The organism is Janthinobacterium sp. LM6, from assembly GCF_002002885.1.
GTDB classification, from domain to species: domain Bacteria; phylum Pseudomonadota; class Gammaproteobacteria; order Burkholderiales; family Burkholderiaceae_D; genus Janthinobacterium; species Janthinobacterium kumbetense.
Genome location: NZ_CP019510.1, coordinates 4,010,355 through 4,068,025, shown reverse-complemented (window position 1 = coordinate 4,068,025; position 57,671 = coordinate 4,010,355). Strand labels below are relative to the sequence as shown.

The 57,671-nt window shown below is 64.8% G+C and carries 49 protein-coding genes and 1 riboswitch (2 of these 50 cut by a window edge); of the genes, 24 read left to right on the top strand and 25 right to left on the bottom strand.

Annotated elements, in window-relative coordinates:
- Window positions 1–1,775, top strand: partial view of a methyl-accepting chemotaxis protein gene (locus BZG29_RS17845; RefSeq protein WP_077405753.1) — the 3' portion only. It extends 1 nt beyond the left edge of the window; only the last 1,775 of its 1,776 coding nucleotides appear in the window; only part of the start codon is in view: it crosses the left edge, with 2 bases visible at window positions 1–2; its stop codon occupies window positions 1,773–1,775.
- 59 nt (window positions 1,776–1,834) lie between these two features.
- Here BZG29_RS17845 and BZG29_RS17840 read toward each other — a convergent pair whose 3' ends face one another.
- The 3 genes from BZG29_RS17840 to BZG29_RS27865 form a co-directional block, all read right to left on the bottom strand.
- The gene (locus BZG29_RS17840; RefSeq protein WP_077405750.1) at window positions 1,835–2,776 is read right to left on the bottom strand and encodes a lipase secretion chaperone; all 942 of its coding nucleotides are present in this window, start codon (window positions 2,774–2,776) and stop codon (window positions 1,835–1,837) included.
- 10 nt (window positions 2,777–2,786) lie between these two features.
- Window positions 2,787–3,701, bottom strand: coding sequence for a triacylglycerol lipase (locus BZG29_RS17835; protein ID WP_077405747.1), 915 nt, complete (start codon window positions 3,699–3,701; stop codon window positions 2,787–2,789).
- A 92-nt stretch (window positions 3,702–3,793) separates the two neighbouring features.
- A complete protein-coding gene (locus BZG29_RS27865; protein WP_150130979.1) occupies window positions 3,794–4,000 on the bottom strand; it encodes a hypothetical protein in 207 nt (68 codons plus the stop codon).
- A 34-nt stretch (window positions 4,001–4,034) separates the two neighbouring features.
- Between BZG29_RS27865 and BZG29_RS17830 the strand changes: the two genes are divergently transcribed.
- Window positions 4,035–4,730 carry a helix-turn-helix domain-containing protein gene (locus BZG29_RS17830; protein ID WP_077405744.1) on the top strand — a complete coding sequence of 232 codons (696 nt, stop codon included), beginning with the start codon at window positions 4,035–4,037 and terminating at the stop codon, window positions 4,728–4,730.
- A gap of 86 nt (window positions 4,731–4,816) precedes the next feature.
- Here the strand turns inward: BZG29_RS17830 and BZG29_RS17825 are convergent, their stop codons facing one another.
- The gene (locus tag BZG29_RS17825; RefSeq protein WP_253192626.1) at window positions 4,817–7,141 is read right to left on the bottom strand and encodes a penicillin-binding protein 1A; all 2,325 of its coding nucleotides are present in this window, start codon (window positions 7,139–7,141) and stop codon (window positions 4,817–4,819) included.
- Between the two features lie 199 nt (window positions 7,142–7,340).
- On the opposite strand from BZG29_RS17825, the gene BZG29_RS17820 reads away from it, so the two are divergent.
- Window positions 7,341–9,608 (top strand): OPT family oligopeptide transporter, encoded by a 2,268-nt coding sequence (locus tag BZG29_RS17820; protein WP_077405737.1) that lies wholly within the window; start codon window positions 7,341–7,343, stop codon window positions 9,606–9,608.
- A gap of 55 nt (window positions 9,609–9,663) precedes the next feature.
- Here the strand turns inward: BZG29_RS17820 and BZG29_RS17815 are convergent, their stop codons facing one another.
- Window positions 9,664–10,593, bottom strand: a complete 930-nt coding sequence (locus tag BZG29_RS17815; protein WP_253192904.1) for an AAC(3) family N-acetyltransferase — start codon at window positions 10,591–10,593, stop codon at window positions 9,664–9,666.
- Window positions 10,586–11,779 carry a hypothetical protein gene (locus BZG29_RS17810; RefSeq protein WP_077405731.1) on the bottom strand — a complete coding sequence of 398 codons (1,194 nt, stop codon included), beginning with the start codon at window positions 11,777–11,779 and terminating at the stop codon, window positions 10,586–10,588. Before BZG29_RS17810 ends, BZG29_RS17815 begins: the two co-directional genes overlap by 8 nt.
- Window positions 11,780–11,923: 144 nt before the next feature.
- Between BZG29_RS17810 and BZG29_RS17805 the strand changes: the two genes are divergently transcribed.
- A complete protein-coding gene (locus BZG29_RS17805; RefSeq protein WP_077405728.1) occupies window positions 11,924–12,151 on the top strand; it encodes a hypothetical protein in 228 nt (75 codons plus the stop codon).
- Window positions 12,152–12,248: 97 nt separating this feature from the next.
- Complete coding sequence (locus BZG29_RS17800) at window positions 12,249–12,767, top strand: GNAT family protein (RefSeq protein WP_171985045.1); 519 nt, start codon at window positions 12,249–12,251, stop codon at window positions 12,765–12,767.
- 4 nt (window positions 12,768–12,771) lie between these two features.
- Here BZG29_RS17800 and BZG29_RS17795 read toward each other — a convergent pair whose 3' ends face one another.
- From BZG29_RS17795 to BZG29_RS17780, 4 genes are all read right to left on the bottom strand, one after another.
- Window positions 12,772–13,152 carry a hypothetical protein gene (locus BZG29_RS17795; protein ID WP_077405722.1) on the bottom strand — a complete coding sequence of 127 codons (381 nt, stop codon included), beginning with the start codon at window positions 13,150–13,152 and terminating at the stop codon, window positions 12,772–12,774.
- Between the two features lie 13 nt (window positions 13,153–13,165).
- A complete protein-coding gene (locus tag BZG29_RS17790) occupies window positions 13,166–14,860 on the bottom strand; it encodes a hypothetical protein (protein ID WP_077405719.1) in 1,695 nt (564 codons plus the stop codon).
- Window positions 14,861–14,872: 12 nt separating this feature from the next.
- Entirely contained in the window at window positions 14,873–15,559 is a 687-nt protein-coding gene (locus tag BZG29_RS17785) for a UPF0149 family protein (RefSeq protein ID WP_077405716.1), read from the bottom strand.
- Window positions 15,560–15,689: 130 nt separating this feature from the next.
- Window positions 15,690–17,195, bottom strand: a complete 1,506-nt coding sequence (locus tag BZG29_RS17780) for a peptide MFS transporter (RefSeq protein ID WP_077405713.1) — start codon at window positions 17,193–17,195, stop codon at window positions 15,690–15,692.
- A gap of 311 nt (window positions 17,196–17,506) precedes the next feature.
- On the opposite strand from BZG29_RS17780, the gene ppnN reads away from it, so the two are divergent.
- From ppnN to BZG29_RS17725, 11 genes are all read left to right on the top strand, one after another.
- On the top strand, window positions 17,507–18,877 hold the full coding sequence (gene ppnN, locus BZG29_RS17775; RefSeq protein ID WP_034782951.1) for a nucleotide 5'-monophosphate nucleosidase PpnN: 1,371 nt from the start codon (window positions 17,507–17,509) through the stop codon (window positions 18,875–18,877).
- Window positions 18,878–19,077: 200 nt separating this feature from the next.
- Window positions 19,078–20,148, top strand: coding sequence for a LacI family DNA-binding transcriptional regulator (locus BZG29_RS17770; RefSeq protein ID WP_216350315.1), 1,071 nt, complete (start codon window positions 19,078–19,080; stop codon window positions 20,146–20,148).
- A gap of 215 nt (window positions 20,149–20,363) precedes the next feature.
- Window positions 20,364–21,170, top strand: coding sequence for a transporter substrate-binding domain-containing protein (locus tag BZG29_RS17765; protein WP_077405710.1), 807 nt, complete (start codon window positions 20,364–20,366; stop codon window positions 21,168–21,170).
- Window positions 21,171–21,260: 90 nt separating this feature from the next.
- On the top strand, window positions 21,261–21,953 hold the full coding sequence (locus BZG29_RS17760) for an amino acid ABC transporter permease (protein WP_077405707.1): 693 nt from the start codon (window positions 21,261–21,263) through the stop codon (window positions 21,951–21,953).
- Window position 21,954: 1 nt separating this feature from the next.
- A complete protein-coding gene (locus tag BZG29_RS17755; protein WP_077405704.1) occupies window positions 21,955–22,605 on the top strand; it encodes an amino acid ABC transporter permease in 651 nt (216 codons plus the stop codon).
- Window positions 22,592–23,326 (top strand): amino acid ABC transporter ATP-binding protein, encoded by a 735-nt coding sequence (locus tag BZG29_RS17750; RefSeq protein ID WP_034755389.1) that lies wholly within the window; start codon window positions 22,592–22,594, stop codon window positions 23,324–23,326. The genes BZG29_RS17755 and BZG29_RS17750 overlap by 14 nt, the downstream gene beginning before the upstream one ends.
- Window positions 23,323–24,069 carry a TIM barrel protein gene (locus BZG29_RS17745; RefSeq protein WP_077405701.1) on the top strand — a complete coding sequence of 249 codons (747 nt, stop codon included), beginning with the start codon at window positions 23,323–23,325 and terminating at the stop codon, window positions 24,067–24,069. The genes BZG29_RS17750 and BZG29_RS17745 overlap by 4 nt, the downstream gene beginning before the upstream one ends.
- Window positions 24,066–25,040: a sugar kinase gene (locus tag BZG29_RS17740; RefSeq protein WP_253192625.1), complete on the top strand. Its 975-nt coding sequence runs from the start codon at window positions 24,066–24,068 to the stop codon at window positions 25,038–25,040. The genes BZG29_RS17745 and BZG29_RS17740 overlap by 4 nt, the downstream gene beginning before the upstream one ends.
- 19 nt (window positions 25,041–25,059) lie before the next feature.
- Window positions 25,060–26,019, top strand: coding sequence for a D-glycerate dehydrogenase (locus BZG29_RS17735; protein WP_077405698.1), 960 nt, complete (start codon window positions 25,060–25,062; stop codon window positions 26,017–26,019).
- 59 nt (window positions 26,020–26,078) lie between these two features.
- Entirely contained in the window at window positions 26,079–27,077 is a 999-nt protein-coding gene (locus BZG29_RS17730; protein WP_253192624.1) for a porin, read from the top strand.
- 12 nt (window positions 27,078–27,089) lie between these two features.
- The gene (locus BZG29_RS17725; RefSeq protein ID WP_077405692.1) at window positions 27,090–28,091 is read left to right on the top strand and encodes a Gfo/Idh/MocA family oxidoreductase; all 1,002 of its coding nucleotides are present in this window, start codon (window positions 27,090–27,092) and stop codon (window positions 28,089–28,091) included.
- Between the two features lie 195 nt (window positions 28,092–28,286).
- Here the strand turns inward: BZG29_RS17725 and lysS are convergent, their stop codons facing one another.
- The 4 genes from lysS to BZG29_RS28190 form a co-directional block, all read right to left on the bottom strand.
- On the bottom strand, window positions 28,287–29,816 hold the full coding sequence (lysS, locus tag BZG29_RS17720; protein WP_077405689.1) for a lysine--tRNA ligase: 1,530 nt from the start codon (window positions 29,814–29,816) through the stop codon (window positions 28,287–28,289).
- Window positions 29,817–29,834: 18 nt separating this feature from the next.
- The gene (locus BZG29_RS17715; protein ID WP_077405686.1) at window positions 29,835–30,536 is read right to left on the bottom strand and encodes an HAD family phosphatase; all 702 of its coding nucleotides are present in this window, start codon (window positions 30,534–30,536) and stop codon (window positions 29,835–29,837) included.
- A 2-nt stretch (window positions 30,537–30,538) separates the two neighbouring features.
- Window positions 30,539–31,643, bottom strand: a protein-coding gene (gene prfB / locus BZG29_RS17710; protein WP_150130978.1) for a peptide chain release factor 2 whose coding sequence is annotated in 2 segments (ribosomal slippage) — window positions 30,539–31,561 and window positions 31,563–31,643 — 1,104 coding nt in all. Because the reading frame shifts where the segments join, the coding sequence is not laid out codon by codon here.
- A complete protein-coding gene (locus tag BZG29_RS28190) occupies window positions 31,560–31,847 on the bottom strand; it encodes a hypothetical protein (protein ID WP_171984906.1) in 288 nt (95 codons plus the stop codon). Before BZG29_RS28190 ends, prfB begins: the two co-directional genes overlap by 84 nt.
- Here BZG29_RS28190 and BZG29_RS17700 point away from each other — a divergent pair.
- From BZG29_RS17700 to BZG29_RS17690, 3 genes are all read left to right on the top strand, one after another.
- The gene (locus tag BZG29_RS17700; RefSeq protein WP_077405680.1) at window positions 31,846–33,879 is read left to right on the top strand and encodes a bifunctional 2',3'-cyclic-nucleotide 2'-phosphodiesterase/3'-nucleotidase; all 2,034 of its coding nucleotides are present in this window, start codon (window positions 31,846–31,848) and stop codon (window positions 33,877–33,879) included. The two genes, BZG29_RS28190 and BZG29_RS17700, sit on opposite strands and share 2 nt — an antisense overlap.
- Window positions 33,876–34,364 (top strand): tetratricopeptide repeat protein, encoded by a 489-nt coding sequence (locus BZG29_RS17695; RefSeq protein WP_077405676.1) that lies wholly within the window; start codon window positions 33,876–33,878, stop codon window positions 34,362–34,364. The genes BZG29_RS17700 and BZG29_RS17695 overlap by 4 nt, the downstream gene beginning before the upstream one ends.
- Before the next feature lie 311 nt (window positions 34,365–34,675).
- A complete protein-coding gene (locus tag BZG29_RS17690; protein ID WP_171985044.1) occupies window positions 34,676–37,726 on the top strand; it encodes a heparinase II/III family protein in 3,051 nt (1,016 codons plus the stop codon).
- Window positions 37,727–37,746: 20 nt separating this feature from the next.
- Here BZG29_RS17690 and BZG29_RS17685 read toward each other — a convergent pair whose 3' ends face one another.
- Together BZG29_RS17685 and BZG29_RS17680 are read right to left on the bottom strand one after the other, a co-directional pair.
- A complete protein-coding gene (locus BZG29_RS17685; RefSeq protein ID WP_077405669.1) occupies window positions 37,747–38,172 on the bottom strand; it encodes a hypothetical protein in 426 nt (141 codons plus the stop codon).
- A gap of 24 nt (window positions 38,173–38,196) precedes the next feature.
- Window positions 38,197–39,105, bottom strand: a complete 909-nt coding sequence (locus BZG29_RS17680) for a hypothetical protein (protein ID WP_077405666.1) — start codon at window positions 39,103–39,105, stop codon at window positions 38,197–38,199.
- Between the two features lie 377 nt (window positions 39,106–39,482).
- Between BZG29_RS17680 and BZG29_RS17675 the strand changes: the two genes are divergently transcribed.
- The 5 genes from BZG29_RS17675 to BZG29_RS17655 all read left to right on the top strand — a co-directional run bounded on the left by BZG29_RS17675 (window position 39,483) and on the right by BZG29_RS17655 (window position 46,536).
- Complete coding sequence (locus tag BZG29_RS17675) at window positions 39,483–40,640, top strand: ABC transporter substrate-binding protein (protein ID WP_046682990.1); 1,158 nt, start codon at window positions 39,483–39,485, stop codon at window positions 40,638–40,640.
- 85 nt (window positions 40,641–40,725) lie between these two features.
- Entirely contained in the window at window positions 40,726–41,616 is an 891-nt protein-coding gene (locus BZG29_RS17670; protein WP_034782923.1) for a branched-chain amino acid ABC transporter permease, read from the top strand.
- Between the two features lie 7 nt (window positions 41,617–41,623).
- A complete protein-coding gene (locus tag BZG29_RS17665) occupies window positions 41,624–43,567 on the top strand; it encodes a branched-chain amino acid ABC transporter ATP-binding protein/permease (protein WP_077405663.1) in 1,944 nt (647 codons plus the stop codon).
- Between the two features lie 10 nt (window positions 43,568–43,577).
- Window positions 43,578–44,300 carry an ABC transporter ATP-binding protein gene (locus tag BZG29_RS17660; protein WP_077405660.1) on the top strand — a complete coding sequence of 241 codons (723 nt, stop codon included), beginning with the start codon at window positions 43,578–43,580 and terminating at the stop codon, window positions 44,298–44,300.
- 82 nt (window positions 44,301–44,382) lie between these two features.
- Window positions 44,383–46,536, top strand: coding sequence for a TonB-dependent siderophore receptor (locus tag BZG29_RS17655; protein ID WP_171985043.1), 2,154 nt, complete (start codon window positions 44,383–44,385; stop codon window positions 46,534–46,536).
- Window positions 46,537–46,539: 3 nt separating this feature from the next.
- On the opposite strand, the gene BZG29_RS17650 is transcribed toward BZG29_RS17655, so the two are convergent.
- The 9 genes from BZG29_RS17650 to BZG29_RS17610 form a co-directional block, all read right to left on the bottom strand.
- On the bottom strand, window positions 46,540–46,860 hold the full coding sequence (locus BZG29_RS17650) for a DUF2288 domain-containing protein (protein WP_077405657.1): 321 nt from the start codon (window positions 46,858–46,860) through the stop codon (window positions 46,540–46,542).
- A gap of 51 nt (window positions 46,861–46,911) precedes the next feature.
- Window positions 46,912–47,610 (bottom strand): RES family NAD+ phosphorylase, encoded by a 699-nt coding sequence (locus BZG29_RS17645; protein WP_077409159.1) that lies wholly within the window; start codon window positions 47,608–47,610, stop codon window positions 46,912–46,914.
- 2 nt (window positions 47,611–47,612) lie between these two features.
- The gene (locus tag BZG29_RS17640) at window positions 47,613–48,050 is read right to left on the bottom strand and encodes an MbcA/ParS/Xre antitoxin family protein (protein WP_071076812.1); all 438 of its coding nucleotides are present in this window, start codon (window positions 48,048–48,050) and stop codon (window positions 47,613–47,615) included.
- A gap of 137 nt (window positions 48,051–48,187) precedes the next feature.
- On the bottom strand, window positions 48,188–50,806 hold the full coding sequence (locus BZG29_RS17635; RefSeq protein WP_077409158.1) for a S53 family peptidase: 2,619 nt from the start codon (window positions 50,804–50,806) through the stop codon (window positions 48,188–48,190).
- Window positions 50,807–50,887: 81 nt separating this feature from the next.
- Window positions 50,888–50,974: riboswitch (cyclic di-GMP riboswitch) on the bottom strand.
- A gap of 273 nt (window positions 50,975–51,247) precedes the next feature.
- Window positions 51,248–51,655, bottom strand: coding sequence for a fosfomycin resistance glutathione transferase (gene fos / locus BZG29_RS17630; protein WP_077405654.1), 408 nt, complete (start codon window positions 51,653–51,655; stop codon window positions 51,248–51,250).
- A 234-nt stretch (window positions 51,656–51,889) separates the two neighbouring features.
- Entirely contained in the window at window positions 51,890–53,590 is a 1,701-nt protein-coding gene (gene recJ / locus BZG29_RS17625; protein WP_077405651.1) for a single-stranded-DNA-specific exonuclease RecJ, read from the bottom strand.
- Entirely contained in the window at window positions 53,587–54,651 is a 1,065-nt protein-coding gene (locus BZG29_RS17620) for a hypothetical protein (RefSeq protein ID WP_077409157.1), read from the bottom strand. The genes recJ and BZG29_RS17620 overlap by 4 nt, the downstream gene beginning before the upstream one ends.
- 135 nt (window positions 54,652–54,786) lie before the next feature.
- The gene (locus BZG29_RS17615; RefSeq protein WP_077405648.1) at window positions 54,787–55,881 is read right to left on the bottom strand and encodes a fimbrial protein; all 1,095 of its coding nucleotides are present in this window, start codon (window positions 55,879–55,881) and stop codon (window positions 54,787–54,789) included.
- A protein-coding gene (locus BZG29_RS17610; RefSeq protein WP_077405645.1) for a fimbria/pilus outer membrane usher protein crosses the window boundary here: on the bottom strand, window positions 55,878–57,671 show its 3' portion. The gene runs 843 nt beyond the window's last position; only the last 1,794 of its 2,637 coding nucleotides appear in the window; its start codon lies off the right edge, out of view; the stop codon is at window positions 55,878–55,880. Before BZG29_RS17610 ends, BZG29_RS17615 begins: the two co-directional genes overlap by 4 nt.

The window sequence follows — 57,671 nt, the reverse complement described above, 5'->3', positions numbered from 1 at the left end:
TGTTTAAGAATTTACTGATCAAATGGAAGTTGGCGACGCTCGTCGCCGTGATGATGGCGGCCTTGCTGGTGGTGGGCATCAGCGGTTACACGGGCATCGCCACCGTCGGCCGCGCCGTCAATGAAATCGGCGTCGTGCGCCTGCCGTCGATCCAGGGCTTGATGATGATCAGCGAAGGCCAGACGGCCGTCGCCGCCGCCACCCTGACGGCCGCCATCTATGAAAACAATTATCAGGCACAGGACAAGTTCGCGGAAGCGCTGCAGCTGCGCACGCGCGCCTGGAACAATATCGAGGCGGGCCGCAAGCTGTACGAACCGCTGCCGCAAACGCCCGAGGAAGCCGTGCTGTGGCAGCGCTTCCAGGGCGAGTGGACGGCCTGGAAGGCGGACGACGACAAGGTGCGCGCCATCCTGCGCCAGTTGGCCGACAACCGCGATGAAGCGCGCCAGAAAGAGCTGTTCGTGGGCTTTTACAAGCAGTACCAGGATTCGCGCGCGCTGTTCGGCAAGGCCGAAGGCACGCTCAACGACATCATCAAGCTCAATAACGGCGTGGCCGACGCCAGCGTCAAGGACGGCAGCGCGGCCGTGATCCGCTCGGAAAGCCTGATGGTCATCCTCGGCTTGCTGGCCTCCGCACTGGGCATCGGCTGCGCCGCCTACATCACGCGCGCCATCACGCAGCCGATCAATGCGGCCGTGAAAGTGGCGCAGACGGTGGCCTCGGGCGACCTGACGAGCCAGATCGAGGTGCACACGACGGAAGAAACGGGCCAGTTGCTGCAGGCGCTGAAGGACATGAATTCCAGCCTGGTCAGCATCGTCGGCCAGGTGCGCAGCGGCACGGAGACCATCGCCACGGCGTCGTCGCAGATTGCCAGCGGTAACCTGGATCTGTCCTCGCGCACGGAAGAGCAAGCCAGCTCGCTGGAAGAGACGGCGTCGTCGATGGAAGAGCTGACGTCCACCGTGCGGCAGAACGCCGACAATGCCCAGCAGGCCAACCAGCTGGCGCTCTCCGCCTCGGGCGTGGCCGTGAAGGGCGGCGCCGTGGTGGGCAAGGTGGTCGAGACGATGGACGCCATCAACGATTCGTCGCGCAAGATCGTCGACATCATTTCCGTCATCGACGGCATCGCCTTCCAGACGAATATCCTGGCGCTGAACGCGGCCGTGGAGGCGGCGCGCGCGGGCGAGCAGGGACGCGGTTTCGCCGTGGTGGCGACGGAAGTGCGGAATCTGGCCCAAAGATCGGCGGGCGCAGCGAAAGAAATCAAGACCCTGATCGGCGACTCCGTGGTAGCCGTCGACGCGGGCAGCAAGCTGGTGGCCGAGGCGGGCAGCACGATGGCCGAAATCGTCTCCAGCGTGCAGCGCGTGACGGACATCATGGCCGAAATCAGCCTGGCCACGCAGGAGCAAAGCTCCGGCATCGACCAGATCAACCAGGCCATCGGCCAGATGGACCAGGTGACGCAGCAGAACGCGGCCCTGGTGGAAGAGGCGGCCGCCGCGGCCGAATCGCTGCAGGAGCAGTCGGGCCAGCTGGCCGAGGTGGTCAGCGTCTTCAAGCTCGATGGCGCCCAGGCGCCTGCCGCGCGCGCAAACGCGAACGCAAAGCCTGCCGCGCCGCGCGCCGCGGTCGCCGGTGCGGCGCTGAAGCGTCCCGCATCGCGTCCGGCTTCTCGTCCCGCCGCGGGCCGCCCGGCCTTGCACGCCGTGCCATCCCAGCGCCAGAGCGCGCCGCGCGACGACGAGTGGGAAGTGTTCTGATGGCTTGACGGCGCCAGCATGCGCTAACGGACGGCCGCCTTGCGCGGCCGTTTTGTTGTCTAAGGCGTGGCCGGCGGCGCCTGTTCGTAGGCGCCCAGCCGGCGCTGTTCGTCCGGCGTGAAACTGGCGTCGCGCAGCTGCTGCAGGGCTGTCGCATCCTGTGCGCCGCCGGACAGGCTGGCCTGTTGCGCCTTGAGTGCCTGGTAGGCGATGATGCGCTGCTGCCATTGCGATTCCTCGCGGTCCAGCTCCGCCAAACGGGCCGCCGCCGCCGGCGTGAAGGTGCTGGCGCGCAGGCGGTAGACTTCATTCTCGCCGCCGCCCTGGGCGCGCAAGGCCTTGACCGAGGCGTCCAGCTGCGCCACCCTGGCCGGTGCGTCGCGCGCATCGCGCTGGGCCGGTGACAGCTTCTGGTCCAGCGCGGCCAGTTGTGCCTGGCGCTGCGCCTCGTCCAGAGTGGCGTCGCCGAGTATCGCCATGCGCGCCACGGCGTCGTCGTCATACGCGTCGCTGGCGCCGAACAGGCCCGCGCTTTCCTCGGGCGTAAAATAATTGCCGCGCAGGGCGCGCATGGCTTGCAGGCGCGCGCGCGCCGCCACGGCGGGATCGGCTTGCGCCGGCAAGGCTTGTTCCGCGCCGGCCAGCGCCTGCTTGTAGGCCAGCCAGGCGCCCAGCAGGCGCTTCGCTTCGCGCGCGGGGACGGGCGCCAGGCGCCGGTCCAGTTCCGCCTCGATCTGGCTGCGGATGGCGGCCAGCGGCTTTTCGCCGAGGCCCGCCAGGTAGTAGTCGAACAGGTGGCCCAGTTCCGCGTCGACCACCAGCTTGTCGCCGGCGGCCACCGTCACGTCGCCGTCGGGCCGCGTGCCTTGCATCGAGCGCACGAACGCGAACAGGTCCGGCTCCGCCTTTTCCGGCGGCGGGGCGGGCGGCTCGCCCGGGCGCAGCGCCAGGTACAGGGCCAAAGCCGCCAGGCTGCCGCCGATGATCCATTTCGCGTGCATGCGCTTCTCCTTACAGTCCCAGGCCTTGCAGGCGGTTGGCTTGCTGGCGGAAGACGGTGACGGGGTTCGTCTCGAACAGGTTGACGATGCCGACGAACTGGTTGACTTCATCGAGGTGGTTCATGGCGTAGTCGTCGCGGATCACCTTGCCCAGGTGGCTGGAGCAGCTGCTCACCAGGCCATCGTTCTTCACGCCGCCGAAGGCCAGGCTGATGGCCGCCAGGGCAGGGTCGCCCACGTCGAGCACATTCGTGTACGGCTGCGCGCCGCTCCACGAAAAGTAGTACACGCCTTGCACCTGGTAGGCGCCTTCGCCGCAGGCCGAGGTTGGGATGCCTTGCGGGTGGCGGCTGTTGAAGGCCAGCGAGCCGGCCGTGGACAGCGAGGCCAGCGACGCGCCCGCGTTTTGCGGCAAGCCCTTGTTGCCCGACAAAATGCCGATCAGGGAGGCGAGCGCATTGCCCAGCGCGCCGCTGGTGTTGGGAATGGCGCCGCTGAGGATATCGGCCACCTTGGAACCCTTGTTGACGCCGGCCACGCTGGTGACGGACGCCACCAGGTCGGGGCGCACGGAAGCGACATAGCGGGCCGTGGGGCCGCCGTGGCTATGGCCGATCAAATTGACTTTGCTTGCCCCCGTGGCGGCGAGGATTTGGCGCACCTGCGACAGCAGCTGTTCGCCGCGCACTTCCGTGCTGTTGGCGGCCGACACGGTGGTCACATACACTTGCGCGCCGCCGCTGCGCAGGGCAGCGGGAACGCCATAAAAATATTCGACGGGACCGAGCTTGTCGAAGCCGAACAGGCCGTGCACGAGCACGATCGGGTACTTCGTTTGCGTGTAGCCGGCGGCGCTGGCGCTGCCGGGCAGGATGGCGAGGGTGAGGAGTAGGGTGGATAGCAGTTGCCAGAAGCGAGTCTTCATTTTGTCTCCGTTATGTATTATTAATAGTGGAAATGAGTGGAAATGTCGATGCTGTAGCGATGAACCGTGCGCTCCTGTACATTCTCGATGCATTAAAAATAGCGAGCGCTCGGTTTTTTGAATGTAGCACCGCTGGATTTAAATTGCATTTGAATTGCATGATGCAGCGCAATAACTGTGGGAATTTGGCGTTGCTTATGCACCCATTGCATAGTTGAAAAGTCAAATAGTTGTTTTCCTGAGCTATAATCGGCCCGGCATCCGCCGTCCCGCCGTCTTGCCATGCCGCGTACCGGCATGGCATGGATATCGCTCCTCCACCGTTACTTGGGAATGCACTTGTCGACCCATTTTAATTTTGAACAGTTTCAGCAGATGACGCCTTTGAATGGCGAAAACATCTGGGAATATATTCTTGACCGCCACGCGGAGCGCATCGGCGTCAAGCGCCGCAAGCCGGCGCTGGAAAATCTTGAACGCATCTTCGTCGCCACCTTCCGCCTGGCCAATGACGTGGGCTTCCGCGCCATGAGCTTGCGCGATTTATGCCGCGAGACCGGCTTGTCGATGGGCGGCCTGTATGGCTACATCACCAGCAAGGATCAACTGGCCGAAATGATCGAGGACGTGGTGCGCCACGCCACGCAAGCCTTGCCGCTGCTGTTTGCCGACGTGAAGTCGCCGCTGGACCGCCTGGAAGCGATGATACGCTCGTCGATCTACCTGTCCGAAGTGCTGCAGCCGTGGTTTTATTTTGTCTTCATGGATTCGCGCGTGCTGCAGGTGGAGCAGCGCAGCATGGCGAAGAATTCGGAACTGTATGTGCAGACCCTGATCGCCGCCACCATCGCCGAAATCGAACCGAAGCCGCAGGGCGATCCCACCTTGCTGGCCGCGCACTGTTTGGCACTGTTCCAGGACTGGTACGTGAAACGCTGGAAGTACCGCGCGGCGAAGGTCAATGTCGACGATTTTGCCGATAGCGTCGTCAGCACGGTACGCGGGTATTTGAGCATGAGCGGCGTTTAGTTCGAGGTGTCAACCCCAGAGCAAAATCTGGGGTCGGACCCTCAGGGTCTGGCCCCGGCCCTTCGTTTGGGGCCTGATTTTTCAAGCTAGTTCGTTTCAACCGGCACCGTCTCCGGCAGCGCCGCCGGATCCGTCGGCGTCTCCACATCCATATCCAGCGTTTTCACGCCATTCATGTCGATGAATTCATCGTACAGCCACTCGCCGTCGACCTGGCTCAGGCCCGCCGGCACGGCGCGCGTGACTTGCGGGCGCGTCGACAGGGCCGTGCGCATGTAGTCGATCCAGATCGGCATCGCCAGCGAGGAACCGAATTCGCGTCCGCCCAGGGACTTCGGTTCGTCATAGCCCATCCACGCTACCGCCACGATGCCGCCGCCATAGCCGGCGAACCAGCCGTCGACAGCGTCGCTGGTGGTACCCGTCTTGCCGGCGATGTCGCTGCGGCCCAGTTTTTTCGTCGCCGCCGCGCCCGTGCCGGTGCGCGTGACTTCGCGCAGCATGCTGTCCATCACGAAGGCGTTGCGCGGATCGAGCGCCAGGGTCTTCTCGTCGTTCGGCGCGGGCGGCTTGGTCTGCATCAATACAGCGCCCTTGGCGTCGACGATGCGGTCGATCAGGTACGGTTCCACCTGGTGGCCGCCATTGGCGAACAGGGCGTAGGCGCCCGCCATCTGCACGGGCGTGACGGAACCCGTGCCCAGCGCCATCGTCAGGTTGCTGGGCTGGCGGGCCGGGTCGAAGCCGAATTTTTCCATGAAGTCGTGCGTGGTCGACACGCCCAGCGCGCGCAGGATGCGCACCGAGGCCACGTTCTTCGACTGCGCCAGCGCGTAGCGCATGGTGATCGGGCCGTCGAACTTGAAGTCGTCATTCTGCGGCGCCCAGACCTTGCCGCCCGCCTGCATTTCCAGGGGCACGTCGTTGATCAGGGTGGCCGGCGAAAAGCCTTTTTCCAGCGCCGCCGAATACACGAAGGGCTTCATGGCCGAACCGGGCTGGCGCCAGGCTTGCGTCACGTGGTTGAATTTTTGCAGGTTGTAGTCGAAACCGCCCACCATGGCGTGGTAGGCGCCCGTCTCCGCGTCCAGCGACACGAAGGCGGCGGCCACCAGCGGCACTTGCGTGATGGCCCAGTTGCCCTTGGCATCCTGGCTGATGCGGATCACGGCGCCCGGGCGCAGCTTGATGCCGGCGCCCGCCTTGGCGGACAGGGCCGGCGCCGCAAAGCGCAAGCCTTCGCCCGTGATGGCCTTGGCGTCGCCGTCGCCGATGTCGGCCACCACCTTGCCGCTGGCGACGTCAGTGACGACGGCGGCGATCAGGCCGTCGCTGTCCGGGCGTTTTTGCAGTGCAGCATCGATGGCGTCGTCGCGCTGTTCGGGATCGGCCGGCATGTCGATGAAGGTTTCCGGGCCGCGGTAGCCGTGGCGCTGGTCGTAGGCGATGACGTTGCGGCGCGTCGAGGCGTAGGCCGCATCCTGGTCCGCCTTCAGGATCGTTGTGTAGACGCTGATGCCCCTGGTGTAGCTGTCTTCCTTGAATTGCGCAAACACGGCCTGGCGCGCCAGTTCGGCCACGTATTCGGCGTGCGTGTCGAAACCCTGCTTGCCGCGGCTGTTGATATGCAGCGGCTGCGCCAGCGCCTGCCGGTACTGGACTTCGCTGATGTAATCGAGGTCGCGCATGCGTTTCAACACCAGTTGCTGGCGCGCGTGCGCCTTTTTCGGATTGCTGATCGGGTTGTGGCGCGAGGGGTTTTGCGGCAAACCGGCCAGCATGGCCATTTCCGCGATCGACAGTTCGGACAAGGGCTTGCCGAAATACGTCTGCGCCGCGCTGCCGAAACCGAACGAGCGCTGGCCCAGGTACATCTGGTTCATGTACAGCTCGAGAATCTGGTCTTTCGACAGGGCCGACTCGATTTTCAGGGCCAGCATGATTTCATTGAGCTTGCGCGAAGCGACTTTTTCGCGCGTCAGGAAGAAATTGCGCGCCACCTGCATGGTGATGGTGGAGCCGCCGCCGTGGCCGAAGCCGTGGCGCAGGTTCGACAGCACGGCACCGCCGGCGCGCACGAAGTCGATGCCGTGGTGTTCGTAGAAGCGGCCATCCTCGATGGCCAGCAGGGCTTTTTTCATCATTTCCGGCACTTGCGCGATCGGCACGAAGTCGCGGTGCTCTTCGCCGAATTCGCCGATCAGCACATTGTCGGCCGTGTACACGCGCAGCGGGATCTTCGGCTGGTAGTCCGTAATGACGTCCAGCTCGGGCAGGCGCGGGCGCACATACAGGAACAGGTACGCGGCCAGCAGCAGGGCGGCGGCCAGCGCGGCGCAGCCGGCGATGATGAAGCCGCGCACGGTGGCGCGGCGGGAAGGCCAGGGGAATCCGGTTCGTTTGGCAGTCAAGGCAGTCTCACGTGAGCGTGCAAGGCACGGTGGCAGCGATTATAGACCAATGCCGCGGCGCTTCCCGTGCGGGCCAGGCGCCGGGACCGGGAGCAAAAAACCTTTTCATCGAAACGCGGCTGTGCGATAGTCTCGGCTTCAAGCAAATAGCCCGGACGTCGATCCGGGCTGTTTATTTTATAAAATTAAGGATTTATTTATGGCAAAAGATGCAATGCCGAGCGCCGTGAAGCCGTATATTCCGGCCGATGCGAAGCTGCCCGAGATGACCTTCCGCGCGCTGTTCATGGGCGTCATCCTGGGGATGGTCTTCGGCGCCTCCTCGCTGTACCTGGTGCTGAAAGTGGGCCTGACCGTCAGCGCGTCGATTCCCGTCGCCGTGATCGCCATCACCCTGTTCGGCCTGGCCAAGAAGGTGGGCGGCAAGGATTCGTCGATCCTGGAAAACAGCATTACGCAAACGGCCGGTTCGGCCGGCGAATCGCTGGCCTTCGGCCTGGGCGTGACCATGCCGGCCATTTTGATCCTCGGCTTCGACCTGGAAATCTCCAGAGTCATGCTGGTCGGCGTCCTCGGCGGCCTGCTCGGCATCCTGATGATGATCCCCATGCGCCGCACCATGATCGTCGACCAGCACAAGGAACTCAAATTCCCCGAAGGCACGGCCTGCGCCGAAGTGCTGAAGGCGGCCGCCACGGAAGAATCGCGCATCGCCGCCGGCGAAAGCATCGAGAAGGATTCGGCTGCCGCGCTGGACGCCAAGCGCCGCGCCAAGATCATCTTCGGCGGTTTTGCCGTCGGCTTGCTGTATAAAGTCTTCAATATCTCGTTCAAGGGCTGGAAGGATACGCCGGGCGTGGAATTTGCCGCGCCGCTCAAGGGCGGCTCCATCGGCGCCGAGATTTCGCCTGAATTGCTGGGCGTGGGCTACATCATCGGCCCGCGCATCGCCGCCACCATGGCGGCCGGCGGCGTGCTGTCGTACCTGCTCTTGATCCCGATGATCAAGTTCTTCGGCGACAGCCTGACCACCGTGCTCTCGCCGGGCACCAAGTTGATCAGCGAAATGGGCGCCGACGACGTGCGCAGCGCCTACGTGCTGTACATCGGCGCGGGCGCCGTGGCCGCCGGCGGCCTGATTTCCCTGGTGCGCGCCATGCCCATGATCTGGCGCAGCCTGTCGGCCGGCCTGAAAGGCATCGGCAAGGGCGTCAAGAGCAATTCCACCCTGCGCACGGACCAGGATATCCCCCTGAAATGGGTCGTCATCGGCTGCCTGTCCATCATCGCCGTGATCACCTTCGCCACGCCGCTGCACATGAATTTCCTCGGCGCGCTGCTGATCCTCGTCTTCGGCTTCCTGTTCGCCACCGTGTCGTCGCGCCTGACGGGTGAAATCGGCTCGTCCTCGAACCCGATCTCCGGCATGGCCGTGGCCACCTTGCTGTTCACTTGCCTGATCTTCCTCATCATGGGCTGGACGGGCGGGCGTTACTATGTGACGGCCCTGTCGGTGGGCGCCATCGTCTGCATCGCCGCCAGCAATGCGGGCACCACGTCGCAAGACTTGAAAACCGGTTACCTGGTCGGCGCCACGCCGCGCTTGCAGCAGTACGCGATTCTGGCGGGCGCCCTGTCGTCGGCACTGATCCTCGGTCCGATTCTGCTGAAGCTGAACGAGGCGAGCACCGTCTACGTGCCGGCCGCGCAAGTGGCGCCTGGCCTGACGGTCGATGCGTCGAAGCTGACGGTGACGGGCGAGCTGCATGGCCCGCAAGCCGAGACGGACCACAACACGTATAAAGTCTGGCAAAAGACCGATACCGTGGGCGGCCCGGCCGGCAAGTATTTTGTGAAGGAAGACGGCCAGCTGGCTTACCTGGTCGATCCGGGCATCAATGGCCATTACAGCAAGCGTCCGGACGGTTCGGAAGTGAAGAAATACGATGCGCCGAAGGCCGTGCTGATGTCCTACATCATCAAGGGCATCCTCGACCAGCAACTGCCGTGGACCCTGGTGCTGTTCGGCGTGATGATCGCCGTGGTGCTGGAAATGGCCGGCATCCCGTCGCTGGCGTTTTCGGTGGGCGTGTACCTGCCGCTGTCGTCCACCTTGCCGATCTTCGTCGGCGGCCTGGTGCGCTGGCTGGCGGACCGCCGCAACAACAAGCTGGAACACAACGCCAAGCTGAACGAGGAAGAGCGCCAGCTGGCGGGCGACCGCAGTTCGGGCGTGCTGCTGGCCTCCGGCTACATCGCCGGCGGCGCGCTGGCCGGCATCATCATCGCGATCACGGCCGGCGTGCTGACGCACTTCGACCAGATGATGGCCGACTGGGCCGAGCACGGCAACCCGTTCTACGCGGGCCTGCATTCGGACGCGCTGTCCCTGCTGCCGTATGCGGCCATCATCGTGTTGCTGTACTTCGTGGCGCGCGAGAAGAAAGCGGGCAGTTCGCAGGCTTGATGTTCTAGCCAGCCCAAGGAAAACCGCCCGGTGTCATGACGATCCGGGCGGTTTTTTATGTGCGCCCGATGGGCCGCGCCGCCAGTTGCGCCGCGTTCGCATAGATCGTCACGTGTTCGGACGCCAGTTGGCGCAGGTGGTCATAAAACGCCTGCGCCGGAATGGCCCACGACGCCGCATCGCCCACCTGCCCATTGACGCGCAGGCCGGCGGCATCGAATTCGCGCGCAAAATAATCGCGCAAGTCGTTCCGGCCGGGATGGTCGATGCGGCGCTGCGCGACTGCCGGATCGAAAGGGCGCACGGGCACGTCCCAGCGCCTGCCGGCGTGGTCCAGGCAGGCCAGCAGCTTTGTCTCGTTTTCCCACACCGGCACGGGAAAGGCGTCGCCCATGGCGTCTTCCAGCGCGTGATAGAACGTTACCGGCCCCATGGAAATGCCGAGGCCCAGCACCTTCGCGTGGTCGCAGCCGATGAAGCGCTGCCAGGGAGAACCCATGCCGAAGATCGACGGTGCGCGGTGGTGCGCCTCGGTGAGGTCGGCGGCATGGCGGCCCCACGCGGACACGGAGTGGGTCGGGTGGATGCTGCGCCGGACACCGGGGCTGGCAAGGAAGGCTTCCGGCAGGCGTCCCATGTGCGTGCCATGGCGGCGCGGGTCGAACACATAATCGGGCATGGCGCAGGCGGCGCTCACCGTGCCGCCGGGCAGATAGTAGGCGGGCAGCAGCAGGGTGCCTTGCTGGCCGACGGCGTCTTGCAGGGCGGCTATCACGGCTGGCGCGCCGCCTTCCACGTAGCCCAGGCTTTTCAGCGAGGAATGCACGAATAGCGTGTCGCCTGGCGCGATGCCCAGCCGCGCCAGGCCGGCGGCCAGCCCGGCGCGCGTCACGTGGGGTGCATTCTGGCGCACATGCCGGGCGCCGGCGGCGCGGCGCCACGCTTCCAGCGCGGCGTGGATGGCGCTTTTTGCCTTTTCAAGCATCGCCAATTTGCATTTCCAGCAGGTTGGCATCGATGCAGAACTTGGCGGCCCAGTTCAGGTACGCCCAGGTGCCGTAGTCGCCATCGACGGGAAACGAGCCCTTGACGCCGCCGCGCGCGTGCGCGGGACCGTCGATGCTGACCGCGCGCCGCACGTAGCGGTTCAGGCGGCGCCCCGCATCGAGATAGCGCCGCTCGCCCGTGAGCCGATACAGCAGGAACAGACAATGCGCGTTTTGCGCGGATCCCGTGAGGCAGGAGTAATCGGCGCCAGGCTGGAAGTCCGGGCCGAGGCGGCCGGCCAGGTAGCCGTCGGCCGCCACGGCCCTGGCGACGCCCGTGCCGGTGCGCGCGGCGGCATCGAGCAGGTCGGCGCGCGCCGAAAAGCGGTGCGCTTCGAGCAGGCCGCGCAAGGCGTAGCCGATGGTATGGGTCAGGGGCAGCAGCGGGTTGTCCAGGCAGTTAGAGGCGAACCAGCCGTTGGAGCGCTGTCTGCTCAATGCCCAATCGACCTGGCGCAAGCCGGCCGCGCCATAGCCATGGCCCGGTGCGATGCGGTCCGCTTCGAACAGCCCCCAGGCCACATGCGTTTCATACGCCTTGTCGCCGGGCCTGGCGAACGGTGTCGGATGGCGGCGCCAGCAGCCGTCCGCATCCTGGCTGTCGCGCAGCCAGCGTGCCGCGCGGTGCATGGCATCCTCGTACGCCGCGCCGTACGCTGCCACGCCGGCTGCCAGGCCCAGCAGGATCTGGCCCGTATTGAAAGTGACGGGCACGCGCGGCGTCGAATCGATCTTCCCGCCCTGGAATCCGCCTTCCGGGAACTGGATGGCCAGGCACCAGTCGAGCATGCGGCGCGCCCGTGCGTGCAGCGCCTCATCCCCACACTCGTCGTCCGCGCGCTGCGCCAGGGCGATCATGGTGGGGATGATGTAGCCGGTGGTTTCGGGATAGGAGCTAGCCCAGCCCGTCAGCAGGCTGTAGTCGCGCGCGACGCCGCCGTCGTTTGAGTTGGAATGGTCTTGCGCCGCGCATAGCCAGGCCGTGCAGGCCTTGACGACGGCTTGCGGGCCGGGGTCGAAGGCGGGCAGGCCACGCCGGTCCGACAGCCGCTCCATGCGCGCCGCCGCCGGCAGGCTCGCCTGCGGCGACAGCGTGTTCCTGATCTTCGTGAGCAAGGTGCGCATGGCATTCCATTTGGTGGTTGGCTCAGGCTACTGTAGCGCCGGCAGCCGGCCGGCTTATTGACTTGCCGCAAGGATTAGCCGCCGCGTCGCTGCCGCCGGAATTGACGCATAATGGATACTTCACCGTTGTCGACGAGGCCCGCCATGAACAGCGTCACGCTTGAATACACAGTCGTCACCAATCCCGACGCGTTCGTCGGCTTCAAGTATTACGTCAAGGCGGGGCAGGCATTCGATGCCGATGATTTCGCCTATTCCTACAAGCTGAAACGCTCCGACCTGGACCCGGACAGCGTGCTGGCCACGCGCGAGGCGGCGGCGAATCTGCAGCCGGGCGAGTGGCTGAGCGTGTCGCATTCGATTGCGGCGTAGCGTACGAACCTAGTGTCGTTTCTTTAACTTACCGGCCCGCCAGGGTTCTTTGCGCGTGAATTCTTCAAAATTTTCTGATATTTCTATTGTTCCAATCTTGCCTGAACACGCCGAAGTCCTCGCCGGGCTGGTGGCGTACAACCGCGAGCACTTGCAAACGTACCTGCCCGCCGTGCTGCAGCTGGACTCGTTCGGCGAGGCGCAGGCCTATCTGGAAGCCGCCGTCGCCCGCGCGGCCAGCGGCGAGGTACTGGAATGGCATGTTTTCTCCGGCACGGCCTTGTGCGGCAGCATCCGCCTGAAAGACATCGACACAGCGGACCGCAATGCCCGGATCGGCTATTACCTCGGGCAGCAGTTCCAAGGCCGGGGCATCGCCAGCGCGGCGGTGCGCGCCGTCCTCGCGCATGCGTTTGGCGCACTGCAATTGCACCGCATCGAATTGCAGTGCGCTGCGGCCAATCACGCCAGCATGGCGCTGGCCGAACGGCTGGGATTTACGCACGAAGGCGTGTTGCGGCAGGCGGAATGCTTGAATGGCGCGTTTGTCGACCTGCACGTCTACGGCTTGCTGCAGCCCGATTTTGTGCCGGATGGAGCCGCCTTGCCTGTTTGATGGCTTAGCCTGGCGCGAACCAGGCGCGCAATTCATCCTCGGCCTGCTGCGCCGTTGCCTGCGTCAAGGTCAGCACGATGATCTTTTCCCGCGCCGGGCGGTGCCCGTCGCCGCCGGCCAGCTCGATGGCTTGCCCGAAGCTCGTGTAGCAGGGGCCGAACTCCTGCGGGCATTGCTGCACGATGCGCGCCGCCTTGCCGGCATTCCGGTCCGCCAGGTTGACGATGGGATTGCCGTCATAGAACGGTTGGCCATTGGCGAACGCGGTCCGCAGATACGGCGTGCATTGGCCGTCGAGGAAGGCCAGGCGCGCCTGCCAGTACGCTTGCAGCGCCGCATACGTGGCTTGGTCTTCGAGAAAATCGGCAAACAGGAAGTCGTTCATATGGTTTCCTCGGCTAGATGCCGAACACTTTCAAGATGGCGTCCGTAAAACCCTCGAACCAGCTGCTCGCCTTGCCCGGCTGCTTGCCGTGGCGCGGGGTTTCTTCGTACAGGTAGACGCCGTGCTCGCCGTCGAAGCGGTCGTTGAGCAAGGCTTGCTGGCCGCGCAAATACGGGATGAAGGTTTCGCTGCGCAGGGTCGAATACAGCACGTCGGTGGTGAAACCCAGGGTGGCGGACTGGCTGATGGAGCGTCCCTGGCCGGCCCGTTCCAGGCGCACGCCGCGGCAGCCGCGCACGAGCAGGGTGACGGGGCCGCGAAAGACGATGAAGCGCAGCTGCAGGGTGAGCCATGCATGCAGGCTGGCCAGGCGCCAGTGGCTCGATATCGCCAGCGGCTGATTCGAGTCGCAGACCAGGCCGACGAGTCCCCGTGGCTGGAATACCAATGCGCCGCCGGCCGGCAGGTGCACGACGGCCACTTCCAGCAGCGGGTCGTCGCTGGCGGAAATCGTCACGCACGCTTCCTCGTCGCTGTGCAGGCGGGTCAGCGCCAGCATGCCGGCGGCCAGGCTGGTGAACGGGAAGCGCCAGTCCAGCAGCCACTGCGTGCGCTTGTGCGTGCTGACGGGCGACGATTGCAGGTATTCGGGATGGATCAGCATCTGCTGCCCGGGCTGCAGCAGCAAGCCATGCGAGACGGCGGAAATGCGCGACTCTCCATGCGGCGGCAGGGGCAGTGAATTGCCCGCGACCTGCAGTTCGCGCGCGATCGACAGCGGCGGCAAACGGGAAGCGAGGGGCGCCAGCACGAAGTAAAAGAAGGCCTTGATGGCGGCGGGCAGCAGGATGGCCGACAGCACCAGCAGGGCGGCCGTGGGCGCCACGTCCATGACGGGCGCGCGCCAGCGCCCGATCCAGTTGCGCGCCAGTTCTCCTTCGCCTGCAGCAATCGCCTTTTGTACGGGCGCCAGCGCGCCAGCCAGCGCCGCATTATCGATGGCGAATGGGGCGGGGCGGGCGGCGTTGCCGGTGCGCGCGCGCTGCGCCGCCCAGGCCTGGTACGCTTGCAGGTTGATCTCGCGCAAACGCTGGCCCTGCGCTTCCAGCTGCGACAGCTGTGCGTAGGCGTCGCTGCCGGGCAGGCGCGCTGCCAGCGGGTGCTGCGCTTCCAGTTGCCGGCGCTGGGCCAGGTTATGTTGCAGCGCGGCATACGCGCGCACATGGTCCGCATGCAGGCGCGCCAGCGTCTGGCGTGCATCTTCGCCGCTGATCGCCGCCTGCAGGGCGCTCAAGTAACGGGCTTCCTGCGCCAGCACTTCGATTTCCACGCGGCGCGCTGCTTCGTCCTGCGCGTGCAGGGCCAGGGTGTGCGTGTCGGGCAGGGGAATAGTAAACAGCGACGCTTGCTGCCGCGCGCGCAAGGCCGTCAATTGCGCTTGTACTTCTGTCAGGCGCGCGGCGATGCTTGCTTGTGATGCCAGCCGCAGGGCGTTGACGCGGTCCGTGGCGGCAGCGGCCAGGCTGGCGCCATGATGCTCGGCGCCGTCGGTGGCCAGCTTCAGCGCGGCGACGGCCTCGCTGCCGGCGCTGTAGGCGCGCCATTCGGTCAGCAGCAGGCGCCCGGCCAGCAGGATGACGATGAACAGCGCGAACTGCAGCGCGTGGCGCAGCAGGAAGCGCAGGATGGCCGTCAGCAGCTGGCGCAAGGAGATGCGTCCTTAGCCGGCCGCGCTATCGGCGTCGGCGCAGCATTTTTTGTATTTCTTGCCGCTGCCGCAGTGGCACGGGTCGTTGCGGCCCGTTTTCGGCACTTCGCGCAGCACGGTGGCGCCGGGCTGGCTTTGGGCCTGGCTTTTCAGGTGGCGCTGGCGCGCCCAGGCCGCGTTGATGGCGATCACGGACGGAATCACGCCGTCCATGGCCGTTTCGGCCGCATCGTCATCGAGTTCGCTGGCCGTGGCCAGGTGCTGGAACGGCGCCAGGTACTCCGGGTGGCTGACGGCCAGGGCCGCCCACTGGGGCTTGTCCAGGCTCGTGCCAAGTACAAAACCGGCGCACCAGGCGGGCACGCTCCATTCGGGGCCGCAGACGTAGATGGGTTCGAAGCTGTCCGGGTCCTTCGCCAGCCATTCGACCATGTAGGCATGGTGGCGCTGCGCCAGGCTGGCCGCCCGTTCGCTGGCCTCGCCCTGTGCCGGCAAGGCGCTGCCGGCCGCCTTGTCCCAGACCCAGGGCAGCCATTGTTCCGGCGCGATCTGTTTCGGGCTCAGGGCGACGGCCGTGAGAAAACCTTCCAGCATCGACACATCCATGGCACAGCCGGCCAGGGCAGGCGCAGCCAGCAGGGTGTCGAGTTCGGCGTATTCGTCGTCGGAGAGGGGCGAGGTGGTGGAGGTGCTGGACATGGAATTTTTCAGTAATGTGGGTGGATGGCCGCTGGCCCTGGCGGTATTGTACCGCCCGCCAGGGCAACAACCGGCACGGGAATGAAAAACGGCGGCCCGCAGGCCGCCGTTCTGATCTACAACAAGACGCTTATTTCACGCCGTGCATCAGTTTGTTGATCAGCGGTGCGATCAGGAACAGGATCACGCCGGCGCCCAGCAGGGACCAGAAGCCGAAGGTGTAGCCGGACAGGGCCGACTGCACCGACATGCCGCTTTCGCCGCTGACGTGGCTGGCGAAGATGCCCGACAGGTTGTTGCCGATACCGGTCGACAGGAACCAGCCGCCCATGCCCAGGCCGACCAGGCGTACTGGCGCCAGCTTGGTGACCATCGACAGGCCGATAGGCGACAGGCACAGCTCGCCGATCGATTGCAGCACGTACACGGTGGTCAGGGTCCAGAACGGGATCTTGTTATCGGCGCCAACCAGGCTCGACAGAGCGAAGATCAGCAGGCCGAAGGCGACCGCATTGCCCAGCAAGCCCAGGCCGAATTTGCGCGGGATCGAAGGATTGACGTTGTGGCGCGCCAGGAAGACCCAGACGGCGGCGATGATCGGCGCGAAGACGATGATGGCGACCGAGTTGACGGTCTGGAAGTAGGCGGTCGGGAAGATCCAGAAGCCCAGGTCGCGGTTGACGATCTTGTCAGCCAGGAAAGTAAACGAGCTGCCTGCCTGTTCGAAGAACATCCAGAACAGGATGTTGAAGACAAAGATCAGCAGCATGGCGATGACACGGTCACGCGCAACTTTACCGTTGCGTATGCCTTCGATCATCAGCATCACGGCCAGGCCGATGAACAGCGCGGTCAGGACGATTTGCAGCTTTTCAGCGCCGACGGTCAGCAGGAAATACACGAGCGGGATCACGCACAGGGAACCGACGGCCACCCAGAGGACGCGCATGGGGTTGCCGGCGCCGGCTTCCGGTGCGCCGATGCCCTTCAGGGCGCGGCGGCCGATGGCGAACCATACCAGGCTGATGAGCATACCAAAGCCGGAGGCCATGAAGACCATCTTGTACGAAGGCATGGCGCTGGTGCCGAAGATCGACTCGGCCAGCCACTGGGTGAAGACAGGGGCAACCATGGCGCCCATGTTGATACCCATATAGAAGATCGTGAAACCGCTGTCGCGGCGCGGGTCGGCCGTCGTGTACAGCTTGCCGACCATGGTCGAGATGTTCGGCTTGAACATGCCGTTACCGACGATCATGGTGGCCAGGCCCAGGTTGAAGATGTCCTGGTTCGGTACCGAGATGCAGAACAGGCCGGCAGCCATGAAGACGGCGCCCAGCAGGATGGAGCGCTGGTAACCGATGACCCGGTCGGCGATGTAGCCGCCGAACAGGGCGCCGGCGTACACCAGCGCGAGGAAGGAACCGTAGGTCAGGTTGGCCGCTGCCTGTCCCGAACCGTCGCCGCCGTGGAACTGGGCCACGATGTACAGTACCAGCGCCCAGCGAACTCCGTAGAACGCGAAGCGTTCCCAGAATTCAGTCATGAACAACATCCACAATGGGCTTGGATGGCCCATAATCTGCTTGAACTCGGGAATAACGGCTTCCTTGTTGGGCGTAGTCGCACCGCTCATGCGGTTCCTCCTGAAAAATTATTATAGTCAATCGATACAACGAACTTATGGAAGCCTGCGGGCGGCGGGGACTCTCATGAAGAACCTCACGCACGGGAATTCCAATAGGCTGGCATTCTAATCTACAAATTGCGCTGAGCGAAGATTTCGATTCGCATTAGCAAGAATGACTGTTTCATATTGGTCAAACCGGTTTGCAGGCAAGGGCGGCCCCGGCGATTTTGCGGCGGCACAGCACAACTTGCCCGACTTGTCGTATATTGAGGCTGCATGACCTTCGAGCATCGATTTTTAAAGGGATTTTTCGCATTATGGAACACGACGTTATCGATACTCTGGTTTCACCGGAAGGCCGCCTGGACGTACTCTCCAAGACTGAAGTCAATAAGCTGCTCGACACCAGCCAGGGCGGCCTGTACAACACTTTCCGCCGCTGCGCGCTGGCGGTCCTGAATTGCGGCAGCACCATCGACGATGGCCGCGCCCTGCTGGAGCGCTACCAGTCGTTTGAAATCTCCATCATCCAGCGCGAGCGCGGCATCAAGCTCGACATCAAGGGCGCGCCGGCCATCGCCTTTGTCGACGGCAAGATGATCAAGGGCATCCACGAGCACCTGTTTGCCGTGCTGCGCGACATCATCTTCGTCAGCGACGAAGTCACGGGCAACCCGAAATTCGACCTGCAGAGCACGGAAGGTGTGACGGACGCCGTCTTCCACATCCTGCGCAACGCCAACGTGCTGCAAACCCAGCTCAACCCGAACCTGGTCGTGTGCTGGGGCGGCCACTCGATCAACCGCGCCGAATACAATTATTCGAAGGAAGTGGGCTACCAGTTGGGCTTGCGCGGCCTCGACATCTGCACCGGCTGCGGCCCCGGCGCCATGAAAGGCCCCATGAAGGGCGCCACCATCGGCCACGCCAAGCAGCGCCTGCACAATGGCCGCTATTTGGGCATCACCGAGCCGGGCATCATCGCGGCCGAGTCGCCGAACCCCATCGTCAATGACCTCGTCATCATGCCGGACATCGAAAAACGCCTGGAAGCGTTCGTGCGCGCGGGCCACGGCATCGTCGTCTTCCCCGGCGGCGCCGGTACGGCCGAAGAGATTCTGTACATCCTCGGTATTTTGTTGCACCCGGACAATGCCGAGATTCCATTCCCGCTGATTTTCACGGGTCCGGAAACCTCGCGCGAATACTTCGTGCAGATCAACCAGTTCATCAGCGACACGCTGGGCCCGGAAGCGCAGCAGCGCTACAAGATCATCATCGACGACCCGGAACTGGTGGCGCGCGAAATGCTCGAAGGCATCCGCCAGGTGCGCGAATTCCGCAAGGCGCACAGCGACGCGTATTACTTCAATTGGCTGCTGAAGATCGACCACGAATTCCAGAAGCCGTTCCAGCCCACGCATGAAAACATGCGCAACCTGAGCCTGCACAAGAACCAGCCCACGCACTTGCTGGCGGCCCAGCTGCGCCGCGCGTTTTCGGGCGTGGTGGCGGGCAACGTCAAGGACGACGGCATCCGCTCGATCGAGGAACACGGCAATTTCGAGATCCACGGCGACAAATCCATCGCCGGCCCCATGGATGCGCTGCTCGCTTCCTTCGTGGCGCAGCACCGCATGAAGCTGGCGGGCACGGCCTACGTGCCTTGCTACACCGTGGTCCAGTAGTCTTGATGCCATCGCTCCGCCCGCCCCCTGCGTTTACAAGGGGCGGGCGGTGCCTTTTATCTGCGTTCCCAGCCATGCCCCACCGTGTTCCTTCGCCGCCACAGGCAATCAAATCGCTTGCGTCATCGATGCGTGGGTGCTATCTTTGGAACCGGTTCCAAAATAAAAATATGCAGATCAACAGCTAGTGGAGAGCAAGCTTGGATTCAGTACGCGGCAGTAAAAAAACAGTCTCCGGCGAACCGGCCCGGCCCGTGACCATCGCCCAGGTGGCGCGCGAGGCGGGCGTGTCGAAGACGAGCGTGTCGCGCTTTCTCGGCGGCGAACTCGATGCCCTGTCCGAAAACATCCGCCAGCAGATCGCCAGCACCATCGCGCGCCTCGGCTACCAGCCGAACCAGATGGCGCGCGGCCTCAAGCGGGGACGCACGCGCCTGATCGGCATGGTCGTGGCCGACATGCTCAATCCCTACACCGTGGCCGTGCTGCAAGGCGTGGAAGCGGCTTGCCAGCAACATGGCTATACCTTGATCTTGTGCAATACCGGCAATGACGAACAGCGCGAACGCCAGTCGCTGGCCGCGCTGCGCTCGTACAGCGTGGAAGGGCTGATCGTCAACACGCAGGGGCGCAACATCGAATCGTCCGACTTGCAGCAGGCGGGCATGCCCATCGTGCTGGTCGACCGCCGCATCGAGGGCGCCGATTTCGACCTGGTGGGCCTGGACAACGTGCAGGCGGGCCGGCTGGCCACCGCGCACCTGATCGAGCAGGGTTTCGACGCCATCGCCTTCATTGCGCCGCCCTTGACGGGCGTCAGCTCGCGGCTGATGCGCGCCGAAGGTTTCCAGGCCGTGATGGCCGAGCATCCGGGCTGCGTGGGCGAAGTGCTGGCCGTGGACCTGGACGACCGGCCTTCCATCGATGCGCAGGTGCGTCTATGCCTGGCGCAGTGGCGCGGCCGCCGCGTGGCGCTGCTGGCCTCGAACGGCATGGTGGCGCTGGAACTGGCGCTGATGCTGCAGCGCCTCGAATTGCGCATGCCGCAGGACGTGGGCTTGCTGGGCTTTGACGAATTGCCATGGTCGCCGCTGGCGGGCCTGAGCACGATCGAGCAGCAAACCTATGAAATCGGCTTTACGGCGATGACGTGCATGCTGTCGCGCCTGCAGGGCGAGCAGTGCCCGCCGCGCGAGGTGTTGTTGCCGGGCAAGTTGATTGTGCGCAACTCCACCCAGGGCAACGAAGTACGCAAGGGCGGCGACGCTTGAGGAGGGGAAGAGGGCGTTGCCCTTTTTTTTGAGAAAGTTATGGAACCGGTTTCATAGATTGTATTCACCTTGGAAAGGAGCGTGGATAGTCAGGCAGGGCAATGGTTGGCATGAAGTTGAAATGACATGGCAAGAGACGATCTGAATCGTCCATTTGACAATATTCCCGGAAGCGCCTCGACGAGGCCGGTACCGGGATCACAGGAGACGGAAACATGAAGATGACGACACTGTTTTATTCGAAAGTACTGGCATGTGCACTGGCAGCCACGTGCGCCCTCGGTGCGGCGGCCGACGCCGGCGCCCAGACGCTTGGCGACTTGATCAAGAAAGGCAAGCTGACCATCGGCGTGGTCAGCGGCACGCCGCCGTTCGGCAGCATCGACGCCAAGGGCGCGCCCGTCGGCTATGACGTCGACGTCGCCAACCTGATCGGCAAATACCTGAACCTGCCCGTGGAAGTGGTGCCGCTGACGGCGCCGTCGCGCGTGCCGTCGCTGGAATCGGGCAAGGTCGATTTCCTCGTGGCGACCCTGGCGCCCACGCCGGAACGGGCCAAGACCCTGATGTTCACCATGCCCTACAGCGCGTTCGAACTGGCCATCGTCGCGCCGGTGGGCGGCAAATTCAAGGCCCTGGCCGACTTGAAGGGCAAGAAAGTGGGCGTGACGCGCGGCACCACGAACGACACGGCCTTGAGCCGCCTGGCGCCGGCCGGCACCAGCATCGTGCGTTTCGAGGATGACGCCACCGTCACCCAGGCCTTGCTCAGCAAACAGGTCGACGCCGTCTCGATCCCCAGCACGATGGCGGCCGACATCATCAAGACGCGCGGCGCGGGCAAGATCGAAGTCCGCTTCGCCTACTCGCTGCAGCCGAACTCGATGGCGGTGCGCCGCGGCGACTTCGAGCTGCACCAGTGGCTCAACAACTTCATCTACTACGTCAAGCTGAACGGCGAACTCGATGCCATCGCGCGCAAGTGGAGCGGCGCGCCGCTGCCGGCGCTGCCGACCTTCTGATACCGCCAGCCGCATAGGAAAGTGCCCGTCCGCACGGCGCGCCGCCATGGTGGCGCCGCCGGGGACGCGCACGCAGACAAGGAGTTGAGTATGCCGTATGAATTTCATTTCGAACTCGTCATGCAATCGCTGGACCGCCTGTTGTGGGGTGCGGCGCTGACGATACGCCTGAGCGCCCTGTCCATGGTGCTGGGGCTGGCCGTGGGCGTGTGCGCCGCCGTCATCCTGAAGAATGGTCCCGCCTATGCCCGCGCCGTGGTGCGCGCGTATGTCGAGGTGATCCGCAGTACGCCGTTCCTGGTGCAGCTGTTCATCATCTACTTCGGCTTGCCGTCGCTGGGCCTGCAGCTCGACGCGAACGGGGCGGCCCTGGTCGCCATGACGGTCAACCTGGGCGCCTACGCGGCGGAAATCGTGCGCGCCGGCATCGGCGCCGTGCATCCCTCGCAGCTGGAGGCGGCGCAGGCGCTGGGCATGACGCGCTGGCAGGTGATGCGCCACGTGGTGCTGCTGCCGGCGCTGGAAAAAGTGTATCCGGCGCTGGCCAGCCAGTTCACCTTGATGATGCTGGCCTCGAGCGTCGTGTCGGCCATTTCCGCCGAAGAGCTGACCGCCGCCGCCCACCTGCTCGACGCGGAAACCTTCCGCAGCTTCGAGATCTACATCGTCGTGATGGTGCTGTACATCCTGCTGGCCCTGCTGTTCCGCTTCGGCTTCTGGGTGCTGGGCCAGATCGTCTTCAAACGCCGCCGCCGTCTGGGCGCGGCGCGCATGGGAGCTTGACATGATCAGTGATTTTTCCTGGGATAACCTGCAATTCCTGCTCGAGGCCACGCGCTGGACCATCGGCCTGTCGCTGCTCGTCTTCGTCACGGGCGGCATCGCCGGCTTTGCCGTGGCGCTGCTGCGCACGGCGCGCAGCCGATTCCTGCGCTGCATCAGCGCCCTGTACATCCAGCTGGTCCAGGGCACGCCCGTGCTGATCGTGCTGTTCTTGACCTATTACGGGCTGGCCCTGTTCGGCTACAAGCTGTCGCCGCTCATCGCGGCCGGCGCGGCGATGACGATCTTTGCCAGCGCCTACCTGGGCGAGATCTGGCGCGGCTGCATAGAAGGCGTGCAGCGGCAGCAGTGGGAAGCATCGGCCGCGCTGGCGCTGAACCGCTACCAGCAGCTGCGCTACGTCATCCTGCCGCAGGCGCTGCGCCATTCGCTGCCGCCGACGGTGGGTTTCATGGTGCAGATCATCAAGAACACTTCGATCACCTCGATCATCGGCGTGGTGGAACTGACGCGGGCAGGGCAACTGGTCAGCAATGCGACTTTCCTGCCGTTCATCGTCTTCCCCATCGTCGCCTTGATCTACTTTGCGCTGTGCTATCCGCTGTCGCGCTACAGCCATTCACTGGAAAGGAAATTCCATGCCCATCGTTGAAATCGACAATATCAGCAAGAGCTTCGGCGCCAACCACGTGCTCAAGGGCGTCTCGTTCGCCGTCGAGCGGGGCCAGGTGATCGCCGTGATCGGCCGCAGCGGCTCCGGCAAGAGCACCATGTTGCGCTGTATCAATGGCCTGGAAACCATCGACAGCGGCAGCATCGTCGTCGCCGGCCATACGCTGACGGCGCGCCAGGAGCACCTGCTCGACTTGCGCAAGGACGTCGGCATGGTTTTCCAGAGCTACAACCTGTTCCCCCACCTGACCGTGGAAGAAAACGTCATGCTGGCGCCGCGCATCGTCAAGAAAGTGCCCGACGCCCAGGGCCGCGCCACGGCACTGCGCGTGCTCAAGCAGGTGGGCCTGGACCACAAGCGCGAAGCCTATCCCGAGCAGTTGTCGGGCGGCCAGCAGCAGCGCGTGGCGATCGCCCGTTCGCTGGCGATGGAGCCGCAGGTGATGCTGTTCGACGAAGTGACGTCGGCGCTCGATCCGGAGCTGACGCAGGAAGTGCTGAAGGTGATGGAAGAACTGGCGCAGGCCGGCATGACGATGCTCTTGGTGACGCACGAGATGGAGTTCGCGCGGCGCATGGCCGACGTCACCGTCTTCATGCACCAGGGATTGGTGTGGGAAAGCGGGCCGTCGGAAGCCTTTTTCAGCAACCCGCAAACGCCGGAAGCGCGCCAGTTCGTCGGCGCGGGAGCGATCAAATGAGCCCCGTGCTGGTGGCGGCGTCGGCCTACGGCGCAAGCAGGGTAAGGCAGCTGGGGCAAAGCCATTTCATCGACGTGGTGGCCGACGCGGGCGGCGCCGGCATCGAAATCCGCCGCGAACTGTTCACTTCCGACTTGCCGGACCTGGCGCGCATGGGCGCGGCGGTGGCCGCGCGCGGTATGTACTGCGTGTATTCCACGCCCATCGAATTGTGGGACGCGGACGGGCTGCTGCGGCACGCGCTGCTGCAGCAGATGCTGGACGAGGCGGCGCGCCTGGGCGCGCGCTACCTGAAGGTCTCGCTCGGTCATTACCCGGCCGTGCCGGACTTGCAAGCCTTGAAGGCCCAACTGGCGGCTGCGCCCGTGGCGCTGCTGGTGGAAAACGACCAGACGGCCCACGGCGGCGCGCTGGCACCGATGGCGCGCTTCCTGGCGGCGGCCGGCGAGATCGGGCTTCCCGTGGGGCTGACCTTCGACATCGGCAACTGGCGCTGGGTGGGCGAGGATGCGCAGCAGGCGGCGCGCCTGCTGGCGCCGTACGTGCGCTATGTGCACTGCAAGGCAGTCGCCGATGACAGGGGCAGGCTGTCCGCCTGCGCCGTTTCCGACGCCGATCCGGCCTGGCGCGCCGTCTTCGCGCACTTTGCGCCGGGCGTGCAGCGGGCCATCGAATTCCCGCTCGAGGGTGCCGACCTGGTGGCCGAAACGGGCCGCTACATTCAGATGCTGGAGGCCGCATGACGGAACACGAAATGATGCACGGAGCGCATGCGCTCGACGTCGTCACCTACGGCGAAGCGATGGCGATGTTCGTGGCCGAGCAAACGGGCGACCTGGCGGCCGTGGCGCATTTCACGCGTCGCCTGGCGGGCGCCGAGACGAACGTCGCCATCGGCCTGGCGCGCCTGGGCCTGAAAGTCGGCTGGCTGAGCCGGGTGGGCGACGATTCCTTCGGCCGCTTCATCCGCGCCAGCGTGCAGGCCGAGGGCGTCGATTGCAGCCGGGTCGTCACCGTCGCCGGCCAGACCAGCGCCTTCCAACTCAAGGCCCGGGCCGAAAACGGCGCCGACCCGCTGGTCGAGTACTTCCGCAAGGGTTCCGCCGCCAGCCGGCTGGCGCCCGAGCACTTCGACCCCGCCTATTTCCTGTCCGCGCGCCACCTGCACGCCACGGGCGTGGCGGCGGCGCTGTCCGCCACCAGCCTGGCGTTTGCCGGCCAGGCCATCGACTTCATGCGCGAGCATGGCCGGACCGTGTCGTTCGACCCGAACCTGCGGCCCTCGCTGTGGCCGTCGCAAGCCGTGATGGTCGAGCAGATCAACCGCCTCGCCGCGAGGGCGGACTGGGTGCTGCCCGGCCTGGGGGAGGGAAAAATCCTCACCGGCCACGACTTGCCGCACGACATCGCCGGTTTTTACCTGCAGCGGGGCGCGCGCCTGGTGGTCATCAAGCTGGGCGCCGAGGGCGCCTATTACCGCACGGCCGATGGCGACAGCGGCATGGTGCCGGGCGAGCCCGTGGCCCACGTGGTCGACACGGTGGGCGCCGGCGACGGCTTCGCGGCCGGCCTGGTCAGCGCCTTGCTGGAAGGCTTGCCGCTGGCGCAGGCGGTACGGCGCGGCAACCGGGTCGGCGCCTTCGCCATCCAGGTGGCCGGCGACATGGAAGGCTTGCCGACCCGCGCCCAGCTCGACGCGCTGGGCCAATCTTGAACCGAACAGGGGAAAACTCGTGAAAAAACATGTGGTTGTGTATAAAAAGCTGGCCGAACCGCTGCTGGCGCGCCTGCGCGCCGAATGCGAGGTGACGTATTTCGAGGCGATCGACGCGGGCAACCGCGCCGCGTTTGCCGCCGCCATCCGCGGCGCGCATGGCTTGCTGGGCGCCAGCGTGCGCCTGGACCGCGAACTGCTGGATCCGGCCTTGGACCTGCGCATCATTTCCACCATTTCGGTGGGCGTCGACCAGTTCGACGTCGATTACCTGCGCGAACGGGGCATCTTGCTGGCCAATACGCCGGACGTGCTGACGGAAACGACGGCCGACACGATCTTCGCGCTGATCCTCGCCAGCGCACGGAGGGTCGTCGAACTGGCCGAATTCGTCAAGGCGGGGCGCTGGACGCGCAGCGTGGGCGAAAGCCAGTACGGCGTCAACGTGCACGGCAAGACCATCGGCATGCTGGGCATGGGCCGCATCGGCCGCGCCGTCGCCCGCCGCGCCGCGCTGGGCTTCGGCATGCAGGTGCTGTACGTGAACGGCGAGGCGGTGCCCGAGGTGGAAGCGGCGCTGGGCGCGCGCCAGGTGGCGCTCGACGACTTGCTGGCCGCATCCGATTTCGTCTGCGTGGTGCTGCCGCTGACGGCGCAGACGGAACGCATGATGGGCCGGCGCGAATTCGCGCTGATGCGCCCCGGCGCCATCTTCATCAACGGTTCGCGCGGGCGCATCGTCGACGAGGCGGCGCTGATCGAGGCGCTGCAGCAGGGCACCATCCACGGCGCCGGTCTCGACGTGTTCGAGCGCGAGCCGCTGGCGCCGGACAATCCGCTGCCGCGCATGGCCAACGTGGTGGCGCTGCCGCATATCGGCTCGGCCACGCACGAAACGCGCTACGCCATGGCGCAGCAGGCCGTGGACAACCTGCTGGCCGGCCTGCGCGGCGAGCGTCCGCGCCACCTGGTCAGCTAAGAACAGTACCCATAAAAAGACAGACAGGGAAAGACATGAAGAACAAGGTAGCAAGGGCAATGATCATCGGAGCGGGCGCCTGCAGCGGCCTGTGCTCGGCGCAGTCGAATGTGGCCATGTACGGCATCGCGGATCTGGGCGTGGTGTCCGAGAGCGGCGGCCCCGGGGGCAGGGTGCTCAAGGTGACGAGCGGCATCGCCAACGGTTCGCGCCTGGGTTTCAAGGGCAGCGAAGAGCTGGGCGGCGGCATGACGGCGATCTTTGCGATGGATGCGGGCATCCTGGCCGACACGGGCGCTTCGGCCCAGGGCGGCCTGCTGTTCGGGCGCCAGGCCTTCGTCGGCCTCGCCGGCGCGGCGGGCACCTTGCGGCTGGGCCGCCAGTACACCTTCATCGATTCCAGCCTGGGGGCGCTGGACCCGTTTTACCTGGGTTTTGCGGGCAGGATGAGCAACGTCTTCACGGCCGGCTACATCAGCCGGGTCGACAACAGCATCACCTACAGCTCGCCCGTGCGCGGCGGGCTTTCCGGCGAACTGGCGTACGGCTTCGGCGAAGTGCCCGGCGACGCTTCGGCCAGGCGCTACACGGGCGCGGCGGCCACCTATGCCAGCGGGCCGCTGTACGTGCGCCTGGCGCACCAGGACGCCAACACCCTGTCAAGCGCGTTGTTGACGGGCAGGGCGCGCAACACGGTGCTGGGCGCCACCTGGGACTTCGGCGTCGTCAAGGCGCACGGCGCCGTCGCCGTCAGCAAGAGCACGGCGGGCGCCGCCACCACGGTCGACAGCGCGGACCTGATGCTGGGCGCCACCGTGCCTTTTGGCCCGCACCGCGTCCTGTTCTCGTACGTGCGGCGCGACGACCGGCGCGCCGCCAACGGCGACGCTACCCAGCTCGGCATCGGCTACACGTATGCGCTGTCGAAGCGCAGCACCTTGTACGCGGCCTATGCGCACATCGACAACCGCAATGGCGCCGCCTACCTGGTGGGCAACGCCACCGACAACGGCACCGGCAACCAGGCCTGGAACCTGGGCCTGCGCCACACTTTTTAACGGGAGAATCGAATGAAGAAAACCGGATGGATTTTGGTCGGCGCCAGCACCGTGGCGCGCGAATGGATGGTCGACGCGATCCGCCAGCAGGGCGATGCCGAAGTGCTGGCCGTGGTCAGCACGGATGCCGCGCGCGGCGCCGCCTTTGCGGAGCAGTTCGGCATAGCCGCCAGCTACACGGACCTCGATGCGGCGCTGGCCCATCCGGGCGCGGACGCCGTGTACATCAGCACCACCAACGAATGGCATATGTCGCAGACCTTGCAGGCGGCGCGCGCGGGCAAGCACGTGCTGTGCGAGAAGCCGCTGGCGCTGAACCTGGACGACGCGCGCCGCATGGTCGACGGTTGCGCCGATGCGGGCGTGGTGCTGGGGATTAACCATCACCTGCGCAACGCCGCCAGCCACGGCAAGGTGCGCGAGCTGATACGCGCCGGCGAGATCGGCCAGCCCCTGTATTGCCGCGTGCTGCACGCGAACAACCTGCCGCAGCACCTGCGCGGCTGGCGCCTGGATGCGCCGGAATCGGGCGGCGTCACGCTCGACATGTTCGTGCACGACGTCGACACCCTGCGCTTCCTGCTCGACTCGGAGCCGCGCCACGTCACTGCCTGCGCCACCAGCGGCGGCATGACGGTGGCCGGGCTGGAAGAGGGCCTGATGGCCGTCATCGAGTTCGATAACGGCACCCTGGTGCAGGTGCACGACGCGTTCAATGCGCCGCATTCGCTGTCCGGCGTGGAAATCATCGGCAGCAAGGGCACCATCTTCGCCACCGGCGTGATGACGCAGCGCCCCGTCGGCAGCATCAGCCTGACGCGCGACGGCGGCAGCGTCGACATCCCCGTCGAGCATGAAAACCTGTATGTTCGCTCGGTGCGCGCCTTCCAGCGCGCCATGCGCGGCGAAGGGCAGCCGGCCGCCACCGGCGACGACGGCATGCGCGCGCTGGCGACGGCATTGGCGGCGCAGCAGGCTAGCCGCAGCCACCAGCGCGTGACCCTGGCCGGCTGACGGCAGGCCGGCCGCACAAATAAAAAAGCCGCCTGATCGCAAAATCAGGCGGCTTTTTTTTGCCTTGAAGCATCGAACGCCTGAAAAATCGTAGCGAGCGGATGTGAGTTGCGGCTAAGAAGCGCAACTGTGCTATAGCACAGTGAGCATCGCAGGCCGCAAATCGCGACGCGCAGTAGATTTTTCAGGTGTTCATCACTCTTCGCGGCGCAGGTGAGGGAACAGCAGCACGTCGCGGATGTTCGGCGAATCCGTGATGATCATCATCAGGCGGTCGATGCCGATGCCGCAGCCGCCGGCTGGCGGCATGCCGTATTCCAGCGCGCGGATGTAGTCGGCGTCGTAGAACATTGCCTCTTCATCGCCGGCATCCTTGGCGGCCACTTGTGCCAGGAAGCGGGCCGACTGGTCTTCCGCGTCGTTCAACTCGGAGAAGCCGTTGGCGATTTCGCGGCCCACCATGAACAGCTCGAAGCGTTCCGTGATGCCGGCCACCGTGTCGGAAGCGCGCGCCAGTGGCGACACTTCGACCGGATAGTCGATGATGTAGGTCGGTTCCCACAGCTGCGCTTCAGCCGTCTCTTCGAACAGCGCCAGTTGCAGCGCGCCCAGGCCGGCTGTGGCAAACGGCTTGACGCCGAATTTTTTCAGCTCTTCCTTGATGAATTCGGCATCGTTCAACTGCCCGGCGGTGTAGCCTGGAGCGTACTTGTTGATCGCTTCGACGATGGTCAGGCGATGGAACGGTTTTGCCAGGTCCAGCTCGCGGCCGCCGTAGGTCAGGGTGGCGGTGCCGTGCGCGTCGATGGCGGCCTGGCGGATGACGGCTTCCGTGAAATCCATCAGCCATTTGTAGTCGGTGTAGGCCGCGTAGAATTCCATCATCGTGAATTCAGGGTTGTGACGGATCGACACGCCTTCGTTGCGGAAGTTGCGGTTGATCTCGAACACGCGGTCGAAGCCGCCCACGACCAGGCGCTTCAGGTACAGCTCGGGCGCGATGCGCAGGAACATCTGCATGTCGAGCGCATTGTGGTGCGTGATGAACGGCTTGGCCGCGGCGCCGCCGGGAATCGTGTGCAGCATCGGCGTTTCCACTTCCATGAACTCGTTCTTTTCCATGAAGCGGCGGATCGACGAGATGGCGGCGGTACGCGCCTTGAAGGTGCGGCGCGTCTCTTCGTTCATGATCAGGTCGACGTAGCGCTGGCGGTACTTCGTTTCCTGGTCGGCCAGGCCGTGGAATTTGTCCGGCAGCGGGCGCAGCGACTTGGTGATCAAACGCAGTTCCGTGACCTTGATGGTCAGTTCGTCCGTCTTGGTCTTGAACAGGGTGCCCGTCACGCCCAGGATGTCGCCCAGGTCATAGTGGTGCAGGGCGGCCATGGCCGCTTCGCCGGTCAGGTCCAGGGTGGCGTAGATCTGGATGCGGCCGTCGGCCTTCGGGCCGGAGGCGTCTTGCAGGGTGGCGAAAGCGGCTTTCTTGCCGGCTTCGCGCTTGAGCATCATGCGGCCGGCCAGCACCACGGTGACAGGTTCGGCTTCCAGCTCTTCGCGCGTCTTGCCGCCGTATTGCGCGTGCAGGTCGGCCGCCTTGTGCTCGGGGCGGAAATCGTTCGGGAAGGCGACGCCTTGTTCGCGCAGTGCTGCCAGCTTGACGCGGCGCTCGGCGATGATCTTGTTTTCATCGGGGGCGGCGGCTTGTTCTTGGATATCCGTAGTCATGGTGTTCTTCGTTGGTGATTATTGATGATGTGGCGCCAGCGCTGGCGCCACGCTGGCAAACAGTGCGTCGACGTCGAGTGCGGAGAAATCCGGCACGATGGCAATGACGTTGTCGAAGGCGGCAAACGCCTCGGCCGGCAGGGTGGTGGTGAGCACCACGACGCGCATGCCGGCGCGGCGCGCCGCTTCCACGCCCAGGGGCGCGTCTTCGAAGACGATGCAGTCTTGCGGCAGCGCGCCGGCCAGCAGCGCGCCTTTCAGGAAAACGTCCGGGTGCGGCTTGCCCCGTTCCACGTCGGCGGCGCCGACGATGGCGTCGAAGCGGTGGCGCAGGTCCAGGCCATCGAGCGTGAACGCGATGTTCTCGTCCGGCGCGGCCGTGCCCACCACCAGCCCGACGCCAGCCTGGCGCGCGCTGGCGATCAGCCGGTCGAAACCAAGCACTGTCGCCAGGTGCGGGCCATACAGTTCGCGGTAGACGACTTCCTTTTCCGCCAGCAGGGTGACATGGTCGGCATCCGCGCCCAGATACTTGGCGATGATTTCGTGCCCCTGCCGTCCCGCCGTGTCGCGGAAAAAGGCGTCCGCGTCCAGCGCATGGCCGTGGCGTTCAAAGAACGCCAGCCACGATGTCGTGTGGAAGGCCATGTTGTCGACGATCGTGCCATCCATGTCGAACAGGAAGGCGTGCTTTGCCAGTGCCGGAGCGGATGCGTTCATCCTTACACGCCTTGCTTGAGCGAGGCGGAAATGAACTCGTCGATGTCGCCATCGAGCACGCCCTTGGTATTACCCGTCTCGAAGCCGGTGCGCAAGTCCTTGATGCGGGACTGGTCCAGAACGTAGGAGCGGATCTGGTGACCCCAGCCCACGTCCGTCTTCGAGTCTTCCAGCTTTTGCTGTTCGCTCATGCGCTTGCGCAGTTCATGCTCGTACAGTTTCGCTTTCAGCATTTCCATCGCTTCGGCGCGGTTGCGGTGCTGCGAACGGTCGTTCTGGCACTGCACCACGATGCCGGTCGGCGCGTGGGTCATGCGGACGGCGGAGTCGGTCTTGTTGATGTGCTGACCGCCGGCGCCCGACGCGCGGTAGGTATCGACGCGGATATCGGCCGGGTTGACGTCGATTTCGATCGAATCGTCGACTTCCGGATACACGAACAGCGACGTAAACGACGTATGGCGGCCGTTGGCCGAGTCGAATGGCGACTTGCGCACCAGGCGGTGCACGCCCGTTTCCGTGCGCAGGAAGCCGTAGGCGTGATCGCCCTCGACCTTCAAAGTGGCCGTCTTGATGCCGGCGACCTCGCCGTCGGATTGCTCGAGGATTTCAACTTTAAAACCCTTGCGTTCGCAATAGCGCAGATACTGGCGCAGCAGCATCGAAGCCCAGTCCTGGGCTTCCGTGCCGCCGGCGCCGGCCTGGATGTCGATGAAGCAGTTGTTCGGGTCCATCGGATTGTTGAACATCCGGCGGAATTCCATGCTTTCGATGACCTTGCGGATTTCCTGCACGTCCTGCTCGATCGCTTCCAGAGTCTCGTCATCGCCTTCTTCGCGGGCCATGTCGAACAGGTCGCGGGTGTCGCGCAGGTCGGCATCGGCCTTGGCGAGCGTGAAGACGATGGCTTCCAGCGCCTTCTTCTCTTTACCGAGGTCCTGGGCGCGCTTGGGATCGTTCCAGACGGTTGGATCTTCCAGCTCTTCGTTGACTTGCTCTAGTTTCTCCGACTTGACAGTGAAGTCAAAGATACCTCCGAAGTTCGGCTTCGCGGACCGTCAGGTCGTTGAGCAGGGCGGAGATGATATTGATGCGTTCGGCTTCCATAATGTTCTGGTCTTCTATGGTGAAATCAAACCCTGAATTATACGCGAGCGCGGCGCGTTTCCGCTGCCGCCGCGGCGCAATTGCCGCCGCGCGGGGCAATAAAATGACGATTTTGCTGTATTTACGACAATATTTTTGCCTTGATAGGGGCTGCCGTGCTGCGTATGATGCTGGCGATATTGTCTTTCCACAGGAATACATCATGCTTCAGCTTCCCCGTCTCGCCCTGTTACCGCTGCTGCTGGCCGGCTGCGGCGCCTTGCCGCCCGCCGCCACGGGACCCGCCTGGGCGCCATCGGCCGCGCCGGCCGGCAGCAGCGCCACCCTGGCCCTGCTGGAGACGACGGACTTGCACGCGAATGTGCTCAGTTATGATTACTACAAGCTGCAGGCGGAACCGTCGATCGGCCTGGAACGCACGGCGGCACTGATCGCCCAGGCGCGCGCGCAATTCCCGAATAATCTGCTGCTCGACAACGGCGACACCATCCAGGGCACGGCCCTGGCCGACTACCAGGCCCTCGTGAAACCGCTGGCCTGCGACCAGACCCTGGCCATCTACAAGGCGATGAATCTGCTGAAAGTGGACGGCGGCGGCATCGGCAACCACGAATTCAACTACGGCCTGGCGTTTTTGAGCCAGGTGACGGGCAACCGCTTCGACGTCGACAGCGTCGATGCCGGCAAGCCGCGCTGCGCCGGCCCCGCGTTCCCGCAAGTGCTGGCCAACGTCTACAGCGCCAGGACGGGCCAGCCCCTGTTTGCGCCATATCACATCATAGCCAAGCAGATCACGGCGACCGGTCCCGATGGCCAAGCCATCACTGCCACGGTGAAGGTGGGCATCATCAGCTTTGCGCCGCCCACCATCATGGCCTGGGACAAGCGCTGGCTGGAAGGGCGCGTCTATACGCAGGGCGTGCGCGAGACGGCGGAAAAATTCATCCCCGAGATGCGCGCCAGGGGCGCCGAGCTGGTGGTGGCCATTTCGCACGGCGGTCTCGATGACAGCCCGTATTCGCCGACCATGGAAAACGGTAATTACTACCTGTCGCAAGTGCCAGGCGTGGACGCCATGCTGATCGGCCACTCGCACCAGCTGTTCCCGAACGCGGCCAGCACGGTGCCGCAGTTTAATTTGCCCGGCGTCGACAAGGTCAAAGGGCTGGTCAACGGCGTGCCCACCGTGATGGCCAATTTGTGGGGCAAGCACCTGGGCGTGATCGGTTTGCGCCTGCGCCACGACGGCAAGCAGTGGGTGGTCGACAAGAGCGCCACCACGGTGGAAGCGCGCGGCATCCAGAACGCGGACAAGAGCTATGTACAGCCCGACGCAGCCATCGCCGCACTGGTGGCCGAGGAGCACGCGGCGACGATCGCCTACGTGCAGACACCGGTCGGCGCCACGGATTTCCGCATGTCGACGTATTTCGCCGACGTGGGCGACGTCAGCGCCATCGAAGTGGTGAACCAGGCGCAATCGGCCTATCTGGCCGCGTACGTGAAGGCGAACCTGCCGCAGTACGCGCACTTGCCCGTGCTGTCGATGTCGTCCCCGTTCAAGAGCGGCTCGGCGGGCGTGTCCGACTACACGGACGTCAAGGCGGGCAACGTGGCGCTGAACAACGCGGCCGACCTGTATCTGTATCCGAACGCGCTGTACGGCGTGAAGATGAACGGCGCGGAGCTGAAAGCCTGGCTGGAGCAGTCGGCGCGGCGCTTCAACACCATCGACCCGAACAAGCTGGAAGCGCAGGAACTGGTCAATACGGCCCACCCGAGCTATAACTTCGATACGATCACCAGCGCCGACGTGCGCTACCAGATCGACGTCACGCAGCCGCCGGGCCGGCGCATCCAGGGTCTGAGCTACAAAGGCAAGCCTGTGGACGCGGCGCAGGAATTCCTCATCGCGACGAATAACTACCGCGCCAGCGGCGGCGGCAATTTCCCCGGCCTCGACGGCAGCAAGACGGTGGTGGCCTCGCCCGACAACAACCGCGAACTGCTGATCGTCTACGTGACGCAAGAAAAAAACCTGACGCGGGCGAAAAACGGCGCGGCGCGCAGCTGGCGCTTCGCCAAGGCTGCCACGAAAGGTCCGGTGGTGTTCCACTCGGCGCCGGGCGTGATCGAGCTGGCGAAGGCAGCCGGCATCGACAATGTGACGCAGTTGAAGCCTGATGATGGCGCAGGCAAGGGCTTTGCGCTGTATCAAGTGGACCTGTCGAAATGAAGGCATGGGTGTTTGCCGTCGCCCTGGCCGTATCGCCGCTGGCATCGGCAGGGCCGGATATCACGGCCCAGGCCAAGACCCTGATGCGCGCGGGCGAGGCGAGCCAGCCGCAGGCGCGCGCCCTGTTCGAGCACGCGGCGGGGCAGGGCGGCGGTCCTGCCGCGTACTACCTGGGCCTGATGCACAAGAACGGCATGGGCGGGCCGCAGGACAGCGCCGCCGCGCTGCGCTGGCTGGAACTGGCCGCGCAACGGGGCGTGGCGCCGGCCATGTTCATCGTGGCGAACATGCTGGAGGATGCCGACGAAGCCAGGGCGCGCTACTGGCTCGACGCCGCCTGCGACCTGGACTACCCGGAAGCGCTGCAGCAGAAATCCGTCGCCCTGGCCGAAGGGCAGATGGGCTATGCGCACAATGAGGAGCAGTCCTTCCTGTACCTGAAGATGGCCACGCACGCGATGGGGCACCGTCCGCCCGAGCCTTGAGGGCATGGCCGGCTGCCTGGGGCAGGCCTGGTGCAATTGGAATGTGTTGAAGGAACTGTTTGTTTTTGATCGGAAATATTAATTCTTCGTGGTAATTCCTACTGCTTATATTTTCTTTCAATAATTTGTTATTTGATGGTCATTATTGGCTTTTTTGAAAAATTGTATGGCAGTATTCGCCATATGGTTTTTTTATTAACTGGTTGATTCCGGGAGCCCGTGTGCAAAGTCAAATGATTCGCCAACAGAAAACAATGTTTCGCCATCGCCGAAGCGGTGTGCCGTTCTTGCCGAGGAAAATGGCGCATGCCATGCTGGGCATGTTTTGCCTGCTTGCCTCTTCCGCGATGGCGCAATTGCCGGCGCCCATCAAGCAGGGCCATCCGCGGCTATTCCTGAATCAAGCCAGTTTCGATGCGTTGAAACCGCAATTGCCGAATCTGCCGGCCGCGTTTCCCGCCGCAGGCGGCAGCATCAGCCTGGAGCTGTTCGCCGGGCGCAAGGATGCGCTCGATAGCGTCAACCAGCCGATTTTTGGCGAATTCAGTCCGAGCCGCAACGGTTTTTTTATCCGCCACGTCGATTCCTATGACAGTCCGGCCGGTGCGGCGGGGGAAAGCATCGGTTTTCAGGTCGGCTTCCAGGTCAATGGACTGGCCCAGTATCTGTCTGTCGCCAGGATCGATTTAAAACCCGATGTCTGGTCGAACATCCAGTTGTCATGGAATAGCCAGACCCATAAAGTTGACTTGAGAGTCAATGGCGTTGCCGTGCCCATGGGCTGGAGAACGGTCGACGGCACCGGCGCCACGCCACCGATGGAATGGAAGGCGGATGGGCAGATCAGCAGGATAGGCATGCGGCGCAATGAAACCATGCGCAATTTCCGTTTGCTCGATGGCGGCGGCCATGCATTGTGGCAGGCACCGGCGATGGATGCTTTGCTCAACAAGGCCTGGTACGGCTTCATGGAGCGTGTCGACGGACGGGTGAGCACGCTTCAGGCCTGCCCGCTGATTCCCCCTGCCAGCGGCGTGCCGGACCTGTGCAACGTGGCCACCGGCAGCCGCGGCACGATTTATGAAACTGCGCAGATGCTGGCCATGGCCTACCGCCTGACGGGCAATGCGAAATATCTGGATGGCGCCCTGAATTACCTCGACAAGCTGCTGGTGACGCCCCCCGTGGCCGGCGGCGAGTGGTCGTCGGGCGGACGGGTGGGCGCCATGGGCATCCTCTACGACTGGCTGTTTGCCGAAACGGGCGCGCGCGCCGTGCCCGACGCCGTGGGTTTCGGCACCTACCGCGACCTGACGGCGCAGCGAATCAAGGAAACGATCGCCGCCGATACGGGCAAGGGGCACGAGAATCTGTTTGTCTCGATGTGCGGCTATCAGCAGTTATATATCACCAGCACCAGTTTTGATTGCAAGAAGAAGCCCGTGTATGAACAGTGGGACCGCAGCGAATCGAAGCCGTCCATCGCCGGTTTCTATATCAGCGGCCACCCGTTCAGCGCCGTCAATAATGTCACCGTCGGCTTGCTGGCCATCGTCGACGAGCATCCGGAAGTGTTGCCGATGATTGAAACATCGTATGCGCACTACGAAAAGGGCTTTCTTGCGGCACGCGCCCTGATTTCGGTCGACGGCGGCCACCATATGGGCTTTGCCTATGGCGTATCGAGCATTCCCGAGCGCCTGCTCCTGTGGCGCAGCGCGCTGGAAAGTACGGGGACGGCGCCCCTGTTGCAGGCCGATTGGCAAGCCAGGCTGATTTATCCGTATATCTACGGCTTGCGCCATGACGGCAGCTTTCCCGCCAGCGGCGATAATTTCACGACGCCGCTCGGTAGCACATTGATCGGGCAGCTGGCGCTGGGCGCGGTGACGGATACGGCCGATGGCGTGGCCGGGAAGTTTTATCGCGAGCATGTCGTGGCGTCGCGCAGCGCGCACGATGCCTTGATACTGGAACGGCTGCTGTGGCCCGTTCAACTGCCGGCGGCGCCGCTGGAATCGCTGGAACTGTCGCGCCATTTCAGGACGTCGGGCCAGGTGCTGATGCGCGATACCTGGGACTATGCGAATGCCACGCTACTGGAATTCAAATCGACGTCCTTTATCGCGGAAAATCACCAGCACTTCGACCAGAACAGTTTTTCGCTCAATTACAAGGCGCCGCTGCTGCTCGACACCGGCTTGTATGAAGAATATGGCAGCAGCCACTGGTGGAACTATTACACGCGCAGCATTGCTCACAATACGCTGCTGATATTCGACAAGAACGAGCGTTTCACGCGCGGAGACAGGGAATTCAGCAATGACGGCGGCCAATGGTTCTATGCGCCGAGACAGGGCTATCCGACGATCGAGGAAATCAGCCCTGCGGGCCCGAATGCGCTCGACGGCATCATCCGTTACGAAAATACGCCGCAGTACACCTACACCAGCGGCAATGCAAGCAAGGCCTATGCGTCCAGCAAGCTCGATATGGCCAACGGTTTCGTGCGCAATGTGCTGTTCCTGCGCTCGCCATCGTTCTGGGGCAAGCCGGTCACCGTCGTCTTCGACAGCGTGCGCAGCAAGCAGGCCTTGCCGGCCACCTTCCTGCTGCACACGGCAAATGATCCCGTATCGGGCGCGCCGGGCGTGACGGCGCTGGGCAATGGCCAGTACCAGCTGGGCTACAACGCGGGCCAGGAGCGCATCGTCACCATTCGCAATGGCGGCGGCATGCTGACGGCGCAGACGATCCTGCCGCTCAATGCCAGCGTGCGCAAGGTGGGCGGTGCGCAGGAGGGGGGCAATGGCTGTGCGCAGACCGATCTCGAAACGGGCGCCGTTGCCGCCAACGGCGCCGATTGCCGCTTCACCGTGCGCCGGCGCCAGGCCGATGGCAGTTATCTGTGGCGCAATCAGACGCCGCTGGTCAGCAAGCAGCAATCGTGGACCAGCGATGTCGGCGCCTGGCGCCTGGAAGTGGCGGCGCCCGCGGCGCCCGCCCTGAACGCGCCCGAGTACTTCCTGCATGTGCTGGCCGTTGCCGACAATGACGGCGGCACGGGGCCGGCCGCTGCGCCGAGCGCGATACGCCTGCCGGCGGCGGCCAACACGGAGGCCCTGTTGCTGGGCGGGCAGTTGCACGCCTTGTTCAACCGCGAAGTGGCGCCCGCCGCCCGCATGGACTGGGTCTCGACCCAGGCCGGCGGCGCCATCCTGGCTACCGGACTGAAACCGGGCGCGCACTACGCGTTGACGTCGGCGCCGGCGGCAGGCGGCTACGCCTGGAGCCTGGCCGAAGCGGCCGATGGCGCCGGGACGTATCTGAGTTCGGACCAGGGCGTGCTCAGCATCGAGTAATGCGGCACTGGCCGGCGGACTCACGCAGTCTGTCCGGCCGCTTCCTCCTTCTTCGGCCTGGCCCGCAGGCTTGCCGCCGCCTCGCCGATGGCGAACGGGTCGCGCGACAGGATGGCGGCGCCCAAGTCGACCAGCCTGGCCGCCGCACCGATGGCGGCCTTCACGTCGGCGATGCGCTTGAGCTGCAGCTTGCCCTTGGCGATGGCGCCTTCGATCTCGCCGCGCGCCTGCTCGGCTCCTTCGGCCGTCAGGTAAATGCCGTAGGCGCGAAACAGGGCCACCATCTGGTCCAGGTGGTTTTCATATTGTTCCAGCAGCGCGCGCTCGTCCGGCGTCAGCGCTTCCCGTTCGCGGATGCGCAATTCCAGCACCAGGCTTGATGCCTGCGCCAGGCTGTCGGCGATGGCGTAGCTTTGCTCTTTCGTCAGTTCGGTCAGTGGGGCCATGGGATTCTCCGGTGGGCCTGTCATTTACCAGCGGGCGGGGGCATAGAACGCCGCTTGCCGCTGCAGCGCCTCGACGTCGCGTGAAAAGCGCGCCAGCTGCCGTTCCAGTTCGGGCGCCTGCAGGCGGTCGAGATTGGCCCGCAGCGCGGCCACGCTCGCTTGCAGGGCGTCGACGGCGGCGACGTAGGCGGCGACGATCTTTTCCCTTTCCTGCAATTGCCGGCCTTCCAGGTGCAGGCGCGTGCGGATGTAATTGGCGGCCAGCGGTTCGCGCGGCGCGGCGTTATCGACGGCGCCGCGCAACTGGGCCAGGTCGCGCAATTCATCCTGCAAGCCGGCACGGTAGCTGCGCTGGGCATATTCCTTGAGCGCATTGCTGACGATATCGACGGCTTCCTGCTCGTCGAGCAATTCGCGCAATGCCGATTTCTGCAGGCGCTGCGTGGCCAGGCGGCTCAGGTGTTCGCTCAATTTGATGACCTTGGCCAGCTTGTCCGCATCGAGCAGGGGCGCGCCGCCGTCCGGCTGCGCCAGGCCGCCCAGCGCATTGCCGAGTCCGCCAAACTCTTCCTTGTAGACGGGCAGCTTGTCGTCGGCCAGCGCCGCCAGGGTATGGGCGTAGCGCAGCAGGACGTCGTTCAGGCTGGCGATCGATACGCTGGCTTGCGCGATGGCGGCGCAATCGGCGCGCGCCGCCTGTTCGCTGGCTTGCGCATCGAAACGCTCGGCCAGGATCAGACGCTTGCGCATGGCCTTGTCCATGCAGCTGTGGACGCCGCCCGCCAGCATGGGTTCGAAGTGGACCGACATCTTTTGCGTCTGCTCGGCAAAGGTGCGCACGGGCGCCAGGTCGGTGGCGCAGCCGCCCAACAGCAGGCTGGCGCCGGCGCCAAGCAGCAAGGGGAAAATGGACGAGTTCGACGGGCGCTGCATATGGCCTCCAGGCGGTAGGAGTGGCTGACGGGGCCGGCGCGCACGCGCTGGCATGCCCGACGTTAGCATGCTGAGGAGTAGCAGTATTGCGCCAGATCAGCGCCCAGGGGAATCGCCGGGCTCGTCTGCTTGCCTGTCGCGTTTTGCCACAGGATTGTTGCCGAATGGCGCAGGTGCGCCAATTTGCGCCATATTTTCCTTACAAAAGACTGACAACAGGCCTGCAATTGCGGCTTTTCCGCATGTTGCGACGCGTCATATGTAGTTGTTGCTGGTGCATGTTTACTCACCTACAATGATTTATCGATGGGGCGGTTATCCAGCGTACGACTATAAAAATAAGTGGCATTAAAAACGTTGTATCAGAGGAGATGACAATGAATTTGAAACAGAAATTGCTCGTGGCAAGTTTGGTTTTGGGTTTCTCGCAGGCGGCAGTCGCAGCCGACCCCATCAAGATTGGCGTGTCCGGACCGTTTACGGGCGGTTCCGCGCCGATGGGCGTGTCGATGCGCGACGGCGTCAAGCTGGCCGTCGCTGAAATCAATGCCAAGGGTGGCGTGCTGGGCCGTTCGCTTCTGCTCATCGAGCGCGATGACGAAGCGAAGAACGAACGCGGCGTGCAGATCGCCCAGGAGCTGATCAACAAGGAAAAGGTCGCCGCCACCGTCGGCTACATCAACACGGGCGTGGCCCTCGCTTCGCAGCGCTTCTACCAGGAAGCGAAAATTCCCGTCATGAACAATGTGGCGACGGGCTCCATCGTCACCAAGCAATTCGCCGACCAGCCGGAAAACTACATCTTCCGCAATGCCGCCAATGACACCATCCAGTCCGGCATGATCGTGCATGAGGCCATCGAGAACCGCAAGTTCAAGAAAGTGGCGATCCTGGCAGACTCCACCAACTATGGCCAGCTGGGCCGCGAAGACCTGGAAAAGGCGCTCGACAAGAAGGGCATCAAGCCCGTCGTCGTGGAAAAATACAACATCAAGGACGTCGACATGACGGCCCAGCTGCTGAAAGCCAAGCAGGCGGGGGCGGAAGTTGTGCTGACTTACGGCATCGGCCCGGAACTGGCGCAGATCGCCAACGGCATGGAAAAACTGGGCTGGAAAGTGCCGCTGATCGGCAGCTGGACCCTGGCCATGGGTAACTTCATCGACAACGCGGGCAAGAACGGCAACGGCACGCGCATGCCGCAAACCTTCATCCAGGATGCCAGCACGCCGAAGCGCAAGGCCTTCATCGACGCCTACGTGGCCGCCTACAAGCCGTCGGGCGGACGCATGCCGTCGGCCGTTTCGGCCGCGCAAGGCTACGATTCCATCTACCTGCTGGCCGCGGCCATCACGCAGGCGGGCGGCACGGACGGCCCGAAAGTGCGCGCCGCGCTGGAAAACCTGAACGAGAAGGTGGAAGGCGCCGTCACCACCTACAACAAACCGTTCAGCAAGACCAACCATGAAGCGATCACGGCCGACCTGACCGTGTTTGGCGAAGTCAAGGACGGCAAGGTCGTCCTCGCGAAATAAGCCTGGCGGACAGTCGCCGCGCAGTGGCCAGCCTTGAGGAATCAGGACTGGCCATTTTTTCATCTTTCGTCTTCCGGGGAATACCATGGAAATCTTCCTGCAGCTCGTCTTCAGCGGCATCGCGCTGGGCATGATCTATGCCGTCATCGCCTTCGGCTACCAGCTGACCTTTGCCACTTCCGGCACCCTCAATTTCGGCCAGGGCGAATCCCTGATGCTGGGCGCGCTCGTGGGCCTCTCCCTGGTGGGCACCATCCACGGCGGGCCGTACATGAGCTATCTGCTGATGATCCCCATCGTCATCGTCTTCGGCGCCTTGCAGGGCGTGTTCGTCGAATGGATAGGCGTGCGGCCCGCCATCAAGATCAAGTCCGAATTCGGCTGGATCATGTCGACCATCGCGCTGGCCATCATTTTCAAGAACGTGGCGGAAAACATCTGGGGCAAGGATGACCTGATGTTCCCGTCGCCGCTGTCGGCCGCGCCGTTCCAGGTGTTTGGCGCCAATGTGCAGCAGATGCAGGTGGCCGTCATCGTCGGCGCGCTGGCCATCATGCTGGCCGTGGAAGTATTCAACCGCAAGTCGATCTACGGCAAGGCCGTGGTGGCGACGGCCAACGACCGCGACGCGGCCGGTTTGATGGGCATCAACACGGGCATGGTCATCACCTTTTCCTACGCGCTGTCGTCGGCCACGGCGGCGTTCGCGGGCGTGCTGGTGGCGCCCCTGACCCTGACGGGGGCGACCATGGGCGCTTCGCTGGGCTTGAAAGCGTTTGCCGTGGCCATCATCGGCGGCCTGACCTCGGGCGTGGGCGCCATCGTCGGCGGGCTGATCCTGGGCATCGCCGAGACCACCACCGGCTACTACATCTCCACCGGCTACAAGGAAGTGCCTGGCCTGCTGCTGTTGCTGCTGGTGCTGGCCATCAAGCCGTCCGGCCTGTTCGGCAAAGCCGCGATCAAGAAAGTCTGAGGACGACATGAACAAGAAAATCACCATGCTGGCATTGAGCGCGGCGGGCCTGGCCGTGCTCGCGCTGTTCCCCATCGTCATTCCGAACCCATATTACATCCACCTGGCCGAGACCATATTGATCTATGCCATCCTGCTGTTCGGTCTCGATATCGTCGTCGGCTACACGGGGCAGGTGTCGCTGGGCCACGCGGGCCTGTTCGGCATCGGCTCGTACGCCACGGGCGTGCTGGTGTTCAAGCTGGGCGCGCCGTTCTGGCTGGCCATCCCCGCCAGTATCCTGGGCGCGGCCGTCTTCGGCGCCATCCTGGCCTTGCCGGCCCTGCGCGTGACGGGACCCTACCTGGCGATGGTGACCCTGGCCTTCGGCACCATCGTGCAAATCCTGATCAATGAAATGAGCTTCCTGACGGAAGGGCCGATGGGCATCAAGATCCACAAGCCCGTGCTGTTCGGCCACAAGCTGACGGAAGTGGAGTACTACTACATGGTCGCCGCGCTGCTGGTGATCTCGCTGGTGGTGGTGCACCGCATTTTGAAGTCGAACCTGGGCCGGGCGTTCGAAGCCTTGCGCGACAGTCCCATCGCCTCGGACTGCATGGGCGTATCCGTGTATCGTTACAAGGTGTATGCCTTCGTCATCAGCGCCGGCTTCGCGGGCCTGGCCGGCAGCCTGTATGCGTATTCGGAAGAATACATTTCGCCCAATACCTACAACTTCGAGCTGACGATATTGTTCCTGCTGGCCGTCATCATGGGCGGGCGCAAGACGCGTTCGGGCGCCCTGATCGGCGCCCTGATCGTCGTCATGCTGCCCAGCCTTCTGTCGGACATCGAATTGTTCCGCAAGATCGCCGTCGGCGCCGCCGTGCTGGGCGTGATCGGTTCCGCCATCATGCTGGCGAAAAAGCGCTCCACCGTGCGCGGCGTGCTCGTGCCCCTGGTGGCCACCATCGGCCTGGCCGCGTATTCGTACAAGCTGGAAAACATGGTCGACTGGCGGTTGACCATCTTCGGCCTGATGACCTTATTCGTCGTGTACTACCTGCAGGACGGCATCGTCGGCTTTTTGATGAGCTTTATCGGCAAGGGCCGGCGCCATGTGGAAGCCGTCGCCTCGCACGGCGTGGCGCCGTTTGACCACGCGCAGGGCGGGCAGCAGGGCGCGACCTTGCTGCGCGTGGACCAGGCCCTGATGCAGTTCGGCGGCCTGAAAGCGCTGAACCAGGTGGACTTGAACGTCACGCAGGGCTCCGTGCACGGCTTGATCGGGCCGAACGGCTCGGGCAAGAGCACGATGATGAACGTGCTCACGGGGATCTACAAGCCGACGGCGGGCAAGGTGGAATTTGCCGGCGTGGTGATCTCCGGCCGCACGCCGTCCGAAATCGCCCTGGGCGGCGTGGCGCGCACCTTCCAGAACGTGCAGCTGTTCGGCGAAATGACGGCGACGGAAAACGTGCTGGTGGGCTTGCATAACACGTTTAAATCGAACGTGCTGGACGTGATGCTGCATACGCCCCGCTACAAGCGCGAAGAGAAGGCGGCGCGCGAGCGGGCCGCCAGCATCCTCGAATTCGTCGGCCTGGCCGACCTGGCCAACGAAGAGGCGCGCAATCTGCCATACGGCAAGCAGCGGCTGCTGGAAATCGGCCGCGCGCTGGGCCTGAACCCGCGTTTGCTGCTGCTCGACGAACCGGCGGCGGGCCTGACGGCGCCCGACATCAAGGAATTGATGGCCATCATCCGCAAGATCCGCGAGCACGGCATCACCATCATCCTGATCGAGCATCACATGGACGTGGTGATGGCCCTGTCGGACGTGGTGACGGTGCTGGACTTCGGCCAGAAGATCGCCGAAGGCGTGCCCGCGCTTGTCCAGAGCGATCCGAAGGTGATCGAAGCCTACCTGGGCGGCAGCGCCGAAACCCTGGCGCCAGCGGCGCACTGAGAGGAAGATCATGCTGACCATTAACAATCTGCACGCCGCCTACGGCAAAGTCGAAGTCCTGCATGGCATTTCGCTCGACGTCCCGAAGGGCAAGCTGGTGACCCTGATCGGCTCGAACGGGGCCGGCAAGACCACCACCATGCGCGCCATTTCCGGCATGCTGAAACCGAAATCAGGCAGCGTCACCCTGGGCGGCAAGGATGTCACGGGGCTCGATTCGCACCGCATCGCGCGCGCGGGACTGGCCCATTCGCCGGAAGGCAGGAGGGTGTTCGCCTCGATGTCGGTGACGGACAACCTGCTGCTGGGCGCCTTTCCCCGTTTTACGCGGGCGCGCCCGAAAGGCGACATCAAGGGCGACCTGGACAAGGCGCTGGAACTGTTCCCCCGCCTGAAGGAGCGGCGCGACCAGCTGGCCGGCACCTTGTCGGGCGGCGAGCAGCAGATGCTGGCCATGGCCCGCGCCGTGATGCTGAACCCGGAAGTGATCCTGCTGGACGAGCCGTCGATGGGCCTGGCGCCCATCCTGGTGGAAGAAGTCTTCCGCATCATCACGCGATTGAAGGCGGAAGGCGTGACCATGCTGCTGGTCGAACAATTCGCCGCCGCCGCCCTGAACGTGGCCGATTACGGCTACGTGCTGGAAAACGGCAGCATTTCCGTGCACGGGCCGGCGGAAAGCCTGAAAAATGATCCGAAGGTGATCGCGGCTTACCTGGGCGGCGGGCACTGAAGCTGGCTTGACAATGCGCTTGCTGCGCATTGTCAAATCCTCTACACTGCGCTTCCCAACCCGCAGTGTAGAAAAAGGCATCATGCGCAGCGCCAGCCCGTTTCCCCCGCTTTTACCTCCGCTTTTATCCCCGTTTTTTTTCCTGCTCTTGCCCGTTTCGGCCTGCGCCGGCGATGCGCCGCTGCAAAAGGTTGAAATTACCGCCGCCAGCGGCCTGCAGCAGCGGCGCGACGACACGGCCGCGAAGATCATCGTCAGCCGCGACGACCTGGCCCAATATGGCGACGGCAGCCTGGCCGCGGCCCTGAAGCGCCAGCCCGGCGTCTCCGTCGTCGGCGGCGAGGTGCGCATGCGCGGTCTGGGCGCCGGCTATACGCAGATGCTGGTCAACGGCGAAGCGGCGCCGCCGGGTTTTTCCATCGAATCGATCGCCCCTGAGATGATCGAGCGCATCGAGATCCTGCGCAGCGCGACGGCCGAATACAGCATGCAAGCCGTCGCGGGCAGCATCAACGTGGTCTTGCGCAAGGGCGCCAGCGGCGCCGAGCGCGAATGGAAGCTGGGCGCGGGCCGGCAGGATGGCCGCTGGCAGCCTGCCGCGTCGCTGCGCGTGGCGGACAAGCTGCCCGGTTTCGCCTACTCGCTGACGGGGGCGGTCGAGCGCACGGCCGATGACGTGGCGGGCAGGACGACGGAAGCAATGTCCGATGCCACCGGCACGCCGCTGGCGCTGCGGGACACGCGCACGCGCAATGCCTCGTCCGTCAACAAGGCCAGCCTGACGCCGCGCCTGCACTGGACCCTGGACAATGGCGACACCGTCACCTGGCAAAGCCTGCTGGACTGGTATCGCACGGGTTTTGACGGCGTGGCCAGCGAAACGGTCTTGCTGGGCATGCCCACGGCGTATCCGCGCAATGGCGCCACCTCGCAAGCGAGCGTGTTTTCCGCGCGCAGCGACGTGAGCTGGACGCACGCGCTGGGGGCGGCTGGCAAGCTGACGGCCAGACTGGGCGTCAACCACAACCGGCGCGACACGGATTACGCGTTTCATGGCGCGGCGGCCGATGGCGCGCCCCTGCTGCTGCGCGGCGTGGTCTCCGACGCCATCGACGACAGCGTCAACAGCAGCGGAAAATACCTGGGCCGGCTGGGCGGCGGGCACGCTCTGAGTCTGGGCTGGGACGGCAGCCTGATACGCCGCAGCGAGTCGCGCCGCCAGCGCGACACCTATCTTGCCGGTGGCGCGCCGTACGCGCTCGATGAAGACTACACGGCCGACGTGCGGCGCCTGGCCCTGTATGCGCAGGATGAATGGGACGTGACGCCGCGCCTGCAAATGTACGCGGGCGTGCGCTGGGAAGGCTTGCAGACGGCGACCGAGGGCCGCACCCTGAGCGAGGTGCGCACGCGGGCCAGCGTCTGGAGCCCCGTGGCGCAGCTGCTGTGGAAGCTGCCGCAGCAGGAGCGCGACCAGCTGCGGCTGGCGCTGGCGCGCACCTACAAGGCGCCCGCCACGCGCAATCTGGTGCCGCGCCGCTACACCATCAACAATGGCAACAGCGCCAACAATCCCGATTTCCAGGGCAATCCCGACCTGCGCCCGGAATTGGCGTGGGGGCTGGACGCGGCCTGGGAAAGCTATTTCGGCAAGAGCGGCGTGGCCAGCCTGTCGGGTTACGCGCGACGCATCAGCGACGTCACCGTGCAGCGCTTGTTCCAGCGCGATGGCATCTGGACGGCCAGCCCGTTCAACAACGGCACGGCCACGGTGCGCGGCATCGAGCTGGATGTGAAGTTCCCCCTGCGCACCTTGTGGGCGCAGGCGCCCGATCTCGACGTGCGCGCCAACGCGGGGCGCAACTGGTCCAAGGTCGCCGCCGTGCCGGGGCCCGGCAACCGCCTGGCCAGCCAGGTGCCGGCCACGCTCAATTTGGGACTCGATTACCGGTTTGCGCCGGGGATGAGCATGGGCGGCAATCTGCACGTGCAGACGGGCGGCCTGGCGCGGCTCGATGCGCATGCCAGCAGCCATGCGGGCGTGCGGCGCACGCTCGACGCGTATGCGCTGTGGCAGCCGGACGCGAAAACGCGCGTACGGCTGTCGGCGGCCAATTTGCTGCGCCAGCAGCAGCTGCAAGGGCAATCGTATGTGGAGGATGCGGGCCGCAGCAACAGCGTGACGCGCCTTGACGGCAGCGCGTCGCTGCGCCTGATGCTCGAGCGCAGCCTGTAGGTATCAGTGCCTGGTCGGTTTTTCCTGCTGCACCAGGATGAACGGGCTGACGACGACGGCCCACAGGGCCGCATCGGCGGCTTGCCAGTCCAGCGCCTGCTGGTCCGACACCTTGGCGACTTTGCCGTCGGCCATCCATTGCGCGATGCTGGCCTTGTCGTCGTGCGAGATGCGCACGGCCACTTCGACCAGGTCCAGTTCATTGGCGACCCAGACGACATTGCCCTGGGCGAAGTGCTTTTCCAGCTCGCTCCAGGCCAGGCGGGCCGTTTCGCTGTTCACTTTGAGGCGCAGTTCGGTGTCTTTTTCAGGATTGGTTTGCATGTGAGATCAAGTTGCGGTGAGTCGGGTGCCGTTGCGCGCGGTTTGCTTGCCTTACAAGGCTTCCACCTGCGGCGTCGGCGTACCCCGCCATGTTAACCGATAGGCGGCGCCTTTGCGAACATTGCCGACCAGGGCAGGGCGGAAGCAGGCCAGGTTGGTGCCGCCCGCCAGCCGGGTGCTGGGGAAGATGATGCCCATGGAGCCGGCTTCGAGCAGGATGGCGGCCAGGTCCTGCGAGGCGATGTAGCTGGCCGGGTCCAGGCAGGCGCGGTAGCGTTCCTGGCCGCGCAGGTCGTGGAAACTGGCGGAAAAATCGGCCAGCAGCGACTGGTAGTTGACGCTGTCGTCGAAATAATCGATTTCCTGGTATTCCACGGTCTTGTGGAAAATGATCTCGGCCAGCGCCGTTTTCATGTCGAAGGCGCAATACCAGGCGCCCCGCTCGCCATCGTTGAAACGCGCCCCTTCCGGGCGGGCATACGTGTAGGCGGCGTTGATGATGCGAAAGTGCGGCACGCCAAAAACCAGCTCGTCCACGCCAATTCCTGGCGCGCCGCCGTACTCGGCCACCAGGCGCGCATTCGTCGCGTTATCGAGTTCGAACAGCTCGCGCAGGTGGCCGTCGTCCTCGGCCAGGGGCGCCAGCACGGAATCTTCCATGTCGGCGAAGCGCGAGGGAATCAGGCGGCAAGTGTCGATCTGGCGCAAGGCGGCCAGCGGCGGCAGGTGGTCATGCGGGGCGACAGGCACGATCACAGCCCTCCGCGGCGCGCGTCGAGCAGTTTGCGCACCGTCTGCATGGCCAGCAGGCCGCCGGCCAGCATCTGCGACAGGGGCGTGCGGCCGCCGAAGATGGGATTCTTGTTGGGCAAACTCACCCATTCGTCGGCCAGCTTGTCGCCGTACAGGATGTGCAAGGCCTTGTAGATGCCCAGCAAATAGGAAATGCGCGTGATGCGGTCCACTTCCAGCACGCGGTCCGGATGCTTCTTCCACTCGTACCAGGCGCTGCTGGACAGGCCGCCCAGCAATTCGCGCGCATCGTCGTCGCGCAACTTCCAGGCGGCGGCCAGCTTGAAGAAGCCTTTCAGGGCCGCCTGCGACAATCGCTCGCGCTCGGCCTTGGCATTCAGGTCGACGAGCACGGCCGGTTCGAAGCGGCTTTTCGGGTAGGCGTAGGCGAGATTCATGGCATATCCTTCGTTAAAACTCTGTATATGGATTATTTATACTCCTTTTCTGGATTCGTTGCAACGGCCGCGCGCATGCAAAACGGGGCGCGCCAGGACGGGAGCCCCGGTGCGCCCCGTTGGCGGGCCGCGTTCGCTTATCTGGCCGTGACGGTGACGGGCACGTTGAGCTGCGCCGTCAAGCCGTTATTGTCCACTGCCACGACCTTCAGCGTATAGCTGCCGGCCACCGGTTGCGGCCAGGTGGCCGTGATGGTCATGCCGCTCATGGAAAACTGCATGCCCAGCGGCGCGCCGAGGATGGAGATCCACAGGGCGTTCGCGCCCGGCGCCGTCAGCACGATGCTGCCGCTCAATGCCTTGCCGGCCACGCCCGTCATGGCGGCGGCGCTGATCGTGGGACCGGCGGCGGCGATTTTTACTGTCGCCACGGCCTGGCCCGTCAAGCCCGTCCTGGTATCTTTGGCGATGACGGTCACGCTGTAGCTGCCCAGCACGGGGCTGGCCCAGCTGACGACGCCGGCGGCGCTGACGGCCATGCCGGACGGCGCGCCCGACAGGCTGTAGGTGACGGGGTTGGGCGCCACCGTCGTGGCGGCGAACGACAGCGCGACGCCCGGCTTGCCGCTCACGCTGGCCACGGTCACGACGGGGGGCAGCGGGGCGGCGATGGCCACCGTATAGATGCCTTTGCCGCTCAGGCCAGTCTTGCTGTCGGTGGCTGTCACGGTGACGGCATAGGTGCCGGCCACCGGGGAGGCCCAGCTCACCAGTCCGGCGCTGCTGATGGTCATGCCGGCCGGCGCGCCGGCGAGCGTGTAGCTGACGGGATTGGGGGCGGAGACGCTGACATTGAACGCCAGGGCCGTGCCGACCTTGCCCGTGATGGCGCCGGCGCCGACGACGGGCGGCGCGACGGGGGTAATGACGATGGCGTACACGCCCTGGCCACTGAGGCCGCTGACGGTATCCTTGGCCACCATGGTCACGGCATACGTGCCCGCGACGGGGGCGGCCCAGCTGACTACGCCCGTGGCGGCGATGCTCATGCCGGCCGGCGCGCCCAGCATGGTGTAGCTGAGGGGATTGGCTGCGCTGGCCGAGACGGTGAACGACAGCGGCTTGCCGGCCGCGCCGCTGATGCTGGCCGGCGCCACCACCGGCGCGGCCGGTGCCGTCTGCGTGCCCGACAGGCCGGCCAGCAGGCTTTTCACGTTCGGCGTGCCGAGGCCGCCCAGCGGGTCATAGCCGACCCTGGCCGTGCACACGCTGCACGTGCCGTTGCTGCCGCGCGTGATGTCGGCAAAGCTGCTGGCGAAGGTGCCGGGCACGCTGGCGATCTGGCCGTACAAGATGTTGTGCGGCAAGCCGAGCGCCGCCTTCGCCTGCAGCGCGCGGCTGGCGTTGGCGATGGCGACCAGGCCGGCCCATTGCGGCGTGGACAGGCTGGTGCCGCCGATGCTGAGCCAGCTGGCGGTGCTGCTGCCCGGTGTCATCACGGCCGTGTACTGGCCCGTGGCGGGGTCGGCATTGAAGGCCACGTCGGCCACGTTGCGGCGCAGCGGGTTGGTCAGGCCTGGCACGCTGGCCGTCTGGTAGGCGGGCAGTGCCGTGTAGGCGCTGATGCCGCCGCCCGTGCCGGACCAGGCCGTTTCGCTGCGCACGCCGCTGCCGCTGTAGCTGAGCGTGGTGCCGCCCACGGCCAGCACGTTGGACGACACGGACGGCCAGGACACGCCGCTGCCCGAATCGCCCGTGGCGGCCAGGTAGCTCATGTTCTTGCCCATGAAGGCGCTGTCGACGGATGCTGTCCAGTTGCCTTCGGCGGCGCCAAAGCTCATCGACACGACGCCAGGCCCCATCTGGTTGGCCAGGCGCACGGCGCCCAGCAGGCTGTTGATGGAAGCGTCGGGCGCCTCGATCAGCACGATGCGCGCCAGCGGCGCCGTGGCATGCGCCCACTGCACGTCGAGCGCGATTTCCATGGCCCAGCCCGAGTTATAGGCGGGCGCCGTGGCCGTCATGGTGCTCGATGGCGTGTTGTAGACAACGGAAAATTCACAGCCGCTGGCCGGGGCGGGCGGCAGGGGCAGGGTGGCATTCGTGGCGATAGCCTTGGTGGTGCAGCCGGGCAAGCCGAATTTCTGGTTGAAGATGGCCAATTCAGCCGCCGCGTTCGGGTTGTGCATGGCGTCGACGATGTAGATCGTCTGTCCCGCGCCCAGCTGGGCCGCCTGGGCTGGCGTCAGCGCCGTGCCGGCCGCCGGCAGGGCGGGCAGGTCGTAGGCGGCGCGGATTTGCGCGGGAGAATAGGTCGCCACCACGCTGCTGCCGGCCATGGGGGCGGCGATGTCGCCCGCGCCGCCGTCCAGCAAGGGGGCGATATCCTGTGCCGTCTGTTCCGAGGCGGCGATTTTTTGCGCCGTCAGGCGGCGCGTGGTCATTTCCCGCATGGCGCCGGGTACGTTTTGCAAGTGCGGCCGCCAGTGGGCCGAGCCGCTGCTGTTGGCGCTGTCGCGCCCGTCAGGCGCATCGAGCAGGGCCGGGGCCGCATGGAACATCGGTTGCACCACCAGCGCACCGACGGCGGCGGGGATGACGGGCACCTCGACAGTGAACTGTGTCGCGGCCGTGGCGATGGCGGCGGGCGGCGTCGAAGTCTCCTGGCCGGGGCCGCAAGCGGCCAGCAGGAGGGCGGCTGTGGCGCCCAGCAGCAGGCGCCCTTGACGGTGATGCGGGGGAATGATTTTTTTCATGGCGAAACTCTCCGAGTTGGGCGAGGGCCACATCTCGACAATGCTTCCAGGCTGGCGCCGCGCTGGCGGTCCCGGCCCTGCATTGGCAGCCCCGCTGCCGTGGCGCTTGCGCGCGGTAGGCCGGTGGCTTTGCGTCCCCGCCTTTCGACGGGTTTGCCCTCAAAACTGATCATGCATCATTGGGAATTTCCTGATGCGTCATCGATTTTAGCGAATTTGCCAAATAAGTGTTAACTATTTTCAATCAATATTTTTATTTATGCAATAAAATGTGGCAAATTTGCCTATTGAAGGATGGAATCTTGTCAGCCTGATTAAGTCTTAAAAGCAAGGTTATCAGGGCTGTATCGAGGCGTGACAGTGTTTTTTACAGAAACGCCGCTTGTATTTTTGTTTTTTAATGAATTTAACGAATTTAATAAATATGCGATCTTGCAGGTCTCAATCCTCGAACACCATGCCCTGATACGGCGCTGCGCGGCAGGCCGCCAGCCGTTGCGCCAGGCTGCCGGCATGGGCTTCCAGCTGGTGGCCGTCCGGGTCGAGAAAATACAGGGAATCGCCGGCGCTGCTGTTTTGCTGCCATTCCGCCACGCCGGCGGCGCGCAGGCGGGCGGCAAAGGCGGGAAAATCGTCCTGCGAAATGGAAAACGCGTAGTGCGTGTAGCCGCCCGCGCCGATCGCCGCGCCCGCATCGAGCGACAGGCACAGCCACAAATCCCCTGCCGACAGGTACGCGCCCCTGTCCCAGCGCGCATGCAGGCGCAAGCCCAAGGTGTCGCGGTAAAAGGCCACGCTGCGCGCCACGTCGCGCACGGACAGGGTGAGGTGGTTCAGGCCGGTCAACATGGTGCTGGATAACTTTCAGGTGGTGTGAATCGCTGTTCCAGCCGTCGCTGTGGTTTGGTGCGACATTGTTTCACGTAAACATGAGGCATAGCAATAAGACCACAAAATTCGCAACGCCTGACAGAACCGTAGCGAGCGGAAGGGAGAGGTGGCCGAGAAGCGCAACCGTACTTTTAGTACGGTGAGCATCGCAGGCTACCTATACCAACGCGCAGTAGGTTGTGTCAGGCGTCACTACGCAGGCTCGGCGTGCTCCACCATGAGTTGTACCTTGGTCGTGCCATTGTATTCATTCGCGTCGAGCCGGAAGGCGACCCTTGTCCGTTCGCCCAGCGCATCCGTGTGGCCGAACCAGATGGCGTCGAAGCGCGCGCCGTTCTTTTCCAGCAACAGCTTCAAATGGCGCTCTTTTAAGATGCGCTGGCTGACGACGCGGAATTCGTCGCAGAAGACGGGCGGGGCGAAGCCCTGGCCCCACACTTGCTCATCCATCAGTTCGATGAAGGCCGTCGTGTAATACGCGTCTTCCAGCGGGCCGTCCGTTTCTACCACCCGTTCCAGCTGTTGGGCGCTGAGCCAGGCCTGGCCCACGGCTTCGAAGGCCTGGGAAAAGGCGTCGAAGGCGTCGGCGCGGATGGTCAAGCCTGCCGCCATGGCGTGGCCGCCGAACTTGTCGATCAGGCTCGGTGCCCGTTTCGACACGAGGTCGAGCGCGTCGCGCAAGTGAAAACCGGGGATCGAGCGGCCGGAACCCTTGATCCAGCCATCGGCGCCCGGCGCGAACGTGATGGTCGGGCGGTAGAATTTTTCCTTCAGGCGCGAAGCGACGATGCCGATCACGCCCTGGTGCCAGGATTCGTCAAACACGCTGATGGTGCTGCTGTTGGCCGGCTCGAAGGTGTCCAGGTGCAGCAGGGCCGTATCCTGCATTTCCGCCTCGATTTCGCGCCGTTTCAGGTTGATGTCGTTGAGTTGCTGGGCCAGCGCCCAGGCGCGGCCTTCATCGTCCGTGATCAGGCATTCGATGCCCAGGGACATGTCCTGCAGGCGGCCGGCCGCATTCAGGCGCGGTCCCAGGGCAAAACCGAGGTCGAACGGCGTGGCGCTGCGCGCTTCGCGGCCCGCCACGCGGAACAGGGCGGCCACGCCCGCATGCATATTGCCCTTGCGCATGCGTTTCAAGCCTTGCGCGACGAGGATACGGTTGTTGGTATCGAGGCGCACCACGTCGGCCACCGTGCCCAGCGCCACCAGGTCGAGCAGGTTGTCGAGCTTGGGTTGCGTTTGCGCATCAAAGATGCCACGGCGGCGCAGCTCGGCCCGCAGGGCCAGCAAGACGTAGAACACGACGCCCACGCCCGCCAGGTGTTTCGACGGAAAACCGCAGGCGGGCTGGTTCGGATTGACGATGACGGCCGCGTCGGGCAAGGTGTCGGCCGGCAAATGGTGGTCGGTGACAACCACCTGAATGCCGCGCCGGTTCGCCTCGGCCACGCCGTCGATGCTGGCGATGCCGTTGTCGACGGTGATGATGATGTCGGGCGACTTTTCGCGCGCCGTCAATTCGACGATTTCCGGCGTCAGGCCGTAGCCGTATTCAAAACGGTTGGGCACGATGAAATCGACGTCGGCGCCCATGGCGCGCAAGCCGCGGATGGCCACGGCGCAGGCGGTGGCGCCGTCGCAATCGTAGTCGGCCACGATGACCATGCGTTTCTTGGCGGCAATTGCGTCGGCCAGGAAGACGCCGGCCGCGCCGATGTGCAGCAAGCCGGACGGCGGCATCAGGGCCGCCAGTTCGCTCGACAGTTCTTTCGCGTCGGACAGGCCGCGCGACGCGTACAAGCGGGCCAGCACGGGGTGGATGCCGCCCTGGCGCAGCAATTCGGATTCGCGGTATGGGCAGGGACGGGTGGCGATGCGGGTACGGGTCATGATGCTTTCAACTTGTTCAGGGTAATCGCGCGCCAGAATTTGCGCTGCGCATGCTTACTGGTGGTGCAGTCCAGCCAGGCGTCGCGGTGGCTCAGCACCAGGCGCAACTGGCCCAGGCGGCCATCCTTGAGGGCCGCCAGCAGGGGGGCGAACCAGTGGGCTTCCAGCGCTTGCAACTGTTGCAGCCACATGCCCCATTCCTGGGCCTGCGCCGCTTCGGTCAATCCGCCCAGCACGACGATGGCATCGGCTTGGTCCGCCAGCACACTGTCTGGACTGGCATCGCGCCGCGCCGGTTCCGCCAGCGCGGCCAGCCAGCCGGGCGCGTCCTTCGTATGCAGACAGGCCGCGCAGCGCGCAGATGCAGATGCAGATGCAGATGCAGCCAGGCTGCCGCCCCAGATCCAGAAGGAATTGATGGCTTTCAAGCTTCGTTCTTCGCGTGCCGCGTTGACGGGATGTTCATGCCACAGCATCTGCACTTCGTTCTGCAGGCGGCGCGCGGCGCGCGCGTGCTCGCCTTCCGGCATCCAGACGGACAGGTCTTGCGTGGTGGCGGCGTCCGGCGTGGCGCACTGCAAGTCGGACCAGCCATCGGCGCGCATGAACCAGGTGCCCGCGTCGCCATATGCCAGCGGCTGGCCGATCTCGTCGAAATACGGACGCGCCGTCTCGAACAGTGTGCGGCCATCGGCCTCGCTCAGCTTGAGCTGGCGCAAGTCTTCCAGGCTGATATGGCTGCGGGCGATGGCCAGGTGGGCCGGATGCAGCAGGAAATAGCGCGCGCCCGGTTCCGGCGCCAGGCCGTAGCCGCGCATGGCCTGGGCCGCAAAGGCCGCGTGCGCCGCCTCGCCGTTGGGCGCGGGCGACAGGGTCAAGGCGTGCGCCAGCCACGCTTCGTGCGGCAGCAGGCGGTTGGCGTTGTCAAAAGTTTCCAAATTGCAAGTAGAGGTGCGCGACAGCAGGGCCGCCAGCGCGGGCGCCTGCAAGACCTTGAGCAGGTCGGCAGCCAGTTCGGCATTGGGCAAGGCGAAGGGCAGGACGAGGGTAAGTTGATTCATCCCGAGATTGTAGGCGATTGTGGCGCCGCGCGAGAAGGGCGCATGGTTTTTTGCCGTGGGCGGCATCCTTTGCCGGCGCATCAGACTTTCTCTTAATGCAATAAAACGATCCGCGCGCAGCTGTGCTCAGATGGCTCACTGATAGCTCATCGTGAACTGCATTTGCCCCTTTACCGTGCCGGCCGTCACCGGCCCCGTCGAGAGGTATTGCACTTTCAACGGGATGGCCATGGTGCTGGCCGACGCGCCGACCAGCCACTGGTTCGTATTGCCCGCGCCCGGCAAGGCCGGTCCATATTTCACGGGGCCGCCGCTGTTCGACACGCGCAGCTTCACGCCTTGCGCGCTGGAATCGGCCGTGAGGTTCAGGTTGCTGGTGGTGGTGTCGGCACCATTCATGTCCGTCAAGGTGATGTAGACGTTCACGCCGGCCGGGCAGGACGAGAGATCGATGCTGAAGGCGGTGTCGCCCGCCGCCGTGCCGGCCGGGTTCAATGCGCTTCCCTTGACGGTCGGCAAGACCACGCTCGCTGGCGCGCTCAGCGTGCACGTGGCGCCATTCGCGACGATCGTCGTGCTGCCCAGATAGATCTTGACGTCGGTCGTCATGGTCGTCGAACCACCACCGGTGCGATCGTTGCTGCCCAGGGAAGCCAGCTCAATCGTGGGAATCGGGCCGCCCACGGTCACCGGCGCGGCGGTGGTGACCAGCCGATACCTGAACCCGAAGGAGCCGCTCGCCAAGGCGCTGGTATACGTCAGGGCGGGCTCGACGAAGGGCACATAGTAGTTAATTCCGCCCGTGTAGCCCAGCCTGGAGATAAGGCCGTTATAGTTGTCGGGACCAAGGTAGGTCGTGTCCATCACTTCGAGGCCGATCCCCGCGATGCCGGTATCCCATACCCACGTGGCGGGCAAGGCGATGGCGGCCCGCGACGGGGTAATGCCCACGTTGTAGCCGTGTATGTTGGGGAGGTCGGGGTTTGTAGAAGGATTCGCCGGGCACGTCCAGGTTCCCGACGAAGTCTGCGTCGCACCGATCTGCGTGCCCACCGGCGCATTGCGCGGCACCGTCACCGTGCCGAAGGTGATCGTCGTGGCAGCGGGGGTGATCGTGCAATTCTTCGCCTGCGCCGGCGCGCTCAAGATCAGGCCGGCACAGCTGGCGGCCCACACGAGCGGCACACCGGATAATTTCTTAATAAAGTGACATGAAAGCAAGCTGCTCATTGTATTGTTCCTCCGTTGGACCGCCGCGCCATTGCCGGGCTTGCCATGACGCCCTTCGCACCGCACACGGCGTCGGTATGCGCATACGCGCCCCTGTCTTCGCCCTTGGGCGGCAGGCGATACGCGAACGCGCATTGCTCGTTGGCGGCGTCGCCCCATTTCGCCGTGAGCGTGCCCTCGTCGGCCACGCCGCGCACGAAGATGCGGCTGTTCTGGCTGATCGCGCCCACGCCTTGCCCCTGCGCGTCATACACCGCCGCGCCGAAGGGCAGCGCCGCGCCGTCCGGCAAGCGGGCCGCGATCACCGCCGCCCGGCCCGTCAGCGTGTCGAAGCGCAGCATCACCACCGCGTTCGCGCGCGGCGCCACCTGCTGGCTGGTGGACTTGAATTCGACGTCGAGCGGCATTCCGTTCGGATCGATGTCGATCGTGTTCAGGCTGTACGGCGACAAGTATGGAATCACCGCGTAGCCGAAGCCGTCGATGCGCACGCCGGCCGCATTGCTGACGCGGGCGCCAGTCGCGCCTTTCGCCTCGACCACGGCTATCGTGTCGCCCAGGTTGTTGGCCAGGGTCACGCCGCCCGGGTGCGCGACGATGGCGCCCGTCACCCCCGCCGACAGCTGCGAGTAAGCCGCGCCGCCGCTGGCGCTGGCGGAGAAGGTCGCGTACGGGCTGCGATACTGGCCGTTCGCGCCGGCCGTGCTGGAACCCGGCGCACGATTCGCCATGACGCCGTACGTGTAGGCGTTGTCCGCGCCGGCCGAGCCGTTCAGCATCGCCTGCGCGGACGAGCCGTTCGTGTTGTTGCGCGTGAGAAACGTCGACAAGGTCGGCGCGTGCTCGTCCGTGCCGAGCGGCAGCGACACGCTGGCGAAGGCCTGGCTCTGCATTTGTCCCGTCAGGCCGTTGCGCTGGCGCGACAGCGACACGTTGTAGCTGACACTGGTGCCGAGCGCGCGCCGCGTATTGTTGTAGCCCAGCTGGAACTGCACGGTGGCGCCGCCCCGGTTCCAGTAATCCTGCGTCGACGCCAGCACATAGGCATTGCCCCAGCCGTCCGCCAGGCTCTGGTTCATGGTCAGTTGCAGCTGGTTGCGCCGGCGGCCGACGGCGCCCGGGTCGCGTCCCGCGGCCGCTTCGCTGCGCGCCAGCATGGCGTCGCGCAAGGCCCAGAAGCCGCTCGACGAATAGCGGTAGGCGGCCAGCGCGAAGTTGGTGCCGGTGGCGGGCAGCAGTTTGCTGTAGCCGAGCCGCACGCTCTGGCCCGTGGTGTCGTCCAGGCCGCGAATCCGCGCGCGCGCGCCCGTCACGTCGACGGCGACGGCGCCTGCGGGCGTGTTGAACGCCGTGCCCAGCAAACCGGCCAGGTAGCCATCGGCAACGATCATGCCCGCATACGCGGTGAGAAAATTGTTGAAGCCGTGCTGCACCGTGCCCTGCAGCAGGTGGGGGCGCCCGTTCGACTGCGCGTCGCGCAACTGGCCGGCGGCGACGTGGAAGCGCGTGGTTCCTGGGCGCAACAATTGCGCCACCGAGGCATACGGCACGGGAAAACCGTGCACGCTGCCGTCGGCTTCCGTTACCGTGACGAGCAGGTCGCCGCCGTAGCCGGTGGCGTACAAGTCGTTGATTTCAAAGGGGCCTGGCGCGACGGTGGCCTCGTACAGCTTGTTGCCGTTCTGCGTCACGCTGACGCGGGCATTGCTCAAGGCCACGCCGCGTATCAGCGGCGCATAGCCGCGCAGCGAGCCGGGCAGCATGCGGTCGTCGCTGGCGAGGGCCACGCC

Coding starts and splice junctions, on each gene's coding strand:
- BZG29_RS17840 (WP_077405750.1), bottom strand. CDS start 2,776: ATGCACGCGAAATGGATCATCGGCGGCAGCCTGGCGGCTTTGGCCCTG.
- BZG29_RS17835 (WP_077405747.1), bottom strand. CDS start 3,701: ATGAAGACTCGCTTCTGGCAACTGCTATCCACCCTACTCCTCACCCTC.
- BZG29_RS27865 (WP_150130979.1), bottom strand. CDS start 4,000: ATGCCGGTACGCGGCATGGCAAGACGGCGGGACGGCGGATGCCGGGCC.
- BZG29_RS17830 (WP_077405744.1), top strand. CDS start 4,035: ATGCACTTGTCGACCCATTTTAATTTTGAACAGTTTCAGCAGATGACG.
- BZG29_RS17820 (WP_077405737.1), top strand. CDS start 7,341: ATGGCAAAAGATGCAATGCCGAGCGCCGTGAAGCCGTATATTCCGGCC.
- BZG29_RS17815 (WP_253192904.1), bottom strand. CDS start 10,593: ATGCTTGAAAAGGCAAAAAGCGCCATCCACGCCGCGCTGGAAGCGTGG.
- BZG29_RS17810 (WP_077405731.1), bottom strand. CDS start 11,779: ATGCGCACCTTGCTCACGAAGATCAGGAACACGCTGTCGCCGCAGGCG.
- BZG29_RS17805 (WP_077405728.1), top strand. CDS start 11,924: ATGAACAGCGTCACGCTTGAATACACAGTCGTCACCAATCCCGACGCG.
- BZG29_RS17795 (WP_077405722.1), bottom strand. CDS start 13,152: ATGAACGACTTCCTGTTTGCCGATTTTCTCGAAGACCAAGCCACGTAT.
- BZG29_RS17785 (WP_077405716.1), bottom strand. CDS start 15,559: ATGTCCAGCACCTCCACCACCTCGCCCCTCTCCGACGACGAATACGCC.
- BZG29_RS17780 (WP_077405713.1), bottom strand. CDS start 17,195: ATGAGCGGTGCGACTACGCCCAACAAGGAAGCCGTTATTCCCGAGTTC.
- ppnN (WP_034782951.1), top strand. CDS start 17,507: ATGGAACACGACGTTATCGATACTCTGGTTTCACCGGAAGGCCGCCTG.
- BZG29_RS17765 (WP_077405710.1), top strand. CDS start 20,364: ATGAAGATGACGACACTGTTTTATTCGAAAGTACTGGCATGTGCACTG.
- BZG29_RS17760 (WP_077405707.1), top strand. CDS start 21,261: ATGCCGTATGAATTTCATTTCGAACTCGTCATGCAATCGCTGGACCGC.
- BZG29_RS17755 (WP_077405704.1), top strand. CDS start 21,955: ATGATCAGTGATTTTTCCTGGGATAACCTGCAATTCCTGCTCGAGGCC.
- BZG29_RS17750 (WP_034755389.1), top strand. CDS start 22,592: ATGCCCATCGTTGAAATCGACAATATCAGCAAGAGCTTCGGCGCCAAC.
- BZG29_RS17745 (WP_077405701.1), top strand. CDS start 23,323: ATGAGCCCCGTGCTGGTGGCGGCGTCGGCCTACGGCGCAAGCAGGGTA.
- BZG29_RS17740 (WP_253192625.1), top strand. CDS start 24,066: ATGACGGAACACGAAATGATGCACGGAGCGCATGCGCTCGACGTCGTC.
- BZG29_RS17730 (WP_253192624.1), top strand. CDS start 26,079: ATGATCATCGGAGCGGGCGCCTGCAGCGGCCTGTGCTCGGCGCAGTCG.
- BZG29_RS17725 (WP_077405692.1), top strand. CDS start 27,090: ATGAAGAAAACCGGATGGATTTTGGTCGGCGCCAGCACCGTGGCGCGC.
- lysS (WP_077405689.1), bottom strand. CDS start 29,816: ATGACTACGGATATCCAAGAACAAGCCGCCGCCCCCGATGAAAACAAG.
- BZG29_RS17715 (WP_077405686.1), bottom strand. CDS start 30,536: ATGAACGCATCCGCTCCGGCACTGGCAAAGCACGCCTTCCTGTTCGAC.
- BZG29_RS17700 (WP_077405680.1), top strand. CDS start 31,846: ATGCTTCAGCTTCCCCGTCTCGCCCTGTTACCGCTGCTGCTGGCCGGC.
- BZG29_RS28190 (WP_171984906.1), bottom strand. CDS start 31,847: ATGATGTATTCCTGTGGAAAGACAATATCGCCAGCATCATACGCAGCA.
- BZG29_RS17695 (WP_077405676.1), top strand. CDS start 33,876: ATGAAGGCATGGGTGTTTGCCGTCGCCCTGGCCGTATCGCCGCTGGCA.
- BZG29_RS17690 (WP_171985044.1), top strand. CDS start 34,676: ATGCTGGGCATGTTTTGCCTGCTTGCCTCTTCCGCGATGGCGCAATTG.
- BZG29_RS17685 (WP_077405669.1), bottom strand. CDS start 38,172: ATGGCCCCACTGACCGAACTGACGAAAGAGCAAAGCTACGCCATCGCC.
- BZG29_RS17680 (WP_077405666.1), bottom strand. CDS start 39,105: ATGCAGCGCCCGTCGAACTCGTCCATTTTCCCCTTGCTGCTTGGCGCC.
- BZG29_RS17675 (WP_046682990.1), top strand. CDS start 39,483: ATGAATTTGAAACAGAAATTGCTCGTGGCAAGTTTGGTTTTGGGTTTC.
- BZG29_RS17670 (WP_034782923.1), top strand. CDS start 40,726: ATGGAAATCTTCCTGCAGCTCGTCTTCAGCGGCATCGCGCTGGGCATG.
- BZG29_RS17665 (WP_077405663.1), top strand. CDS start 41,624: ATGAACAAGAAAATCACCATGCTGGCATTGAGCGCGGCGGGCCTGGCC.
- BZG29_RS17660 (WP_077405660.1), top strand. CDS start 43,578: ATGCTGACCATTAACAATCTGCACGCCGCCTACGGCAAAGTCGAAGTC.
- BZG29_RS17655 (WP_171985043.1), top strand. CDS start 44,383: ATGCGCAGCGCCAGCCCGTTTCCCCCGCTTTTACCTCCGCTTTTATCC.
- BZG29_RS17650 (WP_077405657.1), bottom strand. CDS start 46,860: ATGCAAACCAATCCTGAAAAAGACACCGAACTGCGCCTCAAAGTGAAC.
- BZG29_RS17640 (WP_071076812.1), bottom strand. CDS start 48,050: ATGAATCTCGCCTACGCCTACCCGAAAAGCCGCTTCGAACCGGCCGTG.
- BZG29_RS17635 (WP_077409158.1), bottom strand. CDS start 50,806: ATGAAAAAAATCATTCCCCCGCATCACCGTCAAGGGCGCCTGCTGCTG.
- fos (WP_077405654.1), bottom strand. CDS start 51,655: ATGTTGACCGGCCTGAACCACCTCACCCTGTCCGTGCGCGACGTGGCG.
- recJ (WP_077405651.1), bottom strand. CDS start 53,590: ATGACCCGTACCCGCATCGCCACCCGTCCCTGCCCATACCGCGAATCC.
- BZG29_RS17620 (WP_077409157.1), bottom strand. CDS start 54,651: ATGAATCAACTTACCCTCGTCCTGCCCTTCGCCTTGCCCAATGCCGAA.
- BZG29_RS17615 (WP_077405648.1), bottom strand. CDS start 55,881: ATGAGCAGCTTGCTTTCATGTCACTTTATTAAGAAATTATCCGGTGTG.